Annotated in this window: 51 protein-coding genes and 1 pseudogene (1 of these 52 only partly in view); 38 read left to right on the top strand and 14 right to left on the bottom strand. The window is 71.3% G+C overall.

What is annotated here, in order from left to right; all coding sequences use genetic code 11:
- Window positions 1-1208, bottom strand: the 5' portion of a protein-coding gene (locus AOK11_RS11530) for a multidrug effflux MFS transporter (protein ID WP_055593573.1). 64 nt of this gene lie to the left of the window's left edge; 1208 of the gene's 1272 nt are visible here — the first part of the coding sequence; the start codon lies at window positions 1206-1208; the stop codon falls past the left edge of the window.
- Between the two features lie 186 nt (window positions 1209-1394).
- Here AOK11_RS11530 and AOK11_RS11525 point away from each other — a divergent pair, with 186 nt between their 5' ends.
- Entirely contained in the window at window positions 1395-2042 is a 648-nt protein-coding gene (locus tag AOK11_RS11525; protein ID WP_055593572.1) for a TetR/AcrR family transcriptional regulator, read from the top strand.
- Window positions 2043-2160: 118 nt separating this feature from the next.
- On the opposite strand, the gene AOK11_RS11520 is transcribed toward AOK11_RS11525, so the two are convergent.
- Window positions 2161-2538, bottom strand: coding sequence for a hypothetical protein (locus tag AOK11_RS11520; protein WP_055593571.1), 378 nt, complete (start codon window positions 2536-2538; stop codon window positions 2161-2163).
- Between the two features lie 177 nt (window positions 2539-2715).
- On the bottom strand, window positions 2716-3279 hold the full coding sequence (locus AOK11_RS11515; protein WP_206188816.1) for a VOC family protein: 564 nt from the start codon (window positions 3277-3279) through the stop codon (window positions 2716-2718).
- A gap of 147 nt (window positions 3280-3426) precedes the next feature.
- On the opposite strand from AOK11_RS11515, the gene AOK11_RS11510 reads away from it, so the two are divergent.
- From AOK11_RS11510 to AOK11_RS11485, 6 genes are all read left to right on the top strand, one after another.
- A complete protein-coding gene (locus tag AOK11_RS11510) occupies window positions 3427-4134 on the top strand; it encodes an EthD domain-containing protein (protein ID WP_079034778.1) in 708 nt (235 codons plus the stop codon).
- 161 nt (window positions 4135-4295) lie between these two features.
- Window positions 4296-5816 (top strand): class I adenylate-forming enzyme family protein, encoded by a 1521-nt coding sequence (locus AOK11_RS11505; protein WP_055593569.1) that lies wholly within the window; start codon window positions 4296-4298, stop codon window positions 5814-5816.
- Between the two features lie 156 nt (window positions 5817-5972).
- Window positions 5973-8033 carry an oxidoreductase gene (locus tag AOK11_RS11500; protein ID WP_055593568.1) on the top strand — a complete coding sequence of 687 codons (2061 nt, stop codon included), beginning with the start codon at window positions 5973-5975 and terminating at the stop codon, window positions 8031-8033.
- A 12-nt stretch (window positions 8034-8045) separates the two neighbouring features.
- Entirely contained in the window at window positions 8046-10061 is a 2016-nt protein-coding gene (locus AOK11_RS11495; RefSeq protein ID WP_055593567.1) for an oxidoreductase, read from the top strand.
- Window positions 10058-11002: a hydroxymethylglutaryl-CoA lyase gene (locus AOK11_RS11490; RefSeq protein ID WP_055593566.1), complete on the top strand. Its 945-nt coding sequence runs from the start codon at window positions 10058-10060 to the stop codon at window positions 11000-11002. Before AOK11_RS11495 ends, AOK11_RS11490 begins: the two co-directional genes overlap by 4 nt.
- A complete protein-coding gene (locus AOK11_RS11485; protein ID WP_055593565.1) occupies window positions 10999-11415 on the top strand; it encodes a TIGR03618 family F420-dependent PPOX class oxidoreductase in 417 nt (138 codons plus the stop codon). Before AOK11_RS11490 ends, AOK11_RS11485 begins: the two co-directional genes overlap by 4 nt.
- Before the next feature lie 244 nt (window positions 11416-11659).
- Here AOK11_RS11485 and AOK11_RS11480 read toward each other — a convergent pair whose 3' ends face one another.
- Window positions 11660-12781, bottom strand: coding sequence for a Rossmann-fold NAD(P)-binding domain-containing protein (locus AOK11_RS11480; protein WP_055593564.1), 1122 nt, complete (start codon window positions 12779-12781; stop codon window positions 11660-11662).
- Window positions 12782-12853: 72 nt separating this feature from the next.
- Between AOK11_RS11480 and AOK11_RS11475 the strand changes: the two genes are divergently transcribed.
- From AOK11_RS11475 to AOK11_RS11450, 6 genes are all read left to right on the top strand, one after another.
- Entirely contained in the window at window positions 12854-14032 is a 1179-nt protein-coding gene (locus AOK11_RS11475) for a CaiB/BaiF CoA transferase family protein (protein ID WP_055593563.1), read from the top strand.
- Window positions 14029-14223 carry a ferredoxin gene (locus AOK11_RS11470; protein WP_055593562.1) on the top strand — a complete coding sequence of 65 codons (195 nt, stop codon included), beginning with the start codon at window positions 14029-14031 and terminating at the stop codon, window positions 14221-14223. The genes AOK11_RS11475 and AOK11_RS11470 overlap by 4 nt, the downstream gene beginning before the upstream one ends.
- 21 nt (window positions 14224-14244) lie before the next feature.
- On the top strand, window positions 14245-14754 hold the full coding sequence (locus AOK11_RS11465) for a MarR family winged helix-turn-helix transcriptional regulator (protein WP_079034776.1): 510 nt from the start codon (window positions 14245-14247) through the stop codon (window positions 14752-14754).
- Between the two features lie 236 nt (window positions 14755-14990).
- The gene (locus AOK11_RS11460; protein ID WP_055593561.1) at window positions 14991-16991 is read left to right on the top strand and encodes an alpha-ketoacid dehydrogenase subunit alpha/beta; all 2001 of its coding nucleotides are present in this window, start codon (window positions 14991-14993) and stop codon (window positions 16989-16991) included.
- 55 nt (window positions 16992-17046) lie between these two features.
- Window positions 17047-19014, top strand: coding sequence for an oxidoreductase (locus AOK11_RS11455; protein ID WP_079034775.1), 1968 nt, complete (start codon window positions 17047-17049; stop codon window positions 19012-19014).
- 172 nt (window positions 19015-19186) lie between these two features.
- Window positions 19187-20374, top strand: a complete 1188-nt coding sequence (locus AOK11_RS11450) for an ABC transporter substrate-binding protein (protein ID WP_157869326.1) — start codon at window positions 19187-19189, stop codon at window positions 20372-20374.
- Between the two features lie 520 nt (window positions 20375-20894).
- Here the strand turns inward: AOK11_RS11450 and AOK11_RS46160 are convergent.
- The 3 genes from AOK11_RS46160 to AOK11_RS11440 are packed head-to-tail and all read right to left on the bottom strand — an operon-like array spanning window position 20895 to window position 22809.
- Window positions 20895-21074 carry an SDR family oxidoreductase gene (locus AOK11_RS46160; protein ID WP_276204815.1) on the bottom strand — a complete coding sequence of 60 codons (180 nt, stop codon included), beginning with the start codon at window positions 21072-21074 and terminating at the stop codon, window positions 20895-20897.
- A complete protein-coding gene (locus AOK11_RS11445) occupies window positions 21071-21622 on the bottom strand; it encodes an SDR family NAD(P)-dependent oxidoreductase (RefSeq protein WP_079034772.1) in 552 nt (183 codons plus the stop codon). Before AOK11_RS11445 ends, AOK11_RS46160 begins: the two co-directional genes overlap by 4 nt.
- Window positions 21623-21624: 2 nt before the next feature.
- Window positions 21625-22809: an ABC transporter substrate-binding protein gene (locus tag AOK11_RS11440; protein ID WP_055593558.1), complete on the bottom strand. Its 1185-nt coding sequence runs from the start codon at window positions 22807-22809 to the stop codon at window positions 21625-21627.
- A gap of 245 nt (window positions 22810-23054) precedes the next feature.
- Here AOK11_RS11440 and AOK11_RS11435 point away from each other — a divergent pair, with 245 nt between their 5' ends.
- The 18 genes and pseudogenes from AOK11_RS11435 to AOK11_RS11355 all read left to right on the top strand — a co-directional run bounded on the left by AOK11_RS11435 (window position 23055) and on the right by AOK11_RS11355 (window position 41648).
- Complete coding sequence (locus AOK11_RS11435; RefSeq protein ID WP_063793458.1) at window positions 23055-23783, top strand: ABC transporter ATP-binding protein; 729 nt, start codon at window positions 23055-23057, stop codon at window positions 23781-23783.
- 40 nt (window positions 23784-23823) lie between these two features.
- A complete protein-coding gene (locus AOK11_RS11430; RefSeq protein ID WP_055593557.1) occupies window positions 23824-26589 on the top strand; it encodes a branched-chain amino acid ABC transporter permease/ATP-binding protein in 2766 nt (921 codons plus the stop codon).
- A complete protein-coding gene (locus AOK11_RS11425) occupies window positions 26589-27149 on the top strand; it encodes a VOC family protein (protein ID WP_055593556.1) in 561 nt (186 codons plus the stop codon). Before AOK11_RS11430 ends, AOK11_RS11425 begins: the two co-directional genes overlap by 1 nt.
- 42 nt (window positions 27150-27191) lie before the next feature.
- Window positions 27192-27653 (top strand): limonene-1,2-epoxide hydrolase family protein, encoded by a 462-nt coding sequence (locus AOK11_RS11420; RefSeq protein WP_055593555.1) that lies wholly within the window; start codon window positions 27192-27194, stop codon window positions 27651-27653.
- Window positions 27654-27729: 76 nt separating this feature from the next.
- Window positions 27730-28542 (top strand): SDR family NAD(P)-dependent oxidoreductase, encoded by an 813-nt coding sequence (locus tag AOK11_RS11415; RefSeq protein WP_055593554.1) that lies wholly within the window; start codon window positions 27730-27732, stop codon window positions 28540-28542.
- A 3-nt stretch (window positions 28543-28545) separates the two neighbouring features.
- Window positions 28546-29664: a Rossmann-fold NAD(P)-binding domain-containing protein gene (locus AOK11_RS11410; protein ID WP_055593553.1), complete on the top strand. Its 1119-nt coding sequence runs from the start codon at window positions 28546-28548 to the stop codon at window positions 29662-29664.
- A 15-nt stretch (window positions 29665-29679) separates the two neighbouring features.
- On the top strand, window positions 29680-30456 hold the full coding sequence (locus tag AOK11_RS11405; protein WP_055593552.1) for an enoyl-CoA hydratase-related protein: 777 nt from the start codon (window positions 29680-29682) through the stop codon (window positions 30454-30456).
- A 263-nt stretch (window positions 30457-30719) separates the two neighbouring features.
- A complete protein-coding gene (locus AOK11_RS11400) occupies window positions 30720-31889 on the top strand; it encodes an alpha/beta hydrolase (RefSeq protein ID WP_055593551.1) in 1170 nt (389 codons plus the stop codon).
- Window positions 31886-32688, top strand: a pseudogene (locus tag AOK11_RS11395) (CaiB/BaiF CoA transferase family protein); the annotation flags it as partial. The gene AOK11_RS11400 and the pseudogene AOK11_RS11395, both read left to right, overlap by 4 nt.
- 2 nt (window positions 32689-32690) lie before the next feature.
- Window positions 32691-33037, top strand: a 347-nt coding sequence (locus AOK11_RS44725; RefSeq protein WP_240497300.1) for a CoA transferase, incomplete at its 5' end; no start/stop codon positions are given.
- A gap of 2 nt (window positions 33038-33039) precedes the next feature.
- On the top strand, window positions 33040-33888 hold the full coding sequence (locus AOK11_RS11390) for an alpha/beta fold hydrolase (RefSeq protein WP_055593549.1): 849 nt from the start codon (window positions 33040-33042) through the stop codon (window positions 33886-33888).
- Between the two features lie 81 nt (window positions 33889-33969).
- On the top strand, window positions 33970-35016 hold the full coding sequence (locus tag AOK11_RS43900) for an LLM class flavin-dependent oxidoreductase (protein ID WP_055593548.1): 1047 nt from the start codon (window positions 33970-33972) through the stop codon (window positions 35014-35016).
- A gap of 74 nt (window positions 35017-35090) precedes the next feature.
- Entirely contained in the window at window positions 35091-36254 is a 1164-nt protein-coding gene (locus tag AOK11_RS11380; protein ID WP_055593591.1) for a thiolase family protein, read from the top strand.
- On the top strand, window positions 36254-37042 hold the full coding sequence (locus AOK11_RS11375) for an SDR family NAD(P)-dependent oxidoreductase (protein ID WP_055593547.1): 789 nt from the start codon (window positions 36254-36256) through the stop codon (window positions 37040-37042). The genes AOK11_RS11380 and AOK11_RS11375 overlap by 1 nt, the downstream gene beginning before the upstream one ends.
- Window positions 37043-37053: 11 nt before the next feature.
- Window positions 37054-38238: an acyl-CoA dehydrogenase family protein gene (locus AOK11_RS11370; RefSeq protein ID WP_055593546.1), complete on the top strand. Its 1185-nt coding sequence runs from the start codon at window positions 37054-37056 to the stop codon at window positions 38236-38238.
- 25 nt (window positions 38239-38263) lie between these two features.
- Entirely contained in the window at window positions 38264-40648 is a 2385-nt protein-coding gene (locus AOK11_RS11365) for a transketolase-like TK C-terminal-containing protein (RefSeq protein WP_079034770.1), read from the top strand.
- 16 nt (window positions 40649-40664) lie between these two features.
- Window positions 40665-41150 carry a nuclear transport factor 2 family protein gene (locus tag AOK11_RS11360; RefSeq protein WP_055593545.1) on the top strand — a complete coding sequence of 162 codons (486 nt, stop codon included), beginning with the start codon at window positions 40665-40667 and terminating at the stop codon, window positions 41148-41150.
- A gap of 39 nt (window positions 41151-41189) precedes the next feature.
- The gene (locus AOK11_RS11355; protein WP_055593544.1) at window positions 41190-41648 is read left to right on the top strand and encodes an SRPBCC family protein; all 459 of its coding nucleotides are present in this window, start codon (window positions 41190-41192) and stop codon (window positions 41646-41648) included.
- An 83-nt stretch (window positions 41649-41731) separates the two neighbouring features.
- Here AOK11_RS11355 and AOK11_RS11350 read toward each other — a convergent pair whose 3' ends face one another.
- A complete protein-coding gene (locus AOK11_RS11350; RefSeq protein ID WP_055593589.1) occupies window positions 41732-42511 on the bottom strand; it encodes an enoyl-CoA hydratase in 780 nt (259 codons plus the stop codon).
- Window positions 42512-42633: 122 nt separating this feature from the next.
- On the opposite strand from AOK11_RS11350, the gene AOK11_RS11345 reads away from it, so the two are divergent.
- The 5 genes from AOK11_RS11345 to AOK11_RS11325 all read left to right on the top strand — a co-directional run bounded on the left by AOK11_RS11345 (window position 42634) and on the right by AOK11_RS11325 (window position 48171).
- Window positions 42634-43869, top strand: a complete 1236-nt coding sequence (locus tag AOK11_RS11345; RefSeq protein ID WP_055593543.1) for a cytochrome P450 — start codon at window positions 42634-42636, stop codon at window positions 43867-43869.
- Window positions 43862-44788 (top strand): SDR family NAD(P)-dependent oxidoreductase, encoded by a 927-nt coding sequence (locus tag AOK11_RS11340; protein ID WP_055593542.1) that lies wholly within the window; start codon window positions 43862-43864, stop codon window positions 44786-44788. The genes AOK11_RS11345 and AOK11_RS11340 overlap by 8 nt, the downstream gene beginning before the upstream one ends.
- 115 nt (window positions 44789-44903) lie before the next feature.
- On the top strand, window positions 44904-45218 hold the full coding sequence (locus tag AOK11_RS11335) for a hypothetical protein (protein ID WP_055593541.1): 315 nt from the start codon (window positions 44904-44906) through the stop codon (window positions 45216-45218).
- On the top strand, window positions 45215-47077 hold the full coding sequence (locus tag AOK11_RS11330; RefSeq protein WP_063793456.1) for a 2-oxoacid:acceptor oxidoreductase subunit alpha: 1863 nt from the start codon (window positions 45215-45217) through the stop codon (window positions 47075-47077). Before AOK11_RS11335 ends, AOK11_RS11330 begins: the two co-directional genes overlap by 4 nt.
- Window positions 47074-48171: a 2-oxoacid:ferredoxin oxidoreductase subunit beta gene (locus AOK11_RS11325; protein ID WP_055593540.1), complete on the top strand. Its 1098-nt coding sequence runs from the start codon at window positions 47074-47076 to the stop codon at window positions 48169-48171. Before AOK11_RS11330 ends, AOK11_RS11325 begins: the two co-directional genes overlap by 4 nt.
- Window positions 48172-48278: 107 nt before the next feature.
- On the opposite strand, the gene AOK11_RS11320 is transcribed toward AOK11_RS11325, so the two are convergent.
- Window positions 48279-49724, bottom strand: a complete 1446-nt coding sequence (locus AOK11_RS11320; RefSeq protein WP_055593539.1) for an MFS transporter — start codon at window positions 49722-49724, stop codon at window positions 48279-48281.
- A 227-nt stretch (window positions 49725-49951) separates the two neighbouring features.
- Between AOK11_RS11320 and AOK11_RS11315 the strand changes: the two genes are divergently transcribed.
- Window positions 49952-50983: a phosphotransferase family protein gene (locus AOK11_RS11315; RefSeq protein ID WP_055593538.1), complete on the top strand. Its 1032-nt coding sequence runs from the start codon at window positions 49952-49954 to the stop codon at window positions 50981-50983.
- A 75-nt stretch (window positions 50984-51058) separates the two neighbouring features.
- Here the strand turns inward: AOK11_RS11315 and AOK11_RS11310 are convergent, their stop codons facing one another.
- From AOK11_RS11310 to AOK11_RS11290, 5 genes are all read right to left on the bottom strand, one after another.
- Entirely contained in the window at window positions 51059-51835 is a 777-nt protein-coding gene (locus AOK11_RS11310; protein ID WP_055593537.1) for an SDR family NAD(P)-dependent oxidoreductase, read from the bottom strand.
- Window positions 51836-51911: 76 nt separating this feature from the next.
- Complete coding sequence (locus AOK11_RS11305) at window positions 51912-52679, bottom strand: crotonase/enoyl-CoA hydratase family protein (RefSeq protein WP_055593536.1); 768 nt, start codon at window positions 52677-52679, stop codon at window positions 51912-51914.
- Window positions 52680-53235: 556 nt separating this feature from the next.
- A complete protein-coding gene (locus tag AOK11_RS11300) occupies window positions 53236-53424 on the bottom strand; it encodes a ferredoxin (RefSeq protein WP_055593535.1) in 189 nt (62 codons plus the stop codon).
- Window positions 53425-53430: 6 nt separating this feature from the next.
- A complete protein-coding gene (locus AOK11_RS11295) occupies window positions 53431-54648 on the bottom strand; it encodes a cytochrome P450 (protein WP_055593534.1) in 1218 nt (405 codons plus the stop codon).
- 26 nt (window positions 54649-54674) lie between these two features.
- The gene (locus AOK11_RS11290) at window positions 54675-55787 is read right to left on the bottom strand and encodes an NDMA-dependent alcohol dehydrogenase (RefSeq protein WP_055593533.1); all 1113 of its coding nucleotides are present in this window, start codon (window positions 55785-55787) and stop codon (window positions 54675-54677) included.
- Window positions 55788-56281: 494 nt separating this feature from the next.
- Here AOK11_RS11290 and AOK11_RS11285 point away from each other — a divergent pair, with 494 nt between their 5' ends.
- A complete protein-coding gene (locus AOK11_RS11285; protein WP_055593532.1) occupies window positions 56282-57472 on the top strand; it encodes an MFS transporter in 1191 nt (396 codons plus the stop codon).
- Window positions 57473-57546 lie beyond the last annotated feature (74 nt).

The raw sequence follows: 57546 nt of genomic DNA, 5'->3' as shown, positions 1-57546 counted from the left end.
GCCGTGGCCGTCAGCATGGCGCCGGCCATCGCGGTGCCGTCGGCCCCGCCCAAGCCCACGAGGGGCGCCACGAGACTTCCGACGGAGAACTGCATGAACCCCATCAGCGCGGCCGCGGTGCCCGCCCGGTGGCCCTGCCCGTTCAGCGCCAGCGCCTGACTGTTCGGCATGCTCAGCCCGTACCCGGCGACCGACAGCGCGAGCACCGCGACGACGGCGCCGAGCGGCGCCTCGTCGAAGGCCAGCAGCGGCAGCAGCAGCGCCGAACTGAACAGCCCCAGCGCGGTGGCGCAGGTGAGCACGTTCGCCGGTCCGAAGCGCCGGATGAGCAACGGGTTCAGCTGGGCGAGCGCTGTCAGGCCGACCGCGTTGGCGGCGAAGAGCAGGGCGAACTGCTGCTCGCTCAGACCGAAACGGCCCTGCAGGACGAACGACGCCCCCGACACGTAGCTGAACAAGGTCGAGAACATCAGCCCCCCGACCAGGATCAGCGCGAGGTACGTCCGGTCGCCCAGCAGCGCCCGGTACGACGCGCGGACGGCCGGGAACGTGGGCCGGCCGCGCCGCTCGGGCGGCAGTGTCTCGGGAAGCGAGGTCGCGGCCACCACGAGCAGCACCGCGCCGAGACCGGCGAGCGCCAGGAAGATGAACGGCCACTCGGCGACCGTGAGCACACCGCCGCCGATGGTGGGCGCGAGCACCGGGGCCACACCGATCACGAGGAACATCCGCGACATGACCCTCGCGTAGCCCGACCCCGCGAACAGATCGCGCACGGTGGCCATCGACACGACCGCGACCGCCGCGCACGACAAACCCTGCAGCAGCCGGGTACCGGCGAGCAGATACGGGTCGTGGGCGGCGAAGCACAGCAGCGAGGCGACGATGTGGCCGGCGAGCCCCACCAGCACCGGGCGGCGGCGGCCGAAGACGTCGGCCAGCGGCCCGGCGACCAGCTGACCCAGGGCCAGTCCCACCAGCACACCGGTGAGGGAGAGCTGGACCTGCGACGGCGCCGCGTCCAGGTCGCGAGCCATCTCGGGCATGGCCGGGAGGTACATGTCCATCGTGAAGGGCGACACCGACATCAGGAGCGCGATGACCACCACCACACGGGTCGCGCCCGCCTCCGAGAGGGCCGACGCGACCGGCGCCGGGCCCGGGCCGGGAGGAGCCCCCGCTGAGGGGGTGGTGTTGTCGTCGGTCACTGGGGCACGGTCCTCTCCGTACGATGGGATGATGGGCGGGAGCGAACGGGGCCGAGGGGGTCACCGGAACTGACGTAGAATCAGAAACGGACAAAGAGGGCCCCCCGCGCCTGGTGGCAAACAGCCGAACGTCGATGGATTAAGGTGCATTGAGGACGTGGAGCCCGGAGACGAGGAGAGCCCCCCATGGCCCGACCGAAGGTCCCGCTGATCTCGCGCCGCAAGGCACTCGACGCGGCGCTCGAGATCGTTGACGGCGAGGGTCTCGACGCTCTGAGCATCCGGCGCCTGGGCGAAGCCCTCAAGGTCAACGGCGCCTCGCTGTACCACCACTTCCGGAACAAGGACGAGATCCTGGTGGGCGTCACCCAGCTCGCGCTGGCCGACGTGGCGACCCCGCGCACCGAGAACGAGAACTGGCGGGTCTGGCTGCCGCTCAACGCCTACCGCACCCGCCAGGCGCTGATCTCGCACCCGGAGCTGATTCCCGTGATGCTGCGCCGCGCGCCGCTGGGCATCGGCCTGACGGAGGTCGAGGCGAGTGTGCAGCGGCTGCAGTCCGAGGGCGTGCCGCTGCCGATGATCGCCCCGCTGATGGAGGGCCTGGAACTGCTGGCGATCACCAGCGCGTTGCAGGAAACCGGCATGGCCGGGTCCATGAAGGACGAGGACGGCGACGTCGCCACCCCGTCGCTGCACGCGGCCCTCGATGCGCGCGGCATGAGCTCCGAGGAACTCTTCCAGGTGATGGCCTCCTCGATGATCTCGATCATCGAGAGCACGATCCAACTGAAGGAGACGCGGCTCGCGGCCGAGCGGCTCTCCGAGGCCTGAGCGCCCGGAAAGCCGCCGGCGGGGACGATGGATGTGGGCACGAGGACATCCCGTCCCCGCTGTGCGCGGGGCGGCGTCCGCGCCCTCCTCCAGGGGTGCGCCGTACATCCGGCGGACGTCAGCCGACGAGATGGAGACCGTCCCGGCCGGGGACCGTTCCGGCGGGCTCCGCGGCGGAGTCGGGTGAGGCCCCGACCCCGAGGGGCAGACCGGCCTCGACGGTGAGCAGATGCAGCGGCCAGTTGCCGACCTGCCACACGCCGGCGGTGTGGAGGGCCGACTTGTAGCTGCCGCGCAGATGCGCGAGCGCCGCCTCGGCGGAGGGCGCGTTCATGGACAGGCGCACCGTGGCGGTGTCGGCGGTGATGACGACTTCGGGAAACATCCAGTCCAGGCCCGCGCGCACGAACTCGGTGACGGCCTCGGGATCCGCCACGGCCGGCAGGAAGGCCGGCTTCGTCGCTCCGAACCTGGCGGTGTACATCGACCAGCCCATGAGCCTGACCTCTCGTGTGTGGTGGCCCGCGGCAGCGGGCGGGGGAAGAACCGGCAACGTGCTGAGGGGGCCGCGCCGCCGCAGGGCGGCGGATGCGGCCGGCCGCATCCGTGCTGGGGTCCGTCGTCCGGGTCGGGCCCGATCCGGATGCCGGACGCCGGACGCGGCCGGGGAGGGTCACTCCGAGGACGCCGCCTCGATGATCCGTCCGTCCGGGAGGTAGATGACCCCCGGGTAGTCGGGCATGGAAGCGGGCTCGTCGTCGGCGAGCAGCTCCAGCGCCTCTGCCTTGTCGTCGTCGTTCAGCGGACGGGTGTTGGTCGTGAACTCGACCATGTTGCCGTCCGGGTCGCGGGTGTAGATCGATGTGATGAACTCGTGGACGACCTCGCTCACCTTCTGGCCGTGGGACAGCCAGTGCTGCTTCTTCTCCTCCAGCTCGGTGAGGTCCTTGACCTCGAAGGCGATGTGGTTGATCCACCAGGGCAGACCGAGTCCGACGGAGATCGAGGGGTCCCAGCCCTCGGGCAGCTCGACACCGTTCAGGTGGAGGTCCCAGAGCACGAAGTACGAGCCGGAGCCCTTGGCGGTCTCGTAGAACACGTGCTTGGTCCAGCCGGCCTTGGATCCGCCCATGGCCTGGCGCTTGACGATCTTCACGAGCTCGAAGCCCATGACCTCGGTGTAGAACCTGTGCGACACGTCGAAGTTCTTCGGGGTGATGGCCAGGTGGTGAATCACGGCCCCTCCTCGTGGTGGAAGACGTTCCCGAAACCGGGGGGTGCGCTTCCACGGTGGCTCACCCAACGGTGATTGTCAAAGGTTTGACGTGTGAACGCTGCTTGTTGAAGCCTTGACGTGTGTCACGAGTCACGTCAGCATCTGCCCATGTCTGACCAGATGACGGCCGATCCGGCCGGTACTACCGCTTCCGTGATCAGATCCGTGGCCCCCGTGCGTCGGAGCAAGGCCCTCGACTGGGCGGAGTTCTCCCGCCACTGGCGCGAGGAGCACGCGGCGATCGCCCGCGGGTTGCCCGGCATGGTGGGCTACACGCAGGGCCACGCGATGCCCGGGGAGCAGCCCGCCAATCGCCCGCTGACCTGGGAATACGATGGCGTTCCGCTGGCCTCCTTCCCGGACCTCGCGGCCATCGGGACGCTCAGGGCGCACCCGGACTACCACGGCCGCGCAGTGCCGGACGAGGCGCGGTTCACCGACCGGTCCAGCATGGCGGCGGTCCTGCTGGCGCACTGCTTCGGCGAGGCGCCGGCCCCGGTGCCCGAAGGGCGCACGCTGATGGTGTTCGCGCGCACGGGCAGTGCCGGCGAACGGGCCGGCCGGGCGTTGGCCGGGGCCCTGAATGCCGTACCGGGGGCGGGCTCGGCCCTCGGGCACCGCTGGAGCACGGCGCTGGACGCCGACCCCGGGCTCTCGCCGCGGGGTGCGGCCAACCGGCCGTACGACGGCCTGCTGGAGGTCTGGTTCCCTTCCGCCGCCCCGGCCACCCGGGCCGCGCAGGCGGTGGCGGCCGGTCCGGCGCTCCTGCCGTTCGAGGTGTTCTGTCTGGTGGTGCGGGAGTACCGGGTCGTCTGACCTGCGGATCCTGTGGATCCTGCGGGCGGTGGAAGTGCTGTCACAGCCGTTGACCCCATAACCAGATGCTGTTAGGTTTTCGCCCGTTCGGCCACGTGACCGAGGGCGTACGACGGCTCGGGATGCCGCACCCCACTTCGATCACCAGCGAGGGAGCACGAGTGGTCACTCATCTGACGGACTGGGTCACTTACAACGCACGCCGCCACGGGCCCGAGATCGCGGTAGAAAGCCTCGACTCCGGCCGGCAGCTCACCTGGAGCCAATTCGAGGACCGGGTCGCCCGGCTCAGTTCGGTCCTGGTCGACCTCGGCATTCGGCGCGGTGACCGAGTAGGACTGATCGCGGACGACGACTGGCGCGTCCTGGCCCTGCAGTTCGCCTGCATCCGGACCGGCGCGGTCTTCGTGCCGTTCAACTGGCGGCTGACGGTCAACGAGATCGCCGTGCTCTGCGAGGACGCCGAGCTCGGACTGCTCATCCACGACGTGACCTGGCAGGACACCGCCACCAAGCTCGGTGAGCAACTGGGCGTGCCGCTGGCGGGCTGGTCGTGCACCGATGTCCGCAACGACATCGACGCCCTGATGGACCGGGCGGCTCCGATCCGCGGCACCGGCCCGTACTCGGGCGAGCAGACCGTCCAGATCCTCTACACCTCCGGCACCACCGGCCTGCCCAAGGGCGCCCTCATCACGCTCGGCGGGCTGGCCTGGCACGCGCTGAACGTCCAGCACGACATGTGCATCGGAAGCCCGCCCGCCCGCTACCTCAGCGCGCTGCCGCTCTTCCACGCGGCCGGCCTCAACGCGATCGTCAACCCGACGCTCATGGCCGGCGGCCGGATCAGCGTCCTGCGCCGCTTCGACCCGGCCCGGGTCGCCGAACTGCTCGGCGACAGCAGCCACGGATTCACCAACTTCAACGCCGCCCCGGTGATGTACCGGATGGTGATGGAGCACGCCTCCGACTCGGCCGACTTCTCCCACATCCGGGCCGGCATGGTCGGCGGTGGCGCGATCCCGGCCGACGTCGGTGCCTACTTCAGCGAGCACGGCCTCGAACTGCAGGCCGGCTGGGGCGCCACCGAGATGGGGCCCAGTATGACCCTGATGCCGAAGGCGTCGCGGGTGGAGAAGGCGCACACGGTCGGGATGCCCGTCCAGCACGTCCGGATCCGCGTCGTCGACCCCGCCACCAACGAGGACGTCACCCCGGGAGAGGTCGGCGAGGCATGGGTCCGGGGCCCCTCCGTCTCGCCCGGCTACTGGCGCCGTGACCCCGAGGCCGACGAGGCCACCGAGGCGGGCTGGTTCAAGAGCGGCGACGCCGTCTCGATCGACGAGGACGGCTTCGTCGCCCTGCGGGGCCGCTTCAAGGACATGTACAAGTCCGGCGGCGAGAACGTCTTCTGCGCCGAGGTCGAGCGGGTCATCACCAGCCACGGCAGTGTGCAGGACGCGGCGGTCGTCGGGATGCCGCACGAGAAGTGGGGCGAGGTCGGATACGCCGTGGTGGTCCCCGAAGCGGGCCGCACGGTCGACGAGTCCGACCTGATCGCACATGTGGCCTCGCGCCTGGCCAAGTACAAGGTGCCGACGAAGGTCGTCGTCGTCGACGACTTCCCGCGCAACGTCACCGGCAAGATCCAGAAGAACGTGCTGCGCGACATGCTCGGCTGACACCACGCACCGCGGCACCACCGCACCCGCCCCTCCGAAGCGCGACCTGGACCGCGGAACCGCAGGAACTCAGAAACCGCAGGAATTCAGAAACCACAGGAATCCAGAAACCACACGCACCACACCACAGCAGGACCCGGCACGAGAGGGACGTACGTGAGCGCCAAGCATCTTCACGAGCAGGCCGAGCAGGCCGAGCGGGAACTGGACCTGGTCTGGCAGCCGCTCACGATCAAGAACGTCACGCTGCGCAACCGCATCGTCCGGTCCGCGCACGGCACCGGTTTCGCCCGCGGCCCGGTGACGGAGACCCTGAAGGCGTACCACATGGAGCGCGCCCGGGGCGGCGTCGCGCTCAGCTTCGGCGAGGGCGGTCAGGTCCACTGGAGCTCACCGGGCTTCCTGGACCTGACCACCGACGACATCACCGAGGGCCTCGCCGACCTGGCGTCGTCCGTGCAGGCCGAGGGCATGAAGCTGTTCCAGCAGCTCATGCACGGCGGCCCGACGCTCTACGCGCATGACGGATCGGCCCCGTGGGCGGCCTCCGCGGTGCCGGACCCGATCCTGGGCCTGGTGCCGCACCCGATGACCAAGAACATGATCGACGAGGTCGTCGAGGGCTTCGCCGCCGCGGCGGGCCGGGTCCGGCAGGCCGGCCTCGACGGCGTCGAACTGCACGGCGGGCACAGCTACCTCTTCAGCTCCTTCCTCTCCCCGGCCACGAACCACCGCACCGACGAGTACGGCGGATCGCTGGAGAACCGTTCGCGGATCCTCTTCGAGGCGCTGCGCGCGGTCCGGGACCGGGTCGGCCCCGACTTCGTCGTCGGGGTACGGCTCTCGCCCGACGGCGCCGACCACATGACCACGGCCGACGACCTCCACCAGGTGATCGGACGGCTGGAGGCCGAGGGCCTGGTCGACTACCTCAACGTCTCCTACGGCAGCCACTACCGCCGCTCCAAGCTGATCGGAGTCACCCGCGAACCGCGAAACTACATGGTCAAGCAGGCCACCGGGGAGATCACCAAGCGGGCCACGCTGCCCACCATGGTCACCGGCCGGATTCTGTCCCTGGACGACGCCGAGGAGATCCTGCGCAACGGGGAGGCCGACATGGTCTCCATGGTGCGCGCGCTCATCGCCGACCCGCACCTGGTCAAAAAGACGCAGGAGGGACGCACCGGCGAGATCCGCCCCTGCATCTCCTGCAACCAGGCGTGCGCCGGCGGCCTCACCAGCCGCGGCCTGATGGGCTGCGTCGTCAACCCCGCTTGCGGTCACGAGAGCAAGCGCGGCGACCACCTGCTCGGCATCAGCCCGCGCCGCCGCACCGTCCTGGTCATCGGCGGCGGCCCGGCCGGCATGGAGGCCGCCCGCTCCTGCGCGCTGGCCGGTCATCGGGTCGTCCTGCACGAGCGCGCCGACCGGCTGGGCGGACAGCTCAGGTTGATCGAGAAGTCCCCGTCCCGTTCCGACGTGGCCTCGCTGCTGCCCTACTACGAGTCGGAGCTGGCCCGCCTCGGCGTCGAGGTCGTCCTCGACTCCCCGCTCGACTCCCGCGAGGCGGTGGACGCGATCGGTGCCGACCGCGTCGTCGTCGCGACCGGAGCCACCCCCCGCCGCGACGGCTTCCAGGCCTGGCGGCCCGCGGACGCGCCGGCGGGTCTGGCCGGCGTCGAGCCACTGACCGGCTGGGACGTCCTGAACGGCGCCGAGATCACCGGGCCGGTGCTCCTCGTCGACGAGCTCGGGCACTACGAGGGCATCGACGTCGCCGAGACCCTCGTCCTGGCCGGCCACCAAGTGCACCACGTCACCCGCTTCTCGAACCTCGCCGCCAACATCCCGGTGGCCTACGACTACGCCGCCGGCCCGCACGCCGAGGAGCTGTACAAGGGCGACTACGAGCTGCACACGCGCACCCTCGTGCATGCCGTCGAACCGGGCAGGGCCACCGTCGCACCGATCGCCGCCCCGAACCGGATCCAGGAACTGCAGGTGAACACCTTCGTGTTCATGTCCGGCGCGGTGCCCGCCCACACCCTGACGGCCGAACTCGAGGACATCCCCGAGCTGTACGTCATCGGCGACGCGCTCGGTCCGCGCACCCTGGAACCGGCGATCACCGAGGGCTCCCTGGCGGCGGCCCGGTTCGAGGAGGGCTGGCAGCGCGCGACGTGGGTGCGCTACTCCGGCGGAAGCTCCGTCTGACGAAAGGGCATCATGGCACTCGAGCACGTGCTCTCGACGCTCCGCCTGGGGCCGCTGACGGTCCGCAACCGGGTCGCGACGACCGCCCACATGACCGGGTACGCCGAGAACGGGCTGGTCTCCGACACTCTTGTCGAGTACCTGACCGCCCGGGCGCGCGGCGGCGTCGGCCTGCTGATCACCGAGGCCGGCGCCGTGCACCCGACGTACCGGCCCGCGTCGTACCGGCTCTACCGGGACGACGTCGGGCCCGGTCTGGCCCGGCTCGCCGCGGCCGTGCACGCGGAGGGGGCCGTGCTGATCGGGCAGGCCAACCACGGTGGGGCGGCCTCACCGCCGCTGCCCGACGGCCGCCCGGCGTTCTCCGCCTCCGACAACGACGGTCTCAACGGGGCCCCGGCCCGGGCCATGACGCACGCCGAGATCGAGGAGATCCAGGACGCTTTCGTGCGCGCCACGCGGGTGATGTCGGACGCCGGGCTCGACGGCTGCGAGGTGCACGGCGCCCACCACTACCTGGTCAACCATTTCCTCTCGCCGCTCTACAATCGGCGCGAGGACCGGTACGGCGGGAGCTTCGGCAACCGCCTGCGGTTCCTCGCCGAGATCCTGGAGGGGATGCGGGCCGCGACACGGCCGGGATTCGTGCTGGGCGTGCGGCTGAGCGCGGACATCGGTCCGGGCGGCATCGACTCCGAGGCGATGCTCGCGATCGGCCGGGCCCTGCAGGACCGGGGCCTGGTCGACTTCGTCGGGTTCTCGCTCGGCGGCCGGACCCCCGAGGCCTTCCCGCTGATGACCGGCGGCATGGAACGGCCCGCCGGTTACGAGCTGCCCTGGAACGAGCTGCCGTCGCGCGGTCTGACGCTGCCCACCCTGGTCACCGGGCGCTACCGCACTCTGGAGGAGGCCGACGAGGCCGTCGCCTCGGGCGCCGCCGACCTGATCGGCATGACCCGGGCCCACATCGCCGACCCCGAGCTGGTCCGCAAGACGATGTCCGGCCGGGCCGCCCGGGTACGGCCCTGTATCGGCTGCAACGAGTGCCAGCGCTCGATCATCACCGAGGGCTCGGTCCGGTGCGCCGTCAACCCGTCCCTGCCCGGCGCCGGCACCACGACCGACCTGCCGCATCCCACCCGGCGGGCCCGCCGGGTCACCGTCGTCGGCGGCGGCCCGGCCGGTCTGGAGGCCGCCCGCGCTGCGGCCCTGGCCGGGCACACCGTGACCCTGTTCGAGGAGACCGAGGAGCTGGGCGGCATCGCCCGCCGCGCGGCGCGTGCGATGCCGAACGCGCCGGGCATGCTCGACGCGATCGCCTGGTCCGAACGGGAGGTGCGCGGCGCGGGCGTCGACGTACGGCTCGGCACGCGCGCGAGTGCGGAGACGGTGCTCGCCACCGTGCCCGACGTGGTCGTCGCGGCCACCGGATCGGTACCGCGGCAGGGGGCCCGCCAGACGGCGCGGCCCGGTGCGACCGTGGCGGGCGCGGACCTGCCGCACGTGGTGTCCTCGCGGGACGTCCTCGCGCTGACCACCGTCCCCGAGACGGCGGTCGTGGTCGACGAGATCGGTGAGTACGAGGCACTCGGCGTGGCCGAGCTGCTCGTCGAGGCGGGCGCGCACGTCACCTTCGTCACGCCGTTCGCCTCGGTCGGACTGCCGGTGGACGCCACCGGACGCGCGTCGACGGCGCTCGGCCGGCTGCGCGCCCACGGCCGGTTCACGGCGCTGCCGCTGTCGATGGTCGTCGCGATCACCACGGCCTCCGTCGACGTCGAGGACCTCCTCGGGCACACCGTGTCCACGCACGATGCGGGCCTGGTGGTGATGGTGACCCGCGCGACGCCGTCCCGGCCCGCCTGGGCGGAGGATCTGGGGGTCCCGGTGGAGTACGCCGGCGACGCGGTCCTCCCGCGGTCCTACCGGACCGCCGTGCGGGAGGGGTACCTGGCGGCGACGCGGATCGAGGAGCTCTGCGGCACGGCACGTCCGGCGCGGGGCGCGACAGCGGAGGTGAGGGCATGACGAAGCCGTCGGGCACGACGAGCGCGCCGGAGAAGGCGGCCGGGCCGGTCCAGGTGGTCGAGGTCGGCCCCCGCGACGGCCTGCAGAACGAGGCGACGATCCTCGCCACCGAGGACAAGGTCCGCTTCATCGAACTGGCGATCGCGGCCGGGGTGCGCCGGATGGAGGCGGTCTCCTTCGTCCGCCCGGACGCCGTGCCGCAGATGGCCGACGCCGAGAAGGTGATGGACCAGGTGCCCCGGCGTGACGACGTGTCGTACATCGGGCTGGTGCTCAACCGGCGCGGCTTCCTGCGCGCCCTGGACTCCGGCGTCGACGAGATCAACCTGGTCGTCGCCGCCAGCGACTCCTTCAACCTGCGCAACCAGAACGCCGGCACCGACGCCCTCGCCGCCATGGTGGAGGAGGTCCTCGAACTCGCCGGTGCGGCCGGGATGCCGGCGTCGGTGACGATCGCGACCGCGTTCGGCTGCCCCTTCGAGGGCGAGGTGGCGCCCGACACGGTCGCGGCTCTCGTCGCGCGGGCGTCGGCCGCCGGCGCCCGCGAGATCGCGCTGGCCGACACCATAGGGGTGGGCGTGCCGCGCCAGGTGCGCGAACTCTTCGGCACCGCCCGCACGTTGACCGACGTGCCGCTGCGCGCGCACTTCCACAACACCCGCAACACGGGCTACGCGAACGCCGTGACCGCCTTGGACCTGGGGGTGAACATCCTCGACTCGAGCATCGGCGGCATCGGCGGCTGCCCCTTCGCGCCGCGGGCGACGGGCAACATCGCCACCGAGGACCTCGTCTACCTCCTCGACCGCTCGGGTGTCACCACCGGCCTGTCCGTCCCGGCGCTGATCGACGCCGCCGGGTTCATCGGCGGGAAGCTCGGCAAGGAGGTCCCCTCGATGGTGTCGAAGGCGGGCGGTTTCCCGCAGAAGGAGGCGTCATGACGTCCGAGCGGCCCCGGGTCCCGGCCAGTCACCTCGACCTGACGAAGGCGATGACCGCCACCCTGTCCACGATCGGCCCGGGTGGGGTCCCGCAGGTCACGGCCATCGCGTTCCACTACGACGAGAGTGACGGACTCTTCCGCATCTCGCTCAACGACGCCCGGCAGAAGGCCCGCAACCTGCGGCGGACCCCGCTGGCCACGCTGTTCGTCATCGACCCGGAGAACAGGTTCCGGACGCTGGAGGTCCGTGCGGACGTCGAGCTCGAACCCGACGCCGACTTTTTGTTCGCGGCCGAGGCGGGGGCGAAGTACGGCCATGACTTCCACGACCTGGATGCTCCGGGTGAGACCCGCAGCAAGGTCACCTTCCGCCCGCGGCGGATCGTCGCGACGGATTTGACACCGGGCTGAGACCGGCCCGGCCGGCGTCTGCCGGGCCCCGGGGTGACGCGGAGTCCAGACCGCGGTCACCCCGGGGCCCGGTTCCTTTTGTGCGTCGCCCGCCCGGGGCGTGCGGTCCTGCCTGTCGCCGGACCGGCTACGGAGTTCAGCCTGTCGCCGACCGGGCGCGGAGCCCCTGCCCGCAGCCGCCCCGGGAAGTCGTCGGCGTCCTGCGCGTCACTGGCGACTCCCCGGGGCACCGGGGCGGCCTCGGTCAGCGACCGCGGGCGTCCGCCTGAAGCGACGGCATCCTGGGGTGCGGCATCGGGTGCGCCATGTCGACGGGGGTGTCCGGCGCCTGTCGGCGGACGAGGTCCCGGGCCTGGTCCCACGCGGCCAGCAGCCGGTCCTCCATGGCGTAGTCGAACCGGGCGTTGTATGTCGGGTAGTCCTCGGCGGTGACGGGGTTCTCGGTCAGCCAGGCGACGGTCTCGGCGAGGGCGTCGGCGGCCGTGACGACCTCGCGGTAGCCGAGCAGCCGCTTGGCGCGCGAGGCGTCGACGAGGACGTGCGGCCGGGCGGTGGGGGAGAGCAGCTCACCCATGGCGGAGGGGGCGAGTTCGGACGGGATGCCGACGAACTCCATCTCCGCGCCGAGCAGCATGGCGATGCTCTCGGCCCACTGGCGGGTGGTCTGCTGGTCGTCGTCGGCGACGTTGAACGCCTCGCCCGCGGCGGCCGGGTCGCCGACCGCGCACAGCAGCACCCCGGCGGCGTTGCGGGCGGCGCACCGGGTCACGATCCACAGTCCGGCGTCGGGGAGGATCATCCGGCGCCGGCCGTCCGCGATCCGCTTCATGACGGCCCACTCCCACGGCACGATGTTGCGGGGCCCGTAGATCTGGGAGTAGCGGACCATGGTGGCGGCGTAGGCGCCCTCGGCGCCGAGCCGGAACACCTCCCGCTCGGCGGCTACCATCTTCGCCGCGAAGGGCGCCACCGGCTCGTAGGCGTCGGCGAGGGTGCCGTCCTCGCGGGCGAGCAGCCGCATCCCGTAGGGCCGGGTGGCGTCCGGTTCGAAGAAGCCGCGGTAGACGGGGACGCCGCCGACCCCGATGAACTGCCCGCACTTCCCGGCGAACGCCTGCGCGACCGTCCTGAGCCGTCCGTACGTGGCCAGGACGACGTCCCAGGTGCGGGTGCCGATCGCCGCGTCGAGGGTCTCGCGGAAGTGCGGGTCGGCGTGGATGTGGCGGACGTCGGGCAGCCCCGGCGGTTCGTGGACCCCGCGGTGGAGGATCTCGACGTCGTACCCGCGCTCCAGCAGGCCCGTGAGGAGGTGCGGCCCGGTCGGACCGGTGCCGCCGACGACGAGTGCGGTAGGGGAGGACTTCATAACCATACGCTAATTGGTTTACGCTGTCGGCGCCACTGATCCCCCGCATCGGTGCAGACCGCAGGAGGAGCCATGCCAGGACCGCTGAGCGGGTTGTCGATCGTCGAACTCGGCGGTCTCGGCCCGAGCGCCTTCGCCACCATGCTGATGGCCGACCTCGGCGCGGACGTGATCCGCATCGACCGGGCGCGGGCCGCGCACGGCGGGGTCGAGGCCGCTGCCGAGCCGAGGTTCGACCTGCTCAACCGTGGCAAGCGGTCCCTCGCCCTGGACCTGAAGAAGCCCGAGGCGGTGGAGATCGTCCTCCGGCTCGTCGAACGGGCGGACGCCCTGACCGATCCCTTCCGGCCCGGCGTGGCCGAACGGCTCGGGCTCGGCCCGGACGTGTGCCTGGCCCGTAACCCGGGGCTGGTATACGCCCGGATGACCGGCTGGGGCCAGGAGGGCCCGCTGTCCGCGACCGCCGGCCACGACATCAACTACCTCGCCCTCACCGGAGCGCTGCACGGCATCGGCAGTGCCGGCGGGCCGCCGCAGATCCCGGTCAACTACGTGGGCGACTTCGGCGGCGGCGCGACCTACCTCGTCATCGGTCTCCTCGCCGCGCTGCGGGAGTCCGCGGGCAGCGGCACCGGCCAGGTCGTCGACGCCGCGATCGTCGACGGCGTCTCCCACCTGCTGTCCAGCACCCACGCGATGTACGCCGGAGGCATGTGGCAGGACCGCCGCGGGGTGAACGTCCTCGACGGCGGCGCGCCCTTCTACTCCGTCTACGAGTGCGCCGACGGCGGGTACGTCGCCGTGGGCGCGGGCGAGGGGAAGTTCTACGCCGAACTGCTGCGCCGGCTCGGCCTCGACGACGACCCGCGTCAACAGCTCGACGAGTCCCGCTGGCCGGATCTTCGCCGCCGGATGGCCGAGGTCTTCGCCACCCGCACCCGCGACGAGTGGGCGTCGGAGTTCGAGCAGACCGACTGCTGCGTGACCCCGGTACTCGGCCTCACCGAGGCCGCCGACCACCCGCACATCCGGTCCCGGCGGTCGCTGCGCAGGCGCGACGGCGTCCTCCAGGCCGGTACGGCACCCCGGTTCTCGGGCTCCGAGCCGCACGAGCCGACGCCGCCGCCCCTGCCGGGACAGCACACCCACGACATCCTCACCTCCCTCGGGCTCGACGCCGGCCGGCTCGTCGAGACGGGTGTGGTGAGTGCAGGCCCCGCACCGCAGGACCCGACGAAGGAGCAGCGATGAGCAAGGCAGTGATCGACACGAGCAAGTGCGTGGGCCACGGTCAGTGCGCCATGATGGCGCCCGACGTCTTCGACCTCGACGCCGGCGGCTACGCCCAGACCATCGCCCCCGAGCTCACCGGCGACCAGCGCCGGGACGCCGAGACCGCGGCCATGGCCTGCCCCGAGCAGGCCATCCGCGTCGAGGACTGAGTGAGTTCTATTCTTCTCGGCGTGCACTCCCCTCACAGCCAGGCGCAGCCCACCTTCCGCGACCTCCTCCGAACCCGGCTCGTCGAGCAGGACACCGTCCCGCCCGACGCCGCCGACCGCACCGACCTGGTCTTCAACCTGACCAAGTTCTTCAACCGGCTGGGCCAGGACGCGGAGTCGGTGCACCGTCGGCTGGGCTGGAGCTGGGCGGGGTTCCGCTTCATGAACCTGCTGTGGGCTGCCGGACCCATCGAGGCCCGGCAGCTCACCCGGCTCTCCGGGGCTTCGCGGGCCGCCACCTCGGCCGTCCTGAACACCCTGGAGCGCGACGGCCTGATCCGCCGCGACCGCAGCGAGACCGACCGCCGCCAGGTGCTCGTCTCGCTCACCGACGAGGGCACCTCCCGGCTCCTGGAGGGCCTGCGCGCCCAGGCCGAGCGGGACAGGGCCTGGTTCGCCGTGCTCTCCCCCGAGGAGCAGCGGCAGCTCGGCCACCTCCTGATGCGCCTGGCCGACCAGCCCACACCGTGACGCGGGGCCGGTCCGCACTGTGACGGACACAGGGCCCGTCCACGCGGTCACGCCGGCTCGCTCACGAACCGGTGCAGCCGACCGTCACGCATGCGCCGGAAAGCCCGCGAAATCCGCGCACACCAGTAACCAATCAATGCTTGTTTAAGTCCCTCGTCCTGTGTCACAGTGAGCCCGATCGCGACTGCGGTCCGCAACGGACGCCGCGATTCGATCCCGCGAGGACAGGGAGCACGATGACACACGTCCAAGAGAAGCTCCGTTCGCACCCGAGCCCCGGACACCGGACGGACCTGGCCCACCTCCACCGCGAGATGCTGCGCATCCGGATGTTCGAGGACCGGGCCGCCGCGCTCTACCGCGACGGCGTGATCCGCGGGTTCGTGCACCTCTCGGTCGGCCAGGAAGCCGTGCCCGTCGGGACCGCGGCGGCACTGCGGCCCGACGACGTCATCACCTCCACCCACCGGGGGCACGGGCACGTACTGGCCAAGGGCCTCGACCTCTCCGGCGCCTTCGCGGAACTCTTCGGCCGGGAGACCGGGACCAACCACGGCCGCGGCGGCTCCATGCACATCGCCGACCCGGCGCTGGGCATCTTCGGCGCCAACGGCATCGTCGGCGCCGGAGTGCCGATCGCTGCCGGAGCCGCCACCGCGGCGCTGCTGCGCCGCGACGGAAAGGTCGCGGTCAGCTACTTCGGCGACGGGGCCACCAGCACCGGCGCCTTCCACGAGGGCGCCACCCTCGCCGGCGACTGGCGGCTGCCGCTGATCCTGCTCTGCGAGAACAACCAGTTCTCCGAGTTCTCCAGTACCCACCTCAAGGCACCCGGCCTCATGGAGGCCCGCGCCACCGCCTACGGCATGTCCTTCCACCGTCTCGACGGCAACGACGTGACGGAGATGGCGGACGCGATGGAGGACATCGTGGCGGCGGTACGCCGCGGTGAGGGCCCGGCGTTCGTCGAGGCCGTGACGTTCCGCGCCCGCGGCCACTACGAGGGCGACCCGCTGAAGTACCGCGACAAAGAACTCGCGGCGGCCTGGGCGAAGCGCGACCCGATCCTGCTCGCCGAGGAACGGCTGCGGGCGGGCGGCGCGAGCGAGGCCGACATCGCGGCCGTGCACGCGTCGGTCACCGAGGAGATCGAGCGGGCCGTGGAGTCCGCGAAGGCCGGACGGGAACCGTCGGCCGGCGACCTGTTCGAGTACATCCGCACACCCACCAGGGCCGTCACCGAGCCCGCGCTGCCCGCCGACGCCGAACCGGTCCGCTACAGCCGCGCGGTCAAGGCCGCCCTGCGTCACGAACTGGAGCACGACCCGTCCGTTTTCGTGGCCGGCATCGACGTCGGCGAGGGCGGCAACGTCTTCGGCCTGACCCGCGGCCTGGCCGCCGACTTCCCGGGCCGGGTGCGCGACACCCCGATCGCCGAGAGCGCCATCATCGGGGCGGGCGTGGGCGCCGCCATGGCCGGCATGCGGCCGGTGGTGGAGATCATGTACTCCGACTTCGTCGCCGTCTGCCTGGACCAGATCATGAACCAGGCCGCCAAGCTGCGGTACATGACCGGCGGCAAGGTGAGCGTGCCGCTCACCATCCGCACTCAGTTCGGCGCCGGCCGCTCCTCGGGCGCCCAGCACTCCCAGGCGATCGAGGCGCTCCTCGCACACATCCCCGGTCTGCAGGTCGTGATGCCCTCGACCCCGGCCGACGCATACGGACTGCTGCGCAGCGCCATCCACGAGGACAGCCCGGTCGTCGTCATCGAGCACCGTCTCCTCTACGAGAAGTCCGGCCCGGGGTTCTCGCCCGACCACGTCGTCCCGATCGGCAAGGCGAAGGTGCTCCGCGAGGGCACCGACGTGACCGTCGTCAGCGTCTCGCGCATGGTGCGCGAGAGCCTCGCCGTCGCCGAGTCGCTGGCCGCCGAGGGCATCTCGGTCGAGGTCGTCGACATGCGCACCGTGGCCCCCATCGACTGGGAGACCGTCCTGGGCTCCCTCGCGAAGACCAACAGGCTGGTGATCGCGCACGAGGCCGTCCTCGACTTCGGCATCGGCGCCGAGATCGCCGCCCGCGCCGTCGACGAGGGGTTCTGGACGCTCGACGCCCCCGTGGTGCGGGTGGGGGCGCCCTTCACCCCCGCGCCCTACGCCCCCGCCCTGGAGAAGCAGTGGGTGGTCGGGCAGCGCGACATCGAAGCCGCGATCCGCAGAATCCTCGCCGTCTAGCCGGCCAGGCCGTTCAGGCCCTCTGGCACGGCGGGCTTTCCGACAGGAGAGACGTATGACGACCAGCCCGGCCGTTGAGCCGACATCTCCCCGCGCGGACGGGAAGTACGCCCGTCTTCTCAGCCCGATGACCATCCGCGGCCATGTGCTCCGCAACCGGATGATCACCACGGCACACAGCATCATGGCGCCCTGGCACCCGGCCGGCGACGAGACGACCTACGTCGACTACTGCCGCCGCCGCGCGAAGGGCGGAGCCGCGCTGCTCATCACCCAGCCGGTCAACGTCGAGCCGTTCCACGGCTGGCCGTGGCCGGTGGTCGACCGGCTCAAGCGGCTGGCCGACGCCGTGCACGAGGAGGGCGCGCTGGTCACCCCGCAGGTGGTCAACTTCGGCCGGCAGATCGGCTCGCACGTGCTGCTCGACGAGCGCGCCGAGTGGTCCTTCAACGGCGGCCAGGACGAGTTCGGTGAGGCCGCCCACCGGATGACCGGTGCCGAGGTGCAGATGGTGGTCGACGCCTACGGCCGGCTGGCCGAGGTGTTCCGCGAGGCCGGTCTGGACGGGCTCGAACTGCACGGTGCCCACGGCTACCTCCTGCAGCAGTCCTACAGTCCCTGGGGAAACGGCCGCGACGACGAGTGGGGCGAGCAGTTGGCCTTCTCCACCGCGGTGCTCGAAGCGGTCCGCTCGGGACTGGGCGAGGACAGGATCCTGGGCTGGCGGATGACCGCCGACGACCACCTGCGCGAGGACGAGAACGGCCTCACCGTGGAGGAGCTCAAGGACGTCGCCAGGCGCCTGGTGGACACCGGCCAGATCGACTTCATGAACCTCTCCATCGGCACCAAGGCACCGGCGTACTCCCAGCCGTCGGTGGCCTCCTTCCGCTACCCCAAGGGCTACGACCTCGAACTGGCCGGCGGCCTGCGCGACGCGATCGACGCCCGGGTGCCGATCGTCGGGGTGGGCGGCATCGTCGACCCGGACATGGCCGAGCGGGCGCTGGCCGACGAGATGTGCGACCTGATCGGCATGACCCGCGGTTTCCTCTCCGACCCGGACATGGGCGTCAAGATCCTGCGCGGCGACGAGGACCGCATCCGCACCTGCGTGCGGGTCGCCGAGTGCAACAGCCGGCGCGTGGACGGCAAGGCCGTGCAGTGCTGGCACAATCCGGAGTTCGGCCGCGAGGCCCAGTTCGCCGCCCTGCCGGCGCCGTCGCGGCGCAAGCGCGTTCTCGTCGTGGGCGCCGGAGTCGCCGGCCTCCAGGCCGCCGAGGTGGCGGCGAAACGGGGCCACGACGTACGGATCGTCGAGGCGACCGGCCGGCCGGGCGGTCGGCTGCGCGCCCTCCTCGGCACCCGGGCCACCGAACTGTTCGGCACCGTCGACCACCTGGTGAACGAACTCCGGCACGAGGGCGTCGAGGTCGAGTACGGACGCCGGCTCACCGCGGCCGACATTCGGGCGAGGGACGTCGACGAGGTCGTAGTGGCCACCGGTGCCGAGCACGACCTGGCCGCCCACGGCCTGGACCGCCCGGGGATCGTCACGGTCGACGACGCGATCGTGAACGGCGTCCCCGAGGGGGCGAACGTGCTGGTCGTGGACCGCACCGGGCACAACCCGGCCGGCGTGGCGGTGGAGAAACTGGCACTGGAGGGCCGCGACGTCGTCTACGTGACGCCGTTCGACCGGATGGTCATCAACAGCGGTTACAACCACCGGCTCGACTACCAGGACCTCTTCCGCCGGTCGTCGCGCATCACGGCGATGACCTTCCGGGACCTCAGGTCGTACGAGGACGGACAGGCCACGCTCATCGACCCCGACGGTGTCGAGAGCGTGCTGCCCGGCATCGACGTCGTCGTCGCCGGGGTGCATCCCGTGCCGCGCGACGGGCTGGTCCACGAACTCGAGGCGCTCGGCGTCACCGTGCACACCTGCGGTGACGTGATCGCCCCCCGCGGCGTCACCACCGCCACCCGCGAAGCGACCCTGCTCGCACAGACGTTCTGAGCACGGCGGGCCGGGGCCGCGACCCAGCGGCCGAGGCCGCCCACCCCGCATGGATCGGACCGGTCCGGCATCCGCGGAGCCCGCTCGACCCTCCTGCCGCGCGAACGGCGGCAGGAGAGCGGCCCGCTCCCACCCACCATTGCTGATCAAGCAGATCAATCAGGAGACATCCATGCACCGCTCTGCGAAAATCGCCGCGCTGCTCGCCCTGGCCCTGCCGCTCACCGCGTGCGGAGGGGGCGCCTCCAGCTCCGAGGCGGGCGCCGAAGGCCCCATCAAGATCATGTCGATCGCCTCCTTCGAGAGCTCGGTCTACTCGATTCCCCAGCTGCAGACCGCCATCCAGGCATCGGTCGACGCGGTGAACAAGGAAGGCGGAATCGACGGCCGCAAGCTCAAGGTCTCCTTCTGCAACGACAAGTTCGACCCCAACGAGGCCACCGCCTGCGCCCAGCGCGCGATCAGCGAGGGCGTCGCCGCGGTCGTCGGCGGCATGACACCGCACACGGCCGCGCTCGCCCCCGTCCTGGAGGCGGCGAAGATCCCGTTCATCGGTCCCGGCGGCGGCGACGGCACCGCGGAGAGCGAGGAGGCCGCGTTCTACCCGATCAACGCCGGTTCGAGCGCCTTCGTCATTGCCGCCGGCCGGCTGGCCGCGGAGCGCGGCGGTGACAAGGTCGTCGTGGTCCCCGCTGACAACGCCTCCAGCCGTGCCTCCGTCAAGCAGGCAGGGCAGGGCATCGAGCGCGCCGGCGGGGCCATGACCGAGGTCGTCGCCCCGCTCACCGCCGCCGACTACAACCCGACCGCGCTCAAGGTGCTCGACCAGAAGCCCGACGGGGTCGTCATCACCGCCTCCGGCGACACCGCGACGCGCATCGTGTCGGCCCTGCGCGAGAACGGGTTCAAGGGCCCCATCACCGGCCCGGCGTCGATCGTCAACCCGGCCTCGATCAAGGCGCTCGGCGACAAGGCGGAGGGCATCGTGCTCGCCGGCCGCGGCCTTCCCTCGTCGTACACCGAGAACAAGATGATCGCGCAGTTCAACAAGGAGGTGCACGCCCTGAAGGCCGACGCGCCCATCGACGACATCAGCCTCAACGGCTGGCTCTCCGTGCGTGCCCTGCCCGGCATCCTGGGCGGCAAGAAGGTCACTGACGGGCAGTCGGTCATCGACGCCCTCTCGGACATCGCCGAGCCGGTGGACCTGTTCGGCATCTACTCCGACTACCCGGGCCTCGGCGGCGACGTGCCGCACAAGGACTACCCGCGCGTCGCGGTCTTCAAGGTGATGCCGAGCACCATCAAGGACGGCAGGATCGTCCCGGACGGCGAGTTCTTCGACCCGCTGGAGGGCTGACCCGCACAGGCGGGACATGACAACATCGCGGCGGACGGCCGGTGGGCGGGGCGGCCACCGGCCGTCCGCCGTGCGGTGGGGCGGCCCGCCCGTGCAGGGACCGGCAGCCCGTCGACGCCATGGTGCGCGGCCTGTCCGGCCGTCTGCCCGCGTGGTACGTCGCCAGGCCGCCCGTACCGCTGCGACTGGACCCGGCAGCACCAGGTGCCGCCGGTTTCGCGCCCACCGCCACCGCGGCGACGGCAGAGGCGGGCCCGGACCGCCGTGCGCGGTCCTGCCGGCCGGTGGGCCTGCCGTGGGTGCGGCAGAGGGGCCCGGAGAGAACCCCGGGCCCCTCTGCCGTGCGGGTGCCGGCGGGCGGGCGGGCCGTGACGCCCCCACGCGGCTCAGGTGCCCGCGCGCGGTCCTCCAGCGGTGGAGCCGGAGAACACGGTGGGGCGGTGCGGCCACCGGACCGGACCGGGGACATCCCCGGCCCCGCGTCCCCTGGGCCGCACCGCCCCACCGTGTGCCGGGCCCCTCAGGCGAGGGACCCCCCGTCGACGACCAGCTCGGCGCCGGTGGCGTACGAGCCGAGTTCGGAGACGAAGAAGTACACCGCCCGGGCGATCTCGTCCGGCCGGCCCATCCGCCCCATCGGGATCGCCGCCTCGACGGCCGCGACCCGGCGGGGATCCCTTTCCGTGATACCGGCGATCATCGGGGTGCGGACCAGTCCGGGCAGCACCGTGTTGACCCGTACACCGTGCGGCGCGAGCCGGCGCGCGGCGACCCGGCTGATCCCGCGCACCCCCACTTGGTGCTGACGTAGGCGAGGTCGGGGCTCTGCGCCGGTGGCATCGCCGCACCGGAGGCGATGTTGACGATCGAGCCCCGCCCCTGCTCCCGCAAGTGCTCTCCGACGATCTGGACCCCGAGGATCACCCCGAGCTGGTTGACCGTGGCGGTGCGGTGGAACAGGACCGGGTCGGGCGGGCTCTCCAGGAGGTACTCGCTCTTGAACCCGGCGGCGGCCACCAGTGCGTACAGCGGACCGAAGCGGTCCACCGCCGCGGTCATGAGCGCGTTCCAGGACCGGGGTTCCCCGACGTCGTGGTGGACGAACAGGCCGTCCAGTTCGCCGGCCAGCCGCTCACCCTCCTCGCGCTGCAGATCGGCGACGACCACCCGGTAGCCCTGTTCGGCGAGGTACCGGCAGGTGGCCGCGCCGATGCCGCTGGCACCCCCGGTGACGACGACGGCGTCCATGCTCACAGCTCGAGCGGGTTGAAGAAGTCTCCGTCACGGACGATCTCGCCGTCCTTGACGGCGCTGCCGACCGTGGCGAACCGCGGCACCCGGGGGTAGCTCTTGGAGTCCGGTGTCGCGGGCACGCCGGTGTAGTCCGGGGCGGTGCCGAGTTCGATCGGCTTCTCGATGGCATCGAAGGCCGAGATCACGGAGGCGCCGTCGGTGATCTCGTGGCCCTTCAGCACCTCGGCCAGCAGGTACATGCCGGTCCAGGCGTTGAGGGCGAGGTCGTCGGTCTGGGCCTCGGGGTCCTCGGCGGCCATCTGGTCGAGGAACTCCTTGACCTGGGGGATGTCCGTGGACGTGGGCGGCACGACCCGGCTGGTCATCCGGACGCCCTCGGCGAACTCGCCGAGCGCCTCGATGCTGGCCGGCGGGAAGAGAGAGCCGGGGGCGGTGAGCGCGCCCTTGTAGCCGGACTGGCGCAGGCTCTTGACCACCTTCAGCGCGTCCTCGGTGACGATCTGCAGGGCGATGGCGTCGGGCTTCATCTGCAGGGCGCGGGCGACGGTCGCCGAGACGTCCGGGGCGCCCAGCTTCATCGTGATCTTGGTCATCTTGGCGCCGGCCGATTCGGCGCCCTGGATGCTCAGGTCCGCGCCGGTCTGCGAGCCCTCGTTGTCGGAGGCGATGACGACGGTGGAGGGGCCCGCCTCGGCGGCGAGGCGGCCGGTGCCGATCGACATGCCGGGTGCGCCCGCGTTGACCGGGAAGGAGACCTCGCTCTGCAGCTCCACCGCGCCCGAGCTGGCGCTCCCGGCCACCAGCGGGATCTTCGCGGCCTCCAGGACCGGCAGGAACTGCGGGGAGAACGGGGAGGCGCCCCCGACCACGGCGACCATGCCGTCCGACACCGCGCGCTGCGCGCAGGAGGTCGCCTCGTTGGGGTCGAACTTGTCGTTGCAGACCTTGAGGACGACCTCGCGTCCGTCGATGCCGCCGTTCGCGTTGATGTCGGCGATCTTCGCCCGCAGCGCCGTCTCGACCTGGGGGGTGGAGAAGACGGGCGTCTCGAAGGAGCCGATCGACATGATCCTGATCGGGCCCTCGGCGGCGGCGGAGCCGGAGTCGGAGCCGCCGCAGGCGGCCAGCGAACCGAGGAGGAGAGGGGCTACGGCGAGAGTGGAGAACAGTCTTCGCTTCATGGGGTCCTTGCCCTAGGAGACAGAGTCCTTGCCACACATAACGAAACGTAGTTAGGTTAATGGTGCAAGGCTCGAGGCATCAAGGGATGCGTTCACGCCAGGTGTAGCGAAAATCCAGCCGTGCATAGACCTTGCGCCCAACTTGCGGCGGGCGTAAAACCAAACAACGTTTATTGCGCTGTGCGCGCCGCCCACCACCACGTCATGGCAGCGCACCCGGCTCCACCACCGCTGAGGGAGATGACGTGACTGCAGTCGCCCACACCGAGCCCGGCACGGCACGAGCCGCCGCCCTGCGGGCGACGTCGCTGGTCGCCGGCTACGGCGACCTCGCCGTCGTCCGCGGGCTGGACATCGAGGTCCGCGCCGGCGAGATCGTCGCGCTGCTCGGGCCCAACGGCGCCGGCAAGTCGACCACCCTGCTGACGCTCGCCGGCGAGCTGCGCCCGCTGGGCGGGGAGATCAGCTGGTTCGGCTCACCGCTCACCGGCGGCCTGCACAAACGGGCGGCGGCCGGCCTCGGCTTCGTGCCCGAGGAACGCTCCGTGATCATGTCGATGTCGGTACGGGACAACCTGCTCCTGGGCAGCGGCGGCATCGAGCCGGCCGTCGAGGTCTTCCCCGAACTGGGCAAACTGCTGGACCGCCGGGCCGGACTCCTCTCCGGCGGCGAACAGCAGATGCTCACCCTCGGCCGCGCGCTCGCCCGGCGGCCGAAGGTCCTGCTCGCCGACGAACTCTCCCTGGGCCTGGGACCGATCGTGGTCGACCGGCTCCTCGCGGCACTCCGCGAAGCGGCCACCACGCTGGACATCGGGGTCCTGCTGGTGGAGCAGCAGGCGCGCCGGGCCCTCGGCGCCTCCGACCGCTGGTACCTGATGCGCCGCGGCGAACTCGTCGCCAGCGGCAACTCCGCGGACGGCGACGAGGAGATCCGGCGCCGTTACCTCTCCGACCACGACAGCGCCGACTGACGCGCTCGACCCGGCCTCACCACTCACAGGAGACACCTGCATGGACATCCTCCGGTATGTGCTCATCGGCCTGGGAGCCGGTGCGCTCTACGCGCTGATCGCCCAGGGGCTGGTACTGGTCTATCGGGGATCCGGCATCCTCAACTTCGCCCAGGGCGGCTTCGTGATGGTCGGCGGCTACGCCTACTACCAGGCCGTGGTGGGCTTCTCGCTCCCGCGCTGGCTCGGCCTGGTCTTCGCCGTCGCGGTGGGCGCGGTCCTCGGCACACTGGTGCAGCTGCTGATCCTGAAACCGATGAGGGAATCCTCGGCTCTGCTGAAGGTGATCTCGACCCTGGCCGTGCTCATGGTCCTGACATCGGCCGCCGTACTCATCTACGGCAGTGACCTGAAGGCCGCGCCGTCGCTGCTGCCGACCAGCGGGATCCAGGTTGCCCCCGACGTCTACGTCGGCGCCGACCGCATGATCCTCTTCCTCCTCGGCGCCGCCTCCACCGTCGCGCTCTGGTTCGTCTACCGCCGTACGACGTTCGGCCGCGCCACGGGCGCGGTCGCCGAGAACGTCCGCGTCGCCGCGAGTCTCGGGCACTCCCCGGAGCGCATCGCGACCGTCAACTGGGCCCTGGGCGCCGGCCTCAGCGCGCTCGCGGGTGCCCTCATCGCGCCGATCACCTACCTGCAGCCGCAGGTTCTCGCCATGCTGGTGATACCCGCCCTCGCCGTCGGCCTCATCGCCAACTTCAACTCGTTCCCGATCGTGTTCGCCGGAGCCATCGGGCTCGGTGTCGTCGAGTCCCTCATGGCCCGCTACGTCAGCGCGCCGGGCTGGTCGGCCAGCGTGCCTTTCATCATCGTGGTGGTCGTGATGGTGCTGCGCGGGCGCGGCATCCCGCTGCGCAGCCACGTGCTGGACCGCATGATCGACGTCGGTTCCGGCAAGGTGCGGATCATCCCGACGGTCGTCGTCACCGCGGTCATGGCCTGGCTGGTCTCCTCGGTGTTCGACACCGCCTGGACCAACGCGGTCACCGTCACCATGGGCTTCGCGATCCTGTGCGTGTCCATCGTGCTCGTCACCGGATACGCCGGGCAGCTCTCGCTCGCCCAGTACGTCCTGGCCGGCTTCGGCGCCCTGATCGCCGCCCGCCTGGTGGCCGACCTCAAGTGGCCCTTCCTCGCCGCCCTCGTCGGTGCCGTGGCGGTCACCGCGCTGCTCGGCGTGCTCGTGGCACTGCCCGCCCTGCGCACCCGCGGCATCAACCTGGCCATCGTCACCCTCGGCCTCGCCGTCGTCATCTACAACATCGTCCTGAACAACAGCGACTACAGCGGCGGCACGAGCGGCATCGTCGTCCCGCCCATCGAGATCTTCGGGCTGAACGTCAGCGGCCTGCTGGCACCCGGCAACTACGCCGTGATGGCGCTCGTCCTGCTGGTGCTCGTGGCGGTCGGCGTCCTCAACCTGCGCCGCGGTGCCGTCGGCCGTCGGCTGCTCGCCGTGCGGAGCAACGAGCGTGCGGCGGCCTCTCTGGGCGTCAGCGTCTTCGGGGCCAAGCTGTTCGCGTTCGGTGCGGCGGCCGGCATCGCGGCCATCGCCGGTGTGGTGCTCACCTTCCGCAGCTTCAGTGTGGTGACCATCAACTTCGACACCTTCAACTCCATCGTGGTCGTCGCCATGACCGTGGTGGGCGGCGCCGGATACGTCGGCGGCGGTGTCATGGGCGGCACGCTGATGCCGTCGGGTGTCGGCTCGGAACTGTTCTCCGGTATCCACTCGATCGAGTCCTGGCTCCCGCTGATCAGCGGCCTGATGCTGCTGGTCATCCTGGTGCAGAACCCGTCCGGCCTGTGGCAGGTCAACGTCGAACTGGTCAAGGGCATCGGACGCAAGCTGCGCCGTAAGAAGGAGGAGCCCACGGCCGACGCCGCGGACGTCGAGGCCGCCGAAGCCGTCAAGGCCGAGCCGGTGGCGCCCAAGCGGCTCACCGTCTCCGGAGTGCGGGTGCGCTTCGGCAACGTGGTCGCCGTGTCCGACGCGACGTTCACCGTCGTGCCCGGCACCGTGCACGGCCTGATCGGCCCCAACGGCGCGGGCAAGACCACGGTCATCGACGCCGTCACCGGCTTCGTACGGTGCGAGACGGGCACGGTAGACCTGGACGGCGCCGACCTGACCCGCCTGTCGCCCCAGAAGCGGCTGAAGGCCGGCCTGGGCCGCTCCTTCCAGTCCCTGGAGCTGTTCGAGGACCTCACCCTGCGCGAGAACCTCGCCATCGCCAGTGAGCAGTGGAGCCCCCTGAAGTACGGTGCCGACTTCGTGCGGCCGGGCCGTATCCAGCTCAACGGCGTAGCGCTCGCCGCGGCCCGCGAGTTCAACCTGCTCGGCGAGCTCGACCTGAAGCCCGGCGAACTCTCCATGGGCCACCGCCGCCTCGCGGCGATCGCCAGGGCCGTGGCCAGCACCCCCTCGGTGCTCTGCCTCGACGAGCCCGCCGCCGGCCTGAGCGACCCCGAGGCACAGGACCTCGCCGCACTGCTGCGCCGCCTGGCCAAGGACTGGGGCATGGGCATCCTGCTGGTCGAGCACAACATCGACATGGTGCTCGCCGCCTGCGACGAGGTGACCGTGCTGACCGCCGGAGCCGTCCTCGTCAACGGCGGCCCCGAGGAGGTGCGCAACGACCCGCGGGTGCTCAGCGCCTACCTGGGGGGCGGGGCCGACGAGCCCGCCGAGTCCGCCGGCACGCAGGACACGACGGAGGCAGCCGGGCGGCGCGACGGCGACCTCATCGAGGAGTTCAGCTGATGCCCGGGGCCGAGGGCACGACCCGCAGGGTCGTGCCCTCCCGCCTGGCCCACGTGGTGCTCCGCACCCGGCGGCTGCGGCCGATGCTCGACTGGTGGGCCGACCTGCTCCAGGCGGAGGTGGTGTTCGAGAACGAGTTCATCGGCTTTCTGACCTTCGACGACGAGCACCATCGGATCGCGATCGTCCGGCCGCCGGACCTCGGCGGCCCCACCGGGCACACGGCGGGCCTGGACCACATCGCGTTCACCTACGCGAGCCTGGCCGACCTGGTGGCCACGTACGAGCGGCTCAAGGGCCAGGGCATCGACGCCACGTGGGTCGTCAACCACGGCCCGACCCTGTCGGTCTACTACCAGGACCCGGACGGGAACCGGGCCGAGCTGCAGATCGACCGGTTCGCCGACAACGAGGAGGCGACCGCGTTCCTGCGCTCGCCGGCCTTCGCCCGGCACCCGGTCGGTCACAGCGTGGACTTCGACGACCTGGTCCGCCGTTTCCACGAGGGCGAGGACGAGGCCGTGCTCACGGCCTACCGCTATGACCACGAGAACGCCTGAGCCGTGCCGGGCACACCGGTCGGGGAAGGAGGAGGCGAGCGGGTGAACACCGATCCGCTGACCGTGGTGCGCGACTTCTTCGCACACTTCGGGCCGACCCACGACGACATGGTGGCGACCGCCCGGCGGCTGTGCCACGACGACCTGTGGTGGGCCTCCGCCGGCTTCGACCCGCCCCGGGTGACCAGCCTGGAGCAGCTGGTGGCGGACCTGGAGAAGGCGAAGGCCCGCAAGGGGGTGGCGGGCTTCAGGTTCGACCTGGTGCACGCCGCCGCCGACGGTCCCTACGTCCTCACCGAGCGGTACGACGACTCCGTCGGCGCCGACGGCAGGCTGCTCCACTCGTTCAAAGTGATGGGCACGCTCAAGGTCGAGGACGGCCGCATCCGCTGGGTGCGCGATTACTTCTACGACACCCGCGAGTTCGCCGAGCGGTATCTGCCCGAGGACTTCGCGACCGACCGGCCGCCTCTCCTGGACGACCACATGCGCGCCGGGGACTGACTTTCCTTCCCCCCGCGCCGCCGACCCTGATAGAACACTGTTTGGTTTTACGCCGAGGTGAACGGAGAACACGACGATGGGTTCCCTGGACGAGAGGGTCGCGCTGGTCACCGGCGCAGGCTCCGGAATGGGCCGGGCCTCCGCCGAGGCCCTCGCCGCGGCGGGCGCCAAGGTGGTGGTGACCGACGTGAACGGCGACACCGCGACCACCACCGCGAAGGCGATCACCCAGGCCGGCGGTACGGCCGCCGCGGTGGTTCTCGACATCGCCGACGAGGCCTCCTGGGAGGAGGCCGTCAGGACGGCGCGCCGCGAGTTCGCCGAGCCGGTGACCGTGCTGCACAACAACGCCGCGCTCACCGCCGGACCGGTGATGGACCTCGACCGCGATCCGCTCCATCTCGACCTGGACGCCTGGAACACCAGCCTGTCGGTCACCCTGACCGGCGCGGCACTCGGCTGCAAGCACGTGCTGCCCGGGATGCTCGAAGCCGGGAACGGCAGCATCGTCAACATGTCCTCCACCCGCGGCGTCACAGGCGCCACCTGGCGGATGAGCTACAACACCGCCAAGGCCGGCATCATCGGGCTGACCCGCACGGTGGCGGTGCACTACGGGGCGCAGGGCGTCCGCTGCAACGCGATCGTGCCCGGCGTCTTCGACACTCCCGCGCTGCGCAGCGGCCTGCCCGCGGAGCGGCTGCGCGAGGTCGAGCGCTCCCATCTGCTGAACCGGGTCGGCCGGCCCGAGGAGATGGCGCAGGCAGTGGTGTTCCTCGCCTCCGACCTCTCCAGTTTCATCACCGGCGCGGTCATCCCGGTCGACGGCGGACAGACGGCCTTCAGCGAAGGGCTGGCCCCCGCGGTCAGCCGTGGAATCGAGGACTGAGCCATGAGCAAGAGGACACTGGTCATCGGCGGCACCGGTCCGACCGGTCCGCACATCCTGCAGGGGCTGCTCGACCGGGGCCACGACGTCACCATGCTGCACCGCGGCGCCCACGAGCCGCCCGGTCTGCCCGACGTCCGGCACCTGCACGCCGACCCGCACTTCGCCGAGACGCTGGAAGAGGTCGTCGGCGGCCAGGAGTGGGATCTCGTGGTCGCGACCTACGGGCGGATGCGGGTGACCGGGGAGTTCTTCGCCGGCCGGACCGACCAGCTGATCTGTGTCGGCGGTGTACCGGTCTACCGCGGCTTCATCGAGCCGCAGGGCTCCAAGCCGTGGGGCATGAAGATCAACGCCCGCGAGGACAGCCCGCTGGCCGACACCGCGGCCGTACCGGCGAAGTTCGCGATGCAGATTCTGAATGCCGAGCGCTCGGTGATGGAGCGTGCCGCGAACGGCGCCTACATGGCGTCCTACGTCCGGTACCCGCAGATCTACGGCCCGCGCAACATCGTGCCGTGGGAGTGGGCGGTGCTGAAGCGGATCCAGGACGGCCGCGATTACATGATCCTGCCCGACGACGGCCTGTGGATGATCTTCCGTTGCGCCGCCCGGAACGCGGCCGCGAGCATCATGGCGATCGTCGACCAGCCCGAGGTGGCCGACGGCGAGTCCTACAACGTCGCCGACGACGACCAGTTCACCCTGCGCCAGTGGGCCGAGGTGGTGGCGGAGATCTGCGGGAAGCCGCTGGACTTCGTCGGCATCCCGTCGCTGATCGCGCCCTCGGCCGTCAACGAGTTCCTGGCGCCCGCCTCCCGCCCGCACATGACGGTCGACGCCTCGAAGATCCGCACCCAGCTCGGTCACCGGGACGTCATCACGGCGTACGACGCGCTCGTGGAGACCGTCGAGTGGCTGCGGGAGAACCCGCCCACCCCCGAGGCGTACCCGATGTACACCGCCAAGTTCGACTACGAGCTGGAGGACCGGCAGGTCGCCGCCTACGCCAAGGCGGTCGAGATGTGCCGGGCCGAGGCGCCCGACGAGGCCCCGCCCCTGGCCCACCCCATGCCGCACCCGAAGGTCCCGTCGCTCACCGGCGACGAACGCGGACGCTGAGCGAAGGACGACACCGTGCCCATCCAGCAGAAGCTGTCCGAGGACGGCGTCCTCGAACTGGTCGTCGACGCCCCGCCGGTCAACGCCGTGGGGATCGAGGACCTCGCCGCGCTGGCAGCCGTCGTGGAGGGCGTCGCCGCGCGCCCCGAGGTGCGCGCGGTGGTCCTGCGCGGCGAGGGCCGGGGCTTCATCGGGGGCGGTGACGTCAAGGAGGTCCAGCGGCTGCCCGGCTTCGAGGGCATCCTCGGGCAGGTCAACGGCTCCACCGACCTGACCGTGGCCCTGCACGAGTGCGCCGCCCCCGTCATCGCCGCCGTGCACCGCTACTGCATCGGGCTGGGCGTCCTGGTCGCCGGGGCCTGCGACATCGTGGTCGCCGACGAGGAGTGCCGCTTCGTGCTCGCCGAGGTCGACAACGGTGCCACCGGCGGCGCGGTCCAGGCGATGGGCCTGATGCCGGACAAGCGGCTGCGCCAGGCCATGCTCACCTGCGAGCCGGTCCTGGGGCGGGAGCTGGCCTCGTACGGGACCGTGGTCGCGGTGCCCGACGAGGAGTCGGTGCCGGTGGAGGCCCGGCGGCTGGCCGGAGTCATCGCGGCCAAGAGGCCCTCGGTGGTCAGGGCGGCCAAGAAGGCCATCAACGGCAGCGCCCGGCGGGACATCGGCCCGCTGTACCGCCAGGAGACCGCGTTGACCCTCGAACTCAACATGCGCGGTGACGCGCGCGAGGCCCGCGAGACCTTCGTGTCCGGCGAGCGCCGGGGCTACCTGTCGCGGGAGACCTCTTCGTAGGGGGACCGCTCGTACGGTTCCCGCCGGGCTCGTGGGGGCCGGCACCGCGGTCCGCCGCGGTGCCGGCGGTTCCCCGCGAGCTCTCGGCTTCGCGCGGGCAGTCGGTCTCCGACGGGCCCCGCCCCACCCTGCTCCGTCCCGGGACCGCGTGGAAAACCCCCGGCCCCGGGACGGAGCTGCACACCGGGATCCAAACACTGTATGGTTTTGTGGACGGCATCTGACGGCCGGCCCGCACGACGTCGAGCACTGGAGGAACGCCCATGCCCGCGGACACGTCCGTGAAGTACACCCGCACCCCCTACCTCGTGGTGCAACGGGACAACTCCACCCGCAAGGACGTCTACGGCACGATCGGTGACTCGGTGGTGCTGCAGGCCCAGTTGCTCCGTGGTGAGAACCCGTCCACCACCTGCGTGGTCGCCATGCACCCCATCGGCTCACCCGGCTACCTGCCGATGTTCTCGGCGCTGGCCCGCGCCGGATTCCACGTGCTCGCCGCCGGCACCCGCTACAGCAACGGCGACGCCGCGCTGATCATGGAGAACGTCCTCCTCGACCTCGGCGCCGTGGTGAAGGACGCCAAGGAGCGCCTCGGCTACGAGCGGGTCGTCCTGGCCGGCTGGAGCGGCGGCGGCTCGCTGATGATGGGCTATCAGGCCGAGGCCGAGAAGCCGGTCATCAAGCTCACCGGCGCGGGGGAGTACACCCCGCTCGCCGACACCCGGCTCACCCCGGCCGACGGGGTGATGATCCTCGCGGCGCACCGCAGCCGCCACCACCTGCTGACCGACTTCCTGGACGCCTCGATCCTGGACGAGTCGCGCCCCGACGAGCGCGACCCCCACCTGAACCTTTACTCCCCCGAGAACCCCGACCAGCCCCCGTACACGGCGGAGTTCCTGGCCGAGTACCGCGCGGCCCAGGTGGCCCGCAGCCGCCGTATCACCGCGTACGCCCAGGAACGGCTGGCCGGCCTCAAGGCGGCCGGACGCCACCAGGAGGAGCACTGCTTCGTGGTGCAGGGCACCATGGCCGACCCCCGCTGGCTGGACCTCGCCGTCGACCCCAACGACCGGGCCCCCGGCTCCTACCTCGGCGATCCCCGTCTGGTCAACGACGGCCCCTCGGCGCTGGGCCGCTTCACCACCACCCGCAGCTGGCTCTCCCAGTGGTCCTACGACACCGCCCAGGTCGACGCCGCCGACGCGGCGTCCCGGGTCACCGTCCCGGTGCTTCTGCTGGAGAACTCCCGCGACGACGCGTGCCCGCCGGCCCACCCCCGGGCCATCTACGAGGGCATCGCCCACGAGAACAAGCAACTCAGCGTGATCGAGGGCGCGAACCACTACTACAGCGGCCAGAAGGAACATCTCCGGTCCGCGGTCGACCACATCGACGGCTGGCTGACGCAGAACGGGTTCGACCGATGACCGCCGGGGCGTCCGCCGCCGGCGGCGCGCTCGCCGGCCTGCGCGTCCTCGAGGTCGGACACATCATCAGCGGGCCTTTCTGCGCCCACCTGTTCGCCGATCACGGCGCCGAGGTCATCAAGGTCGAACCCCCGGCCGGTGACGACATGCGCCGCTGGGGCGGGCTCTACAAGGGCGTGGGGCTGTACTGGCCGATCATCGGCCGAGGCAAGAAGTCGGTCACCCTCGACCTCCGCGACGCCGAGGGGCAGGCCGCCTTCCGTGAACTGGCCCGTACGGCCGACGTGGTCATCGAGAACTTCCGTCCCGGCACCATGGAGCGCTGGGGCCTCGGCCCCGAGGACCTGCACGCCGACAACCCGGACCTGGTCATGGTCCGCATCACCGGCTACGGGCAGACGGGCCCCCTGCGCGACCGCGCCGGATTCGGCTCCATCGCCGAGGCGATGAGCGGCTTCCGGCATCTGTCCGGCGAGCCGGACCGGCCTCCCGTGCGGGTCGGCATCTCCATCGGGGACGCCCTCGCGGGCACCCAGGGCTTCATCGGCGCGCTGCTCGCCCTGCTGTCGGGCCATCTGCGCACGGGGTCCCGGGGCCAGGTGATCGACGTGGCGCTCTACGAGGCGACGTGGATGTACATGGAGTCGATCCTTCCCGAGTTCGTGAAACTGGGGAAGGTGCGCGGACCCTCCGGACCCCTGCTGCCGGGCATCGCGCCCTCCAGTGTCTACCCCACGTCCGACGGACGGTGGATCGTCATGGGGGCCAACAAGGACACCGTGTTCAGCCGGCTCGCCGCNNCCCATCTGCTGCGCGGCGAGCACCAGCTCGAACTGGACGCCGAGATCGCGCGGTGGACGCGCGGGCAGACGGTCGACGAACTCCTCGGCGTGCTAGACAAGGCGGGGGTGCCGGCCGGCCGGATCTACACCGCGCCCGACATCCTCGGCGACCCGCACTACCGCGCGCGGGACATGGTCGTGGAGGTGCCCGATCCGTCGTTGGACGGCGAGAGCGTTCCGATGCCCGGTGTGGTGCCCAAGCTGAGCCGGACACCGGGCGCCATCCGGCGCGGTGCGCCGCTGCTCGGTGAGCACAACGACGAGATCCTGGGCGCGCTGCGGACGACGTCCGCGGGCCGGAGGTGACCGTGGATCGGGCTTCCCCGGTCCTGCGCGGCACGGCCGGGAGAATCGTGGCCGACGTGCGTGAACCGGCCGCGCCCGGCACCGGGCGCGGCCTGGTGGTGCTGCTCCACGGAGGCGGCCAGACTCGGCACTCCTGGAGCCGCGCCGCCGAGATCCTGGCGGGCGACGGCTGGACGACCGTGACCTACGACGCGCGCGGGCACGGCGACAGCGACTGGGCCGGGGACGGGGACTACTCCATCGCCCGCTACGTCGACGACCTGCAGTGCGTCCTGGACCAGGTGGGCGGGGGCCGCCCCGCCTGCCTGGCCGGCGCGTCCCTCGGTGGCATGACCGCGCTCATGGCACTGGCCCGGCGCCCTCGCCTGACCGACCGTCTGGTGCTGGTCGACATCACACCGCGGCCCCATCCGGCCGGCGTCGCACGCATCAGGCAGTTCATGACGGCGCACCTCGACGGGTTCGAGACCCTCGCGGAGGTCGCCGAGGCCGTCGCGGCCTACAACCCGGGCAGACGGCGTTCGAGTCCCGAAGGGCTGCACCGCACCGTGCGCCGCGGCGCGGACGGACGGTGGCGGTGGCACTGGGACCCGGCGATTCTGAAAAGCAACGACGGCCCGAACCCGCTGGTCCGGCCGGACGACGCGGTCGCCGCCGCGAAGTCGGTCACCGTGCCCACCCTGCTGGTCGCGGGCGGTGCCAGCGATGTCGTTCGGGAGGACGAGGTGGGCGAGTTCCTGACGGTGATGCCCACGGCCCGCGCGGTCACGCTCGACGGTGCGGGACACATGGTCGTCGGCGACCGCAACGACGCTTTCGTCGACGCCATCCGCACCTTCCTCGACGATTGACCCCTTAATCCAAGGGTGTTAGATTAATGCTCCGTAAGGCTCCTTGTGAGTGCCCTGTCGGCCTGACGCGAAAGAGGCTCCATGAAGTTCAACCTGATGTCGCTGGGTGACCTCGTCACCGACCCCGTGACCGGTGAGCGGAGCACCAACGCGCGCCGCTACAAGATGTTTCCGGAGATGGCCGTCCTCGCCGAGTCGGCCGGCTTCAACGGCATCAACATGGGCGAGCACCACGGGATCGAGTACATCTACTCGGCACCGCCCGTCGTCCTCGCCGCCATCGCGGAGCGCACCACCACCCTGCGCCTCGGCACCGCCGTCACCCTGCTCGCCAACCTGGACGGTCTGCGCATCGCCGAGGACTACGCCACGGTCGACGTGCTGTCGGACGGCCGGGTCGACGTCGTGCACGGCCGGGGCAACTTCTTCGCCTCGACCTACACCCTGTTCGGCCAGAGCCTGGACGAGTCCGCTGCCCGCTTCAAGGAGAACGCGGAGCTCGTCGACAAGCTCTGGACCGGCGAACCCCTGCACTGGTCCGGCCGGTTCCGGCCCTCGATCAACGGCGAGTCCCTGCAGCCGGCTCCGATCCAGCCCGCCCGCGACTGCATGTGGATCGGCGGCGGCAGCTCCCTGGAGTCCGTGGAACTCGCCGCCCGCCTCGGATGGAAGCTGATGCTTCCCAGCGCCTTCGGCGACCCGTCGTTCTTCACCAAGGTCGTGGACCACTACCTCGCCAAGTGGGAGGAGTACGACCACGACTGGGAGCCGGAGATCGGTGCGGGCTGGCACGTCTGGGTCGGCCCCGACAGCAAGTCGGCGCGCGACCAGTGGAAACCGCGGTACGCCGCCTACCACGCCTGGATGAACGAGCTGCTCGCGCAGATCAACCCCTCCGTCCCGAAGCAGAACCAGCGTCCCTTCAACTTCGACTGGCTCACCACCAAGGGCCCGGCCATCGTCGGCAGCCCGGACGAGGTCGTCGACCGGATCTCCCGGCTGAGCGAGCAGCTCAAGGTCACCACGCATCTCGCCTACATGGACATGGGCGGCATGCCGGAGCCGGAGCTGTTCGACGCCATCGAGCTCTTCGGCAGCAAGGTGATCCCGCAGCTCGCGGACGCCTGACCCGGCCCCGACGCCCAGGCCCGACGCCCAGGCCCCGACCTGACCGTCCCACTCAGGAGAAACCCATGCCCGTGCTGTCTCCTGCCGTAGTCGTCGACGCGGTGCGCACTCCCTCCGGCCGGGGCAAGCCCGGCGGCGCCCTGTCCGGTGTGCACCCGGCCGACTTGCTGGCCACGACGCTGACGGCCCTGCTCGAACGCACCGGGATCGACCCGGCGCGGATCGACGACGTGATCGCCGGCTGTGTCGGTCAGGCCGGGGACCAGGCCACCAACGTGGCCCGGACCGCTTTGCTCACCGCCGGCTACCCGGAGTCCGTGCCGGCCACCACCGTCGACCGCCAGTGCGGATCCGCCCAGCAGGCACTGCACTTCGCCGCCCAGGGCGTGATGAGCGGTGCCTACGACGTAGTGGTCGCCGGCGGTGTGGAGTCCATGAGCAGGGTGCCGCTCGGGTTCCCGGGGCGCGACGGCAAGCCGTTCGCGCCCCTGGCGGGCCGTTACCCCGAGGGGCTGGTCGGCCAGGGCGTCTCGGCCGAGATCATCGCGGGACGCTGGAAGCTCGGCCGGCGGGAGCTGGACGAGTTCGCCGCACGGTCCCACGAACTGGCCGCGGCCCGCGCCCGCGCCGGCGACTTCGCCCGGGAGATCGTGCCCGTGGGGGAGGTCGCCGCCGACGAGACCGTGCGCCCCGGCACCACCGCCGACCAACTGGCGGGCCTGCGCGCGTCGTTCCAGGACGACGCGTTGGGGGAGCGCTTCCCGGAGATCGGGTGGCACATCACGCCCGGCAACTCCTCACCCCTCACCGACGGGGCCTCTGCGGCCCTGGTGACGAGCGAGGCGAAGGCCGCCGAACTGGGCCTCGCACCGCGGGCCCGGCTCACCGGCTTCGCGGTGACCGGCAGCGACCCGCTGCTGATGCTCACCGGCGTCATCCCCGCCACCCAGCGCCTTCTGGACCGGACCGGCCTGACGGTCGACGACATCGACGTCTTCGAGGTCAACGAGGCGTTCGCACCCGTACCCCTGGTCTGGGCCCGCGAACTCGGCGTCGACCTGGCGAAGGTCAACCCGCGGGGCGGAGCCATCGCCCTCGGCCACCCGATGGGCGCCTCCGGCATCCGTATCCTCGCCACCCTGATCAGCCACTTGGAGGCCACCGGCGGACGGCGTGGTGTGATCACCATGTGCGAAGGCGGGGGCATGGCCAACGCGACCCTGGTCGAGCTGGTCTGATGGCGGCCCAGGACGAGACGCCCAGGATTGGCGTCGAACAGTTCTCCCTGACCGGCAGGGTCGCCGTCGTCACCGGCGCGAGCTCCGGCCTCGGTGCGGGTTTCGCCCGCGCGCTGGCCGCCGCCGGTGCGGACGTGGTCCTCGCCGCCCGCCGGGTGGACCGCCTGCACGACATCGCCCGGGAGGTCGAGAAGTACGGGGTGCGGGCGCTGCCGGTGCGCTGCGACGTCGTCTCCCCGGACGACTGCGCCGCGGTCGTCGACCGGGCCGTCGCCGAACTCGGCGCGGTCGACGTGCTCGTGAACAACGCCGGCGTCGGCACGGCAGTCCCCGCGCTGCGCGAGACACCGGAGGAGTTCCGGAGCGTCGTCGACGTGAACCTCATGGGCGCGTACTGGATGGCGCAGTCGTGTGCCCGGGTGATGCGACCCGGGTCGAGCATCATCAACGTCGCGAGCGCACTCGCACTGGTGAAGCCCTTCGCCCCGCAGGCGGCGTACGTCGCGAGCAAGGCCGGACTGGTCGGCCTCACCCGCGACCTCGCCCAGCAGTGGTCGGGCCGCAAGGGCATCCGGGTCAACGCGATCGCCCCGGGCTACTTCGCCACGGACATGACCGAGGCGGCCCCCCGCGCGGCGCTCACCGAGTTCCTGGAGCACAGCACACCGCTGAAGCGGATGGGCAAGCCGCATGAACTCGACGGTGCCGTCGTCTTCCTCGCCGGCGACGCCTCGACATACGTCACCGGCATCACGCTGCCCGTCGACGGCGGCATGTCCGGCCATTAGGAGCGCTGTTCATGAGTACTTCCCTGCAGGACCGCATGTGGGACTTCATGCGCGAGGAGGTCTTCCCGGCCGAACCGGTCTGGGCGGCCCACCTGCGCGAGCACGGCGAGCACAGCTACCCGCCCGTGATGGAGAAGCTGAAGGCCTCCGCCCGCGAGCGGGGGCTGTGGAACCTCTTCCTGCCGTCGGTCTCCGGCCTGTCGAACGCCGAGTACGCCCCCATCGCCGAGATCACCGGCTGGTCCCCGGTCATCGCGCCGGAGGCGATCAACTGCCAGGCACCCGACACCGGCAACATGGAGACGCTCGCCCTCTTCGGCACGGACGAGCAGAAGAAGAGGTGGCTCGAACCCCTCCTCGCCGGAGAGATCCGCTCGGCCTTCGCGATGACCGAGCCCGACGTGGCCTCCTCCGACGCCACCAACATCTCCACCACGATCGTGCGGGACGGCGACTCCTACGTCATCACCGGACGGAAGTGGTGGATCACCGGCTCCGCGGACGAGCGCTGCCGGATCTTCATCGTGATGGGCAAGACCGATCCGGACGCCCCCACGCACCGGCAGCAGTCCATGGTGCTGGTGGAGCGGGACACGCCCGGACTCACCATCGAGCGGCACCTGCCGATCTTCGGCTACCAGGATCAGCACGGCCACTCCGAGCTGGTCTTCGACGAGGTGCGGGTGCCGGCCGAGAACCTCCTCGCCGCCGAGGGCGACGGGTTCACCATCGCCCAGGCCCGGCTCGGCCCCGGCCGGATCCACCACGCCATGCGCGCGCTGGGCATGGCCGAGCGGGCACTGGCCCTGATGGTCCGCCGCGCCGGGGAACGGGTGGCGTTCGGCCGGCGGCTGGCCGACAACCCGGTGGTCCAGGAGCTCATCGCCGACTCCCGGATGGACATCGACCAGGCCCGCCTGCTGGTGCAGCACACGGCGGGGCTCATCGACCGGAACGGGGCGAAGGCGGCCCGCGGGGAGATTTCCCAGATCAAGGTGGTCGCCCCGGCCGTCGCCACCCGGGTCGTGGACCGGGCGATCGAGGTGTTCGGGGGCGCCGGCGTGAGCGACGACCTGCCGCTCGCCTATTTCTACGCCTGGGCGCGGGTGCTGCGGATCGTCGACGGGCCCGACGCCGTGCACCGGCGCACCGTCGCCCGGCAGGAACTGCGCCGGGAGCGACCGTACGTGGGCTGAGCCGACGAGTGACCGGGAGAGACCGATGACCCACAGCACCACCCACACCCCGCGCCCGCCGGACGCCTTCTCCGGCGCGGCGGTCCGGACGGACGGAAACGGGAAGGCGGACGAACCGGCGGTCCTGGAATCGCTCGAGCGCCGCGTCCTGTGGCTCGCGACGGCGATGATCGACCACGCCAACCGCGGACGCCCCAACCGCTCCGGGCTCAAGGTCGGCGGCCACCAGGCCTCCAGCGCCTCGATGGCCGGCATCATGACGGCACTCTGGTTCGGTCGCCTGACCGCCGAGGACCGGGTGTCGGTCAAGCCGCACGCCTCGCCGGTCCTGCACGCCGTCAACTACCTGCTGGGCCGACTCGACCGGTCCTACCTCACCCGCCTGCGGGATTACGGCGGACTGCAGAGCTACCCGAGCCGCACCAAGGACCCCGACCCGGTCGACTACTCGACCGGCTCGGTCGGCATCGGGGCGACCGCGCCGATCTGGGGCGCGGTGGCCGGCCGGTACGTCGACGACCGCACCGGCACCCGGCGCGGGGGACGGCAGTACTCGCTCGTCGGGGACGCCGAACTGGACGAGGGGGCGGTCTGGGAGGCCGTCCTCGACCCGGCCACCGCCGACCTCGGCGAGGTGGTCTGGATCGTGGACCTCAACCGGCAGTCCCTGGACCGCGTGGTGCCCGACATCGCCGCCGGCCGGCTGCGGCAGATGTTCGACGCGGCCGGGTGGCAGGTCCTGACCGTCAAGTACGGAAGCAGACTGCAGGCCCTCATCGACCGGCCGGGCGGAGACGCCCTGGAACGCCGGATCGACGAGATGCCCAACCCGGAGTACCAGCGGCTGCTGCGCTGCGACGCCGGCGAACTGCGCCGCCGCCTGCCCGGCATCGGACCCGACGCCGCCTCGGTCGCCGCCGTGATCGCGGACGTCGACGACATCGCCCTGGTCGAGGCCGTCCGCGACCTGGGCGGTCACGACCTGCCTGCACTCCTCGACGCCTTCGACCGGATCGACGACACGCGTCCCACCGTGATCTTCGCCTACACGGTCAAGGGCTACGGGCTGGCCAGCGCGGGACACCCGCAGAACCACGCGAACCTGCTGACCCCCGAGCAGCTGCGCGATCTCGCCGTGCGCACCGGGGCCGACCCGGCCGACCCGTGGGCCGCGTTCCCCGCGGACAGCGCCGAGGGACGGCACTGCGCCGCGGTCGCGGCCCGGCTGACCCGCACGCCACCGGAGCCCTCCGCACCTCCGGCCGTACCGGCGGACCTGGGACGGACACCGAACGGACGCGCGTCGACCCAGCAGGCACTCGGGCGCACCCTGCTGGACCTGACCCGGTCCGCGCCGGAGGTGGCGGCCCGGGTGGTCACGGTGGCCCCCGACGTCGCCTCCAGCACCAACCTCGGCGGATGGCTCAACAAGGCCGGCCCCTGGTCCAGCACGGCCAAGCAGGACTGGTTCGCCGACGACGCCGAAACCCTGCTGCGCTGGGCCGAACGACCCACCGGCCAGCACATCGAACTCGGCATCGCCGAGGTCAACCTGGTCGGTCTGCTGGGCGAACTCGGCGCCACCTGGAGCCGGTGGGGACACCCGCTGTTCCCGATCGGCGTGGTCTACGACCCCTTCGTCGGACGGGCCCTGGAGCCCTGGTCGTTCGGGATGTACGCCGGGGGACAGTCGATCCTGGTCGGCACCCCGTCGGGCGTCACCCTGGGACCCGAGGGCGGCGCCCACCAGTCGATCACCACCCCCTCGATCGGCCTGGAACAGCCCGGCTGCGTCGCCTTCGAGCCGGCCTTCGCACTGGAGGCCGAGTGGTGCCTGCTCGACGGCCTGTCCCGGCTGGGCCGCGAGGGCGGCAGCTCGACGTACCTGCGGCTGTCCACGCGCCCCGTCGACCAGGCGCTGGCGCGGATACCGCAGGAGGCCGCCGCCCGGGAGCGGCGCCGCCGCCAGGTGCTGGCCGGTGGTTACCGGCTGCGGACCACGCCCGGCGCCCGGGTCGCGATCGTCGCCATGGGTGCGATGGTGACCGAGGCGGTCACGGCGGCCGACCGCCTCGCGGCCGGTGGCCACCCCGTGGACGTCGTGGTGGCCACCAGCCCGGACCGGCTGATGCGGGCCCAGCGGGCCCGCGACGGACTGGAACCGGGGGACAGCTGGATCCTCGACCAGCTGTTCCCGCAACGCCGGCCGCAGTCCCTGGTGACCGTCCTCGACGGCCATCCGCACACCCTGGCCTTTCTGGCCGCCCACACCGGCGGACTCGGCATCCGCACACTCGGGGTGACGAGGTTCGGCGAGTCCGGCGACCTGCCGGACCTGTACGCAGCACACGGCATCGACGCCGATCACATCGTCCGCGCGGCCCTCGATCTGATCGACCGGCCCGACTGACGGGAGGAACACGCGTATGACGAACCATGAAATGCCGCCGTTGGAACGGCTTCTGGCGATCGAGGAGTGCAGACGGCTGATGGTGGAGTACGGCCGCCGGCTCGACCACGGCCGCGGCGCGTCGGCCGCCGACCTCTTCACCGAGGACGGCGCCTGGCGCTCCCCGACGATCGACGCCGTCGGGCGGGAGGAGCTGCGTGCCTTCTTCGCCCGCCGGGACGCCCTGACCGACCGGACGACCCGCCACGTCGTCACCAACATCGCCGTCGACGTGCTGGACGCCGACCACGCCCGCGGCGTGTCCGTCGCCGTCGAACTCCGGGACGACCAGGGCCCCGACGGCCTTGCGGTCGACACCCGTCCGGCCATCGCCGGCGACTACGAGGACGAGTTCGTACGCGTCGACGGCCGGTGGCTGTTCCGCGAGCGCCGCGTCGTCGTGGCGTTCAAACGCGAGACGGAGGCGTTCATGCGGCCCCTGCCGACCGCAGGACAACAGTGACACCCCGCCTGCCCCGACACGGTCCGTACCGGAGGAACCATGAGCCGTGCCTACGTCAGCGACGTCCTGCCCGCGCCGGTCGACACCGTCTGGGCGGTACTGGGCCGCTTCGAGGACATCGCGGACTTCGTCGAGAAACTGTCCGAGGGCGGGCTGGAAGGCGAGGGGGGACCGGCCGTCGGTTCCGTACGCCGTCTCGTGCTGCGCGACGGGGGCCGGGTGGTCCGCGAGCGGCTGGTGGCCATGGACGCCGACGACCGGTCGTACTCCTACGACTTCCCGCCCGGGGAGAACCCGTTCCCGGTGCGCAGCTACCGGGCGACCATCCGGGTCCGCCCGGTGACGCGCACGAACGGGACGTTCGTCGAGTGGTACGGCGACTTCGACTGCGACGCCGGCGTCGAGGCCGAGATGCACGAGGCCTTCGCGAGCCGGTACTCGGCGTTCCTGGGGAACCTCCGCGACCACCTCGGCCTGCCGCCGGCGACACGGGAGTAGGGGCTCACCGGCGGATCGGGCCGGAGGACGGCGACGGCACCGTGCGTGCCGCCGCGCCTTTGGAACGGTCCGTCGGACGGCCCTCAGTTCTGGGCCCGCCCCCGCTCGATGAGCGCGTCCGCCCGGGCGGCGACGCTCTCCGGACGGAACATGCGCTCCGCCCAGGCCAGTGAGCGGGAGCTCTCGCGCTGCGCCGCCTCCGCGAGCGTGGAGGCGGCGTTGTCGCGGTAGAGCGCCAGATACTCGGCGGCGATCTCCGGGTCGAGCTCGGCGATCTGCCGTGCCGCCTCCCGGGCGGTGGCGAGCAGGTCCTCGCCCTCCACCACCCGGTTGACCAGCCCCCAGGTGAGCGCCTCCTCAGCGCCGATCAGACGCCCGGTGAGGCTCATCTCCCGGGCCCGGCGCACGCCGACGGCCTGCGGGAGCAGGTAGGACAGGCCCCAGCCGGGCAGCACGCCGACCCGGGCGTGGGTGTCACCGAAGCGGGCCGCCTCCGAGGCGATGACGAGGTCGCAGTGCAGCACGATCTCCAGACCGCCGGTGACCGCCGGGCCGTTCACCGCGGCGATGACCGGTTTGGCCGGACGGTGCCAGGGCGCGTTGTCGCCGGCCGAGGGGCCCGCCGAGCGCATGTTGTCCCCGGTCTCGCCCAGTTCGCGCAGGTCGAGTCCGGCGCAGAAGGCCTGCCCCGCGCCGGTCAGCACCACCGCGCGCACCCGCGCGTCGTCGGTGAGCCGGGCCATGGTGGCGCTCAGCTCCCGGATCAGCCGGGAGGTCAGCGCGTTGCGCCGCAGCGGGCGGTTGAGCGTGACCGTGGCGACCGCCCCGTCGTGCTCGACCAGGACACAGTCAGAGGGGTTCATGGAGGACACACCGGACTCCTAACGGCGATGGGTTTTCTGGCCCTCAGAGTGACAGGCGTCACGCGGTCACACCGGAGCCAATCACTGTTAGATTAGCGCGGTCCGATCATCGAGGAGGATCCGTGACCGACGACCGCAGACAGCGACACCTCGTGGACCTCGACAACCGCAAGCCGGAACTGGCCGACGAACTGTTCGGGACACTCGCGGACATGCAGGCGCGGTGTCCCGTGGCCTGGAGTGAGGCGTCCGGCGGCTTCTGGGCCCTGCTCAAGCACGCCGACATCGTCACCGCCTCGGCGGACTGGGAGACGTTCACCGTCACCGAGGGCATCATGATCCCGCCGACCGGCAAGTCCATGCCGGTGATTCCGGCAGAACTCGATCCGCCCCGCCACGGCGCGTTCCGCAAGCTGGTCCTTCCGCACTTCACACCCAAGGCGCTCGGCCTCTGGGAGGCCGACATCCGCCGGATCGTCGCGGACGGCTTCGCACCGCTGGCCGAGCAGGGCCGCGCCGACCTGGTCACCGAGTTCGCCCGCCCCGTACCGGTCCTGGTGATCTGCCGGATCCTCGGCATCCGGTCGGACTGGGAGCGCATCCACTCCCTCGGTGAGGAGTTCATGGAGGCGTTCGCCGACACCGACCACCCCGAACGGGGCAGGGCCGCGGCCCAGCGGCTGGAGGCGTTCCTGGCGGAGGAGATCGCCGCCCGGCGCGGCCGGCCGGCCGAGGACCTGCTCGGGCAGCTGGTCAACGCCGAGATCGAGGGCGAGACCCTCTCGGACGTCGAGGCGCTCGGCCTGGTGCAGCTCCTGGTCGTCGCCGGCCACGGCACCACGGTCGACGGCATCGGGACGATGAGCTACCGCCTCCTCACCGAACCTGGCGTCCGCGACCGGCTGCTCGCCGACCGCTCCCTGGTGCCGAAGATGATCGAGGAGTGCCTGCGGCTGCACCCGCCGGTGTGGAACATGGCCCGGACCGTACGGCGCGAAACCATCCTGCGCGACGCCGAACTGTGCCCCGGCGAGAAGGTGATGCTGGCCTTCGGGGCGGCGAACCACGACCCCGACAAGTTCGACGACCCCTTCGCCTTCGACCTCGACCGCCCCGGCCTGACCCAGCACCTCACCTTCGGCAGCGGCCGGCACCGGTGCCTGGGGGAAGGCCTGGCCAGGCTGGAGCTGCGGACGGTCCTGGAGTACCTCCTGGACGAGCTTCCGGCCCTCGAACTCGACGGCCCCGTGGTCTGGGGCGGCCACACCAACTCCCACGGGCTGCGCAGCCTCCCGGTGCGCTTCGCGGTCGGCGGCGAGCCCGCGACCGTACGGATACAGGAGGACGGCGATGTCTGAGACGGGGGAGCGGCTGACGGGTTTCGGTTTCGCGACCACCACCGACGAGGTCGTCGACGGCGTCGACCTCACCGGCCGCACGGCGATCGTGACCGGTGCCACCTCGGGCCTCGGCGTCGAGACCGCGCGCGCCCTCGCCGTGACGGGGGCCCGGGTCGTCCTCGCCGCCCGCCGCACCGGCGCCGCGGCCCGGATCGCCGCGGAGCTGACGGAGCGCACCGGCAACGACCTGATCGAGGCCCGCGAGTTGGACCTCGCCGACCCGCGCTCGGTGCGCCGGTTCACCGACGCGTGGACCGGACCGGTGCACGTGCTCGTCAACAACGCCGGGATCATGGCGCTGCCCGAGCTGGAGCGCACGCCGTACGGCTGGGAGCAGCAACTCGCCACCAACTTCCTCGGTCACTTCGCGCTGGTGCACGGCCTGGAAAGGCCGCTGGCCGAGGCGTCGGGCGCCCGCGTGGTGTGTCTCAGCTCCGCCGCGCACCTGCGCTCGCCGGTTGTCTTCGACGACCTGCACTTCCGCTTCCGCCCCTACGACCCGTGGCTGGCGTACGCGCAGTCGAAGACCGCCGACGTGCTGCTCGCCCTCGGGATCACACGTCGCTGGGGCGACCGGGGTGTGCGGGCCAACGCCGCTCACCCCGGCATCGTCCACACCGAACTGCAGCGGCACATCCGGTGGGACACGGAGGGGCTGCCCATGAAGTCCGTCGAGCAGGGCGCCGCGACGTCGGTCCTGCTCGCCACCGCGCCCGAACTCGCGCATGCGGGAGCCGGGTACTACCAGGACTGCCGGCCGGCCGCCGTCGTCGCGGAACGCCGCCCGGACTACTCGGGGGGCGTGGCCCCCTATGCCCTGGACCCGGCCGCCGCCGAGCGGCTCTGGGAGACCGCGACGGCCGCACTGGCCCCCTGATGCCGGCTGATCACCCGTCCCCTGGCGACGGGTGATCTCACCCCACAATAATCCAACGACGTTTGATATGGTAGGGCGTCACGCACACGCCCACCCCTCGAGGAGAGGAGCCGCCATGCAGGTGCGCGTCACCGCCGAGGGGATCGACATCCTCGACCCCGCCCTGCTGACCGCGCTGTCGGTCGTCACCGAACTCGATGCCCGTACCGCGGCACGGGCGCTGGCGGCCGACGGCCTGGCCCGCGCCACCGACGAACGGGACCCCGCACACGTGTGGCTCGACGTCGCCGAACTCGGGCGCCGCGCCCACCCGTCCGGCGACGACCAGTGGCGCACCCGCTACGACGAGATGATCGCGTACGCCACGGACAAGGGCTGGGCCGACGACACCCGCTCGATGGTCCGAGCCCACCTGGAGGCACCCCGATGAGCGAACGAGTGACCGAACTGGACCGGGTGGTGATCCGGTTCGCCGGCGACTCCGGCGACGGCATGCAGCTGGTGGGGGACCGGTTCACCCAGGACACGGCCGTCTTCGGCAACGACCTGTCCACCCTGCCGAACTTCCCGGCCGAGATCCGCGCACCGCAGGGCACCATCCCGGGCGTGAGCAGCTTCCAACTGCACTTCGCCGACCACGACATCCTGACTCCCGGCGACCGGCCCGACGTCCTGGTGGCGATGAACCCGGCGGCGCTCCGGGCCAACGTCGGGGACCTGCGGCCGGGAGCGACGGTGATCGTCGACACGTACGACTTCACGGCACGGAACCTGACCAAGGCCGGGTACTCCGCCAGTCCGTTGGAGGACGACTCGCTGGCCGACTTCGCCGTCCACGCACTCGACCTGACCGGGATGACCGTGGCGGCGGTCAAGGAGTTCGGGCTCTCCCGCAAGGACGCGGCCCGTGCCAAGAACATGTTCGCGCTGGGCCTGCTGTCCTGGCTGTACGGCCGCGAGGTGGACGGTACGGTCGCCTATCTCGGCAGCAAGTTCGCCAAGAAACCCGCGATCCGCGACGCCAACGTCACCGCGCTGCGCGCGGGCTGGAACTTCGGCGAGACCACCGAGACGTTCGTCGTCTCCTACCGGGTCAAGCCCGCCACCGTGGCCCCCGGCCGCTACCGCAACATCACTGGCAACACCGCCCTGTCCTACGGCATCGTGGCCGCCGGACGCCTCTCGGGACTCCCGGTGTTCCTCGGTGCCTACCCGATCACGCCGGCCTCCGACATCCTCCACGAACTGAGCAGGCACAAGAACTTCGACGTCACCGCCTTCCAGGCAGAGGACGAGATCGCCGCCATCGGAGCGGCCCTGGGAGCGTCCTACGCCGGCCATCTCGGCGTCACCACGACGTCCGGGCCGGGCGTGGCGCTCAAGGCCGAGACCATCGGCCTCGCGGTGATGCTCGAGGTGCCGCTGGTGATCGTCGACGTCCAGCGCGGCGGGCCGTCGACCGGCCTGCCGACCAAGACCGAGCAGGCGGACCTGCTGCAGGCGATGTACGGACGCAACGGCGAGGCACCGCTGCCGGTGGTCGCGGCCCAGTCCCCCGCGGACTGTTTCGACGCCGCCGTCGAAGCGGCACGCATCGCCGTCACCCACCGCACCCCCGTGATACTGCTCTCCGACGGCTACCTCGCCAACGGCTCCGAGCCGTGGCGACTCCCCGACGTGGCGTCGATGCCCCGCATCGAGCCGGGCTTCGCAACCCCGCCGGCTGAGGGGCAGCGCTTCCTGCCCTATACCCGCGACCCCGAGACCCTGGCCCGGCCCTGGGCACCGCCCGGCGTCGCCGGCCTGGAGCACCGTATCGGCGGCATCGAGAAGAAGGACGGCACCGGGGACATCTCCTACGACCCCGACAACCACGACCTCATGGTCCGTACCCGGCAGGCCAAGGTCGACGCGGTGGCCCGGTCGATCCCCGCCCTCGCCGTGGACGACCCGGGCTGCCGGGCCCGCGTGCTGGTCATCGGCTGGGGCTCGACGTACGGCCCGATCGGCGCCGCCGTACGCCGGGTGCGCCGCCGCGGACTCGACATCGCCCAGGCGCACCTTCGTCACCTCAACCCGTTCCCGGCAGACCTGGGTGACGTCCTGGCGGCCTACGACCGCGTGGTGTGCCCGGAGATGAACCTGGGCCAGCTCGCCACCCTGCTGCGTGACCGCTATCTGGTCGACGTACGCCGCCTCACCACCGTGCGCGGCATGCCGTTCGGCGCAGAGCAGCTCGAGCACGAGCTGCTGTCCCATCTCACCGAGATCTCGCAGGAGGCCTCATGACGGTCACCGACCTCCCCGTCCCCGTGGTCGGGGACGGGCACAGCGGCACGGCACTGGTGCCCGCCGCTGACGGCCCCCAGACCAGCAAGGACTTCACCAGCGACCAGGAGGTCCGCTGGTGCCCCGGCTGTGGCGACTACGTGGTGCTCAAGGCCGTCCAGGGCTTCCTGCCCGGTCTGGGCCTGCGCCGCGAGAACATCGTCTTCGTCTCCGGCATCGGCTGCTCCTCGAGGTTTCCCTACTACCTCGACACCTACGGGATGCACTCCATCCACGGCCGCGCTCCCGCCATCGCCACCGGCATCGCCACCGCCCGCGAGGACCTCTCGGTGTGGGTCGTCACCGGCGACGGCGACGCCCTGTCCATCGGCGGCAACCACCTCATCCACGCCCTGCGCCGCAACGTCAACATGACGATCCTGCTGTTCAACAACCGCATCTACGGGCTCACCAAGGGCCAGTACTCGCCCACCAGCGAAACCGGCAAGATCACCAAGTCCACTCCGGTGGGTTCGGTCGACCATCCCTTCAACCCGGTCTCCCTCGCCCTGGGGGCCGAGGGCACCTTCGTGGCGCGCACCGTCGACTCCGACCGCAAACACCTCACCTCGGTGCTGTCGGCCGCGGCCGCCCACCGCGGCACCTCGCTCGTGGAGATCTACCAGAACTGCCCGATCTTCAACGACGGTGCCTACGACGTTCTGAAGGACCGCGACTCCGCCGCCGACGCGATCATTCCGCTCGTCCACGGCGAACCGGTCCGCTTCGGCGTACCCGCCGAGGACGGGCAGGGACGGCTCGGTGTCTTCCGCCGGCCCACCGGCGAGGTGCACGTCGACCACGTCACGCCCGCGAACGCGGGACAGGTCGTGGTCCACGACGCGCACGCCGAGGACCCGACCATGGCGTTCGCGCTCTCGCGACTGACCGCCACGGGCGAGATGACCCGCGCCCCGATCGGCATCTTCCGTCAGGTGCAGCGCCCGACGTACGACGACCAGGCCCGTGCCCAGGGGAGGGCCGACCGCGAGCAAAGAGGCGACGGCGACCTCCAGGCCCTCGTCGAGGGCCCCGACACCTGGGAGGTGTCGTGACCTGTCACCCACTCACCAAGGCGTCCCGGTGACGCCGTAGCGGGCGCACGAGGCCCCCGCAGACCGGCCTTGGAGGGTGGCCTGCGGGGCCTCGTGTACGCGCCGGATCAGGGGATGCGGCGGGACGGGGCCATGTCCGACCCGGCCGGTGCCGTGTCGCGCGCGGAGCTCTCGATCAGCCGCCCGCGGGGGTCGGGGATGAAGAGGGCCGTGATACTGCCGAGCGCGAGCGCCACGCCCAGCGTCGCGAAGCCCAGGGTGTAGGCCGACTCCGGTGGATGTCCCGTCGCCGAGACCCGGGTCGTCACGATGGCGCCCATGACCGCCGCCCCGAGTGAACCGCCGATCGTGCGGATGTTGGCGTTCATCCCGCTGGCCGCGCCGGTCTGTTCGGGAGGGACGGCACCGACCACCACGCCCGCGACGGTGGCGAACACGAGCCCGAGGCCGACCCCGAGGAACGTGGCCGCGACGCACGTCTGCCACGGGGTGGCATGGAAGCCGGCCAGACCGAGAAACGACAGGGAGCCCAGGGCGGACCCGGAGACGGTCACCGCCCGGGACCCGAAGCGCCGGACGAGCGGGGAGGTCGCGAAGCCCACGACGAACATGGCCAGGGCGGAAGGAAGCATGAGGCGCCCCGACTCCGAGATCGTGCTCCCGAACCCGTAGCCCGCCTCGGGCGGGGTCTGCATGAGCTGGGGCAGGAACGCGAAACCCGCGAACATCCCGAATCCGAGCAGGGCCGACACGCAGTTGGACGACCACACACCGCGTCGCCGCATCATCGCCATGTCGATCATCGGCACCGGAACGCGCGTCTCGGTCCACACCCAGCCCGCCCCCGCCAGCACCGAGAGCGCCACCAGCCCGAGGACGCCGGGCGAGACCCAGCCCCGGACGTTGCCCTCGCTCAGGGCGACCAGGAGGGCCACGAGGCCCACCGACAGCAGGAACGCCGGGAGCAGAGGCAGTCCGCGGGAGCCGCGCACCGGTGAGTCGGGGATCACGACGAGAGCCGCGACCGCCGCGATCGCCGTCGTGATCGTCGGCAGCCAGAACAGCCAGGGATATCCGAGCACGTCGACGACGGGTCCGGCCGCGATGATGCCCGCGCCGTAACCGAGCGCACCGATGGCGGCCAGCACGCTCACCGCCCGTGAGACCCGCGCCTCGCCGTACAGGTCGCGGATGATTCCGAAGGACAGGGGCATGACTCCGCCGCCCGCACCCTGGACCACCCGGGCCGCGATGAGCCATCCGACGGACGGCGCGAGCGCGGCGAGCGCGGACCCGAGGGTCAGCGCGACCAGGGTCACCACCAGCATGCGGCGCTTGCCCACCATGTCACCCACGCGTCCGAGCACCGGAGTGAGGATCGAGGCGGAGAGCAGGTAGGCGGTCAGAACCCAGACGACCGTCCGCTGATCGGTGTGGAAGGTGTGCTCGATGTGGGCGAGTACGGGGACGAGGAGCGACTGCAGCGACGAGAACGCCATGGCCGAGAGGATGAGGACCAGGAACGACATGCGTCCGCGTCCGGTGTCCGTCACGTACTGGCCTCCCCGCCTGGGATGCGCGACCGGACGGTCCGGCCCGCCTCATGCTACGCTAAACCAAACGTCAATAGATATAATCGGCCGTTCGTGGAAGAGCCGATCACGTCACACCCGGCCCGGCCCGCGCCGGCCGCCGCACGTTCCGGGTGGCCGGAGGCCGGCTGCGACCGTCAGGAGGAGCATTCGTGAAGACCGAGCCACCTGCGCAGGCGAGTCGAACGATGACCGATCTGAGCCGTGACGAACTGGACGCGGTCGCCCGCCACATGGCGGGAGCGGACACGACTCCCACAGGCCCGCTCGAGGCGACCCTGATCACCGGCGGGCGGTCCAATCTGACCTATGTGCTGAGCGACGGGGCGTCACGCTGGGTCCTGCGCATGCCGCCGCGCGCGGGTCGTACGCCCTCCGCACACGACGTGGCACGCGAGTTCCGGGTGACGTCCGGTCTGCGGGAGAGCGGTGTGCCCGTCGCGCGGCCGGTCGTCCTCTGCGAGGACGAGTCGGCTCTCGGCGGCGCCTTCACGGTCGTGGACTACGTGGACGGCCGCAGCGTGCAGTCACGCGACGACCTGGCCGCCCTCGACGACTCCCAACTGGCCCATGTCATCAACTCGTTGACTCAGACCCTGGCGGCGCTGCACCGTGTGGACCATGTGGCCGTCGGACTCGAAAGCTTCGGCCGGCCCGACGCGTACGCGCAGCGGCAACTGCGTCGGTGGCGAGGTCAGTGGGAGCTGGTCGCTCCCGAGGACGACGACGTCCGTGCCGCGGCGGCGGAACTCGGGCGGCGACTGGAGGCAGCGATCCCGGAGCAGCGGTTCACCGGGATCGTCCACGGCGACTTCCGCATCGACAACACCATCCTGGGGCACGGTCGCCTCCCCGAGGTGGCAGCCGTCGTCGACTGGGAGCTGTCGACGATCGGCGACCCCGTCGCGGACGTCGCCACGATGTGCGCCTACCGGGACGAGGCCCTCGACCTCATCCTCGGCGCACCAAGTGCCTGGACGAGTGACCGGCTGCCCGACGCACCCACGCTGGCGGCGTCCTACGAGGCGGCGGGCGGCGTACCGCTCGACCACTGGGACTTCCACCTGGCCCTCGCCTACTACAAGATCGGTACGATCGCGGCCGGCATCGAACACCGGCGCAGGGCCGGCGTCGGATCGGGGCCGGGTTTCGCCACCGCCGGACGTGCGGTACCCCGTCTGATGGCGGCCGGCCTCGCCGTGGGATCTCTCCGGACATAGCCCCCGCGAAGTACTGCGGGCGCAAACGCCGCCGGCTCCNNGGAGCCGGCGGCGTTTGCGCCTCGGGCCGGGTCGTCAGCGAGGTGGCATCCGGATGCCACCGTCCACCCGGACGGTCTCGGCGTTGAGATAGTCGTTCCTGAGGAACTCCAGGACCACATTGGCGAGTTCCTCGGGCAGGCCGAGGCGCTTGGGGAAGAGCACGTGCGATCCCAGCTGCTCCTTGAAGGCCTCCGCGTCCGGGCCTTCGCCGTAGATGGGCGTGTCGATCAGACCAGGGGCGACGGTGTTCAGGCGGATTCCCGCGGCCGACAGGTCGCGCGCCACCGGGAGCGTCATGCCGACCACGCCTCCCTTCGAGGCGGCATAGGCGGCCTGGCCGATCTGGCCGTCGAAGGCCGCGACACTGGCCATGTTGACGATCGCCCCGCGCTGCCCGTTGGCGTCCGGCTCGTTGGTGCTCATGGCGGTGGCCGCCTGGCGCACTACGTCGAACGTGCCGATCAGGTTGATCGCGATGATCCGGGCGAATGCCCCGAGGTCGTGCGCCGATTCGAGGCTGCCGTCGCGGCCGATGGTCCGCTGCGCGCCGCCGACTCCGGCGGAGTTGACCACGGCCCGCAGCGGCGCCATCGAAGTCGCCGCCGCGACCGCGTCGCGGATCTGACTCGTCTCGGTCACGTCCACCGGGGCGAACACGCCTCCGATCTCCGCGGCGAGTTTCCGACCCTTGTCCTCCTGCACGTCGGCGACGACGACACGGGCCCCTTCCGCCGCGAGACGGCGTGCGACCGCGGCGCCGATTCCGGACGCCGCTCCCGTGACCAGAGCGCTGGCTCCCGTGATGTTCACGTTTCTCTCTCTTCCTGCCGATGGCGGGGATCATGGGGACGGACGTCGGGCCGCCTGCGAGCAAGGACGCCGGCCTTCACCGGCCACGCCAGACAGGGAGGCGTTTCTCCGCGAAGGCGCGTGCCCCCTCGGCGGCGTCCTCGGAGGCGAAGACCTCGTCGATGAACGGCTGCTGGCGCTTCCAGCCCTCCTCCGCTCCCCAGTCCGCGGCGGCGCTCGCGATCTGCTTGGTCCGCAGGACCGCCAAGGGACCGTTCTCGGCGATCTTCTGTGCCAGGGCCAGGGCGCCCTCCCGCGCCCCGCCGGCCCGTGTCACACGGTTGACCAGGCCGATCTTCGCGGCTCGCGGCGCTTCGATCGGCTCACCGGTGAGCAGCATCTCCAGTGCCAGCGCCTGCGGCACCCGGCCCGGCAGGCGCAGTGCGGCGCCGGCGGCCGGGACGAGGCCGCGCTTCACCTCGGGGACGCCGAACCGAGCCGTCTCGCCCGCGACCACCATGTCGCAGGCCAGCACGAGTTCGAGTCCCCCCGCCAGCGCCCAGCCCTCCACGGCGGCCACCAACGGCTTGCGGGGCGGCGTCATCGTGATGCCGCACAGCCCCCGGCCCTCCAGGCTCGGGGACTCACCCCGGAGGAAGGCTTTGAGGTCCATGCCGGCGGAGAAGTTCCCGCCGGCTCCGGTCAGCACGCCGGCCCTCAGATCCTCGGACGCGTCGAGTTCGTCGGCTGCCGCCGCGATCCCCTCGGCCACGTTCCGGTTCAGTGCGTTCCTGGCATCCGGCCGATTGATCGTGACCACCAGTACGGCGCCTGCCCGTTCGGTCAGAACGTCCTTCGAGCTCACATCTCTCCCTTCGGGTTCCGCGACAAGCGGATGCGACGACCACACGGCACGCCGACGTCTGCGGCCCACCTCGAGGAGAGGGCGGGAAGGCGTGGCACTCACACTTTACCAAGCGCTGATGGATTAAGTCATCGCCCTCGCCCCGGATGCTCCTGCGGCAACGACTGCGGCGGCGCCCGCCCCACCGTCGACCGACTGGGTGGGGCGGGCGCCACCGGGAGGGGCGTGCGGCTGCGCGGACGTCGGGGCAGCGCGCGCTCGCGCGCGGTCTGAGCGGCGATCCGTGCGGTACGCGACGTCCGGTACCACCGCGAGGTCGGATCGCCGGTGCCGTGGAGCACGGTACGTGGGGGCGCGTGCGACGGCGGCCAGGGCCTGGACGGCGCTCGTCATCGGCATCGGCCTCTTTTGAAAACCAGTTCGAAAGCCAAGGTCTGCAGCCTGGTTCTGGAGCCAGGTGATGCGGTGATGCCATCGACGGCTGGGGAGTTGACGGTGGTGCATGTCGTGGGGGCGCGCGGTGTCCCGGCCCGAACCAGGTCGGGCCGGGACACTGTCAAGCGAGCTCGAGCGCGGTCTCCGGGCAGCTCGTCACGGCCTCGCGGACACCGGCGACGTGTTCGTCACCGACCTCCGCGAGCAGCGCGACGACCTTGCCGTCGTCGTCCACGTCGAAGACGTCCGGGGCCAACAGGGCGCACCGGCCGTGTCCCTGACATCGCGTCACATCGGAATTGACCTTCATGGCCGATCACCCCACCCGGTCGAACTCGATGTCGACGGTGTGGAGTGCGTTGCTCTGGCCCGGAACCCACTTGATATCGGCGGCCGGGGCGAGCCTGATGTTCTTGACCCGCTTCAGCAACTCCTCGAAGGCGATCTCGATCTGCATGCGGGCCATGTTGGAACCGACGCAGCGGTGGACACCCATGCCGAAGGCGGCGTGGCCGCTGCGCGCCTCGTCGAAGACCAGCTGGTCGGCGTCACGGAACTTGGCGGTGTCCCGGTTGGCGGAGTCGAACCGGACCTGTACCCGCTCGCCCTTCTTGATCAGCACCCCATTGAGCTCGACGTCCCGGGTCGCCACGCGAGCCATCGCGGCGACGGGGGAGTCGAGGCGCAGGAACTCGTCCATGTCCCGGCGCACCCAGGCGGGGTTCCGCAGCCGGTCCTCGAGCCCCGGGTGCTGCGTGAGCCGGTAGGCGATGTTGCCGATCGCGGCCCGTGTGGTGTCCAGGCCCCCGAGGACCAGGATGCCCAGGCAGCCGACTTGCTCCTCCTGGGTGATGGGCCGGTCGCCGAAGCGGCCGCCCACGAGGCGGGCGAGCACACCGTCGCCGGTGATCCCGCGCTTCTTGGCACGCTCCAGGTACTCGGTGCACATGACGAACAGCTGTCCGAACAGCTCCGGCGTCGCCCCTTCGGCGACGGCGAGCGCGAGTTCCTGGGCCGCGTTCAGCTCCTCGTCGGTCAGGTCGTTGAAGATCACCTTCGTCAGCATCCGGCCGACGTAGGGGCCGGCGTACTCGTTCAGGATCTCGGCGGAGCCGCGGTCGACGAACCCGTCTATCAGGGCTTTCGCGGTCTGATGCATCGCCTCCTCGTACGGCGCGAGCGCCTTGCGGGAGAAGAGCGGGTTGAGCAACTGCCGGGCCGCGGACTGGATGGGCGGGTCGTCGTCGATGGGGCAGAGCGAGGGCACGCCGGTCGGCACCAGCGGTGACTCGGTCGAGGAGAACGTCTCCCAGTCCTCCATCACCCGCCGGACGTCCTCGTAGCGGCTGACGATATAGAAGCCGCCGTTTCCATCGGTGTGTGCCACCGGGCATCGTCCCCGGGCGTAGTCGAACAGCTCCCACTTCACCCGCTGGTCCTCCCAGCTGAAGAGGTCGAAGTGGCTGAGCCGTTCGGCGAGGTGTTTCTCGTCGGCGAGGTCCTGCTGGTCGTCGCCTTGGTGCGTCGTCGTCACGGAGCCTCCTGGGCAGCGGGATCGGGTCAGAACTGGTTGACGATCACGCCGCGGATGTTCTTGCCTGCGAGCATGTCGGCGTAGCCCTCGTTGATCTGGTCGAGGGAGTAGGTGCGGGTGACCAACTCGTCGAGCTGGAGCTTTCCGGTCCGGTACATGTCGGCGAGGCGGGGGATGTCGGCGCGCGGGTTGCAGCCGCCGTACACGGTGCCGAGCAGGGACTTCTCGAACAGCGCGAACATCTGCAGGCCCAGGGTCGCCTGGTCGTCGACGTTGCGGGCCATGCCGGTGAGGACCGCGCGGCCCCCCTTGGACACGAGGTCGAGGAACGGCTGGATCATCCGCCCCTCGACCACGCCGATCGTGCACACCGCGACATCGGCCATGACGCCCCGGGTGACGTCCTGCACGAGGCCCATCGCCTCCTCCATGGAGGCAGCGGTGTGTGTCGCACCGAGAATCTTCGCCTGGTCGGTCTTGAAAGCCACCGGGTCGACAGCCACGATGTTCTGCGCGCCGGACATCCGGGCGCCCTGGATTGCGTTCGCGCCGATGCCGCCGATGCCCACCACCACGACGGTCTCGCCGGACCGGACCTTGCCGATGTTGACCGCGGACCCCCAGCCGGTCGGCACACCGCAGCCGAGCAGGCAGGCGACCTCGAAGGGGATGTCCGGGTCGATCTTCACGATCGACGTCTCGTGCACGACGGTGCGTTCGCTGAACGTGCCCACGAGGGAGAGCGTGCCGACATCCTTGCCCCGGGCGTGCGCACGGTACCCGCCGCTGATCATCGAGCCTTCCATCAGGAACTGTCCGTAGTCGCACAGGTTCGACCGTCCGCTCGCGCACCACCGGCACCTTCCGCAGGCGGGCAGGAACGAGAAGACGACGTGGTCGCCCACGGCCAGGTGCTCGATGCCGGGGCCGACCTGCTCGATCACGCCCGCACCCTCGTGCCCACCGATAGTGGGGAGCGCGGCGTATCCGTCGCCGGCCCGGACATGATCGTCGGAGTGGCACATGCCGGCGGCCTCGATCCGTACGAGGACCTCGTTCTGCTGGGGCGGGTCGAGCACGATCTCCTCGACGCTCCACGGCCGGCCGGTCTCCCAGAGGATGGCTGCCTTTGATTTCACGGTGTGACCCCTCTCACGCCCTACAGTGGCGGTTATCACACAGTGTTGGGTTGATTGTGTCAAGGCTCCTGTCGAAAACGGATCGATCACTGCCCGGGGCGAGGTTCGTGCGTTCCCGGGGTCGGACTGAGGGGTGTCGGGAGGTGGCAGTGATGGGCTGTGCGGCGGAGCCCTCGAAGCCCTAACGACCCGGGGGCGACGTTCTCCACCAGCGGGTTCACGGCATCGGAAGATGGTTCAGACGCCTTGGGCGGGGTCCATGTCCCGTCGCGGCGCTGCCGAGTGACGTTCCGCCGGCGGACCGATTTCCTCCCTCAGGAAAACGAACGCTGTGAGGTGTGAAAGGCGAAATGCTCTTGGCTAGCCCTACGGGACCGGGAGACCTCCCGGCCAGTGCGACGGGTACCGAGACGGGGTGAGACCTTCCCGGTTCTCCCGGCAGTCGGTGGCGTGCCGTACGGGACCGCGGCACATACGGGGTTACCGTCGGCGGCATGGCCGGTGATCGCCCGGGGTGGCGCGCGTGTGTGCTCAGCGGTGCGGTGTTCGCCGTGTGCATGGTCGGTACCACGCTGCCGACCCCTCTCTACGGTCTCTACCAGGAGAAGTTCGGGTTCTCCGAGCTGACCGTCACCGTCGTGTACGCCGTGTACGCCTTCGGGGTCATCGGCGTCCTGCTGCTGGCGGGGAACGTCTCGGACGTGGTGGGCAGGCGCCCGGTGCTGCTGTGCGGTCTGGGATTCGCCGCCCTGAGCGCCGTCTGCTTCCTCAGCGCCGCCGACCTGGGGTGGCTGTACGCGGGGCGACTGCTGTCGGGACTGTCCGCCGGGCTGTTCACCGGGGCCGCCACGGCGTTCGTGATGGAGCTGGCACCGCCCGGCGGCGCCGCTCGCGCCACCTTCGTCGCGACCGCCGCCAACATGGGCGGGCTGGGATGCGGACCGCTGCTCGCCGGAGTCCTGTCCCAGTACGCGGCCGAACCGCTGTACCTGCCGTTCGTCGTGCACCTGGCCCTGGTGGCCGGCTCGGCCGTTGTCCTGCTGAGGCTTCCGGAGACCGTACGGGAGCGACGCCCGCTGAGCACCGCACGGCCGCGACGGCCCGGCCTGCCCCCGCAGGCGCGGGCGGTGTTCGGGCCGGCGGCGATCGCCTCGTTCGTGGGCTTCGCGCTGTTCGGGGTGTTCACGGCGGTCAGTCCGGCGTTCCTCGAGCAGTTCCTGAACGTGCAGAACCGCGCCCTGAGCGGTCTGGTCGTCGCGCTGGCGTTTTTCGCCTCGACCGCCGGGCAACTGGCCGTCGGCCGGGTCGGGGCGACGCGCTCACTGCCGTGGGGCTGTGCCGGCCTCCTCGCCGGGCTGGTGCTGCTCGCCGGCGCGCTGCACTGGGACCTGCTCGCGCTGGTGGTGCTGAGCGCGATCGTCGGCGGCGCCGGCCAGGGGCTGGCGTTCCGAGGGGCGCTGTCCGCGCTGGCCGAGGTGTCTCCGGCGGGCGAGCGGGCGGGGGTGATCTCCATGCTGTTCGTGGTGGCCTATGCGGGCATCTCGGTGCCGGTGATCGGCGTGGGCGTACTGGACGGTCTCATCGGTCTGAGGGACGCGGGGCTGGTGTTCATCGCGTGCATGGTCGTCCTGGTCGTGACCGCGGCGGTCTACCTCCTCCGGCGACCGGTACCGGCGAGGACGTGAGCGCGGGGACCGCGGTGGCATCCGCGCCCGCCCTGCCCCGGTACCCGCCCTGCCCCGGTACCCGCCGTGGCCCG

The sequence above is a fragment of the Streptomyces hirsutus genome, from assembly GCF_001418415.1.
Lineage (GTDB): Bacteria > Actinomycetota > Actinomycetes > Streptomycetales > Streptomycetaceae > Streptomyces > Streptomyces hirsutus.
The sequence above is the reverse complement of the archived record's forward strand: the minus strand, read 5'-3'. Positions and strand labels throughout refer to the sequence as shown.

Coding starts and splice junctions, on each gene's coding strand:
- AOK11_RS11525 (WP_055593572.1), top strand. CDS start 1,395: ATGGCCCGACCGAAGGTCCCGCTGATCTCGCGCCGCAAGGCACTCGAC.
- AOK11_RS11520 (WP_055593571.1), bottom strand. CDS start 2,538: ATGGGCTGGTCGATGTACACCGCCAGGTTCGGAGCGACGAAGCCGGCC.
- AOK11_RS11510 (WP_079034778.1), top strand. CDS start 3,427: ATGTCTGACCAGATGACGGCCGATCCGGCCGGTACTACCGCTTCCGTG.
- AOK11_RS11495 (WP_055593567.1), top strand. CDS start 8,046: ATGGCACTCGAGCACGTGCTCTCGACGCTCCGCCTGGGGCCGCTGACG.
- AOK11_RS11490 (WP_055593566.1), top strand. CDS start 10,058: ATGACGAAGCCGTCGGGCACGACGAGCGCGCCGGAGAAGGCGGCCGGG.
- AOK11_RS11485 (WP_055593565.1), top strand. CDS start 10,999: ATGACGTCCGAGCGGCCCCGGGTCCCGGCCAGTCACCTCGACCTGACG.
- AOK11_RS11480 (WP_055593564.1), bottom strand. CDS start 12,781: ATGAAGTCCTCCCCTACCGCACTCGTCGTCGGCGGCACCGGTCCGACC.
- AOK11_RS11475 (WP_055593563.1), top strand. CDS start 12,854: ATGCCAGGACCGCTGAGCGGGTTGTCGATCGTCGAACTCGGCGGTCTC.
- AOK11_RS11470 (WP_055593562.1), top strand. CDS start 14,029: ATGAGCAAGGCAGTGATCGACACGAGCAAGTGCGTGGGCCACGGTCAG.
- AOK11_RS11460 (WP_055593561.1), top strand. CDS start 14,991: ATGACACACGTCCAAGAGAAGCTCCGTTCGCACCCGAGCCCCGGACAC.
- AOK11_RS11455 (WP_079034775.1), top strand. CDS start 17,047: ATGACGACCAGCCCGGCCGTTGAGCCGACATCTCCCCGCGCGGACGGG.
- AOK11_RS11450 (WP_157869326.1), top strand. CDS start 19,187: ATGCACCGCTCTGCGAAAATCGCCGCGCTGCTCGCCCTGGCCCTGCCG.
- AOK11_RS46160 (WP_276204815.1), bottom strand. CDS start 21,074: ATGATCGCCGGTATCACGGAAAGGGATCCCCGCCGGGTCGCGGCCGTC.
- AOK11_RS11445 (WP_079034772.1), bottom strand. CDS start 21,622: ATGGACGCCGTCGTCGTCACCGGGGGTGCCAGCGGCATCGGCGCGGCC.
- AOK11_RS11440 (WP_055593558.1), bottom strand. CDS start 22,809: ATGAAGCGAAGACTGTTCTCCACTCTCGCCGTAGCCCCTCTCCTCCTC.
- AOK11_RS11430 (WP_055593557.1), top strand. CDS start 23,824: ATGGACATCCTCCGGTATGTGCTCATCGGCCTGGGAGCCGGTGCGCTC.
- AOK11_RS11425 (WP_055593556.1), top strand. CDS start 26,589: ATGCCCGGGGCCGAGGGCACGACCCGCAGGGTCGTGCCCTCCCGCCTG.
- AOK11_RS11415 (WP_055593554.1), top strand. CDS start 27,730: ATGGGTTCCCTGGACGAGAGGGTCGCGCTGGTCACCGGCGCAGGCTCC.
- AOK11_RS11410 (WP_055593553.1), top strand. CDS start 28,546: ATGAGCAAGAGGACACTGGTCATCGGCGGCACCGGTCCGACCGGTCCG.
- AOK11_RS11400 (WP_055593551.1), top strand. CDS start 30,720: ATGCCCGCGGACACGTCCGTGAAGTACACCCGCACCCCCTACCTCGTG.
- AOK11_RS43900 (WP_055593548.1), top strand. CDS start 33,970: ATGAAGTTCAACCTGATGTCGCTGGGTGACCTCGTCACCGACCCCGTG.
- AOK11_RS11375 (WP_055593547.1), top strand. CDS start 36,254: ATGGCGGCCCAGGACGAGACGCCCAGGATTGGCGTCGAACAGTTCTCC.
- AOK11_RS11370 (WP_055593546.1), top strand. CDS start 37,054: ATGAGTACTTCCCTGCAGGACCGCATGTGGGACTTCATGCGCGAGGAG.
- AOK11_RS11365 (WP_079034770.1), top strand. CDS start 38,264: ATGACCCACAGCACCACCCACACCCCGCGCCCGCCGGACGCCTTCTCC.
- AOK11_RS11360 (WP_055593545.1), top strand. CDS start 40,665: ATGACGAACCATGAAATGCCGCCGTTGGAACGGCTTCTGGCGATCGAG.
- AOK11_RS11355 (WP_055593544.1), top strand. CDS start 41,190: ATGAGCCGTGCCTACGTCAGCGACGTCCTGCCCGCGCCGGTCGACACC.
- AOK11_RS11350 (WP_055593589.1), bottom strand. CDS start 42,511: ATGAACCCCTCTGACTGTGTCCTGGTCGAGCACGACGGGGCGGTCGCC.
- AOK11_RS11340 (WP_055593542.1), top strand. CDS start 43,862: ATGTCTGAGACGGGGGAGCGGCTGACGGGTTTCGGTTTCGCGACCACC.
- AOK11_RS11335 (WP_055593541.1), top strand. CDS start 44,904: ATGCAGGTGCGCGTCACCGCCGAGGGGATCGACATCCTCGACCCCGCC.
- AOK11_RS11330 (WP_063793456.1), top strand. CDS start 45,215: ATGAGCGAACGAGTGACCGAACTGGACCGGGTGGTGATCCGGTTCGCC.
- AOK11_RS11325 (WP_055593540.1), top strand. CDS start 47,074: ATGACGGTCACCGACCTCCCCGTCCCCGTGGTCGGGGACGGGCACAGC.
- AOK11_RS11315 (WP_055593538.1), top strand. CDS start 49,952: ATGACCGATCTGAGCCGTGACGAACTGGACGCGGTCGCCCGCCACATG.
- AOK11_RS11300 (WP_055593535.1), bottom strand. CDS start 53,424: ATGAAGGTCAATTCCGATGTGACGCGATGTCAGGGACACGGCCGGTGC.
- AOK11_RS11285 (WP_055593532.1), top strand. CDS start 56,282: ATGGCCGGTGATCGCCCGGGGTGGCGCGCGTGTGTGCTCAGCGGTGCG.